Raw genomic sequence first — 57,044 nt, 5'->3', positions numbered from 1 at the left:
GGATATACCGGTGGGCAGTATTTCAGCCTTGGCCTCGAACGCGCCGCGATGGACCGGAATGGTGGCACAACAACTTGTGGCGCAATTATTAACTCAAACGACTGCGTTTTGCTGGAACTCACTGACGATGGATACCGACCGCCTCAGATCAGCCTAAGCGACATTGGCAATCTGCGGCAGGATCTGACCGACGCCCTCGCATTGCAGGGAAGCCCCGTCGAGCTCGGCCCGGTTTATTCTGTCTATGACGATGCGCAAAGCCAGACCCACCATGTTTACTTTCTGGCCCAAAGTGGCGTGCAAACCGGACAAACTTCGTTGCACCCCATCCCAACCGATGCCTTGCCGGCCCTCTCATACACGACCTCCGCGATTGCCGACATGATGCAGCGGTATGCGCTCGAATCCCGCACGAACAGCTTTGGGTTTTACCTTGGCAATGCGGATCGCGGCGATGTTCATAGCTTGATTGAAAGGAACTGATCCATGGATTTTTCGCTTTTTGCGCACATGGAACGCATGACCCCTGATCAAAGCCAGGAAAATCTTCACAGCGATTTCATCGAGCTGTGCAAAATGGCCGATGACGCCAGAATGCGCGCAGTGTGGACAGGTGAGCATCATGGAATGGATTTCACCATTTCCCCTAACCCTTTGTTGGAACTGGTCAACCTCGCCCATCACACCAACCATGTGAAACTTGGGACCGGTACAGTAATCGCCCCTTTCTGGCACCCTATAAAACTGGCAGGCGAAGCTGCATCGGCGGACCTGATTACAGGTGGCCGGATCGAGCTTGGCATCGCGCGCGGGGCTTACTCTTATGAATACGAACGTCTCATGCCGGGTATGGACGCGTGGGAGGCCGGGCAACGTATGCGCGAATTGGTGCCCCTGATCCCCAAACTATGGGCTGGCGATTGTGCACATGAAGGAGAGTTCTTTCAGTTTCCCGCAACGACCTCTGCGCCGAAACCTGTTCAGAAAGACGGGCCTCCGATCTGGATCGCCGCGCGTGATCCCAATAGCCATGAATTTGGCGTTCACAACGGATTTAACATCCAAGTCACCCCCCTCTGGCAAGGGATGGAAGAGATTGAGAGTCTGGTCGGCCGTTTCAATGACGCATGTGAAGGGTATGCTGGGCCACGCCCCAAAATCATGCTCTTGCACCACACATATGTCGGAAAAGATGCAGCCGATGTAGATTTAGCTGCACAAGAGTTGTCGCGATTTTATTGCTATTTTGGTGCATGGTTCCAGAACAAGCGGCCGGTGAAACAAGGTTTGATCCAACAACTGACCACAGAAGAAATCGCTGCCAACACGCTGATGGCCCCGGAAAACCTGCGTCGTGATCTGACGGTCGGAACCGCAACTGAGGTGATTGATCAGATCAAACGCTACGAAGATTTAGGGTATGATGAGTTCTCATTCTGGATCGACAGCGGCATGAGTTTTGAGCGTAAGCGCGCCTCGCTTGCCCGCTTTATCGACGACGTCATGCCAGCATTCCAGTGAGGGAAGAGATGGACCAGAAACCACATTACCAGCTTTTCATCGACGGGGAATTTACCGACGGTGCCCAAGGGCAAACCATGTCCTCGGAAAACCCCGCCACCGGAATACATTGGGCCACCTTTGCCTGTGCGGCACCCGACGATGTTGATCGCGCGATCAGTGCCGCTCGCCGGGCCCTCAACGACCCTGCATGGCGCGACATGACCCAGACTCAGCGTGGCAAGCTGTTGTATCGTCTGGCAGAATTGATCGAGGAGCATGCCGAACAGATCGGCCGCATCGAGACCACCGACAGCGGCAAGCTGCTGGCTGAGACTGCGGCGCAATCCGCCTATGTCGGGGATTACTATCGCTATTATGCAGGACTGGCAGACAAGATCGAAGGTGCAGTTCTGCCCATTGATAAACCCGACATGCATGCGTTTACCCAGCGCGAACCGATCGGCGTTGTGGTCGCGATCGTCCCCTGGAACGCACAGATGTTCCTGACCGCAACCAAGTTGGGGCCGGCCCTGGCTGCGGGCTGTGCTGTTGTACTAAAAGCCTCAGAAATCGCTCCTGCGCCCCTGCTTGAATTTGCCCGTCTCATTGAAGAAGCGGGGTTTCCGCCTGGCGTTGTATCGGTCCTCACTGGTGATGCCGAAAACTGCGCCATACCCTTGACGCGCCATCCGGATGTAGACCGTATCGCCTTTACCGGCGGGCCGGAAACTGCGCGTCATGTCGTTCGCAACTCGGCCGAAAATTTCGCGGTTACCTCGCTTGAGCTTGGGGGAAAATCCCCGATGGTCGTTTTTGATGACGCTGATCTCGATGGTGCCGCGAATGGATTGATTGCAGGAAATTTTGGCGCATCAGGGCAAAGCTGTGTGGCTGGTAGTCGTGGGCTTGTCCACCGCCCGGTATTTGAAAAGATCGTATCTCAGATTGAATCCAAAATGGAGGGCGTCACTGTCGGCGATCCTCTTGCGCCCGATACGCAAATCGGACCTCTTTGTACGTCAGCGCAGATACAGAAAATAGAGGCCGCGCTAAATGCCGCCCGTTCTGCGGGCGCGCGTATCCGTTTTGGTGGAAGCAGGTTGGAGCGCGCTGGCAACTATATGGCGCCGACGCTTGTGGAATGCCCCAATACCGACATCGAGACCCTGAAGGTTGAGATGTTTGGCCCGGTTATGTCCTTGATCCCGTTTGATACGGAAGAGGAAGCCATCGCAATCGCCAATGAAACGCCATATGGGCTCGGCGCGGGGGTATTCACCCAAAACGTCGCCCGTGCACATCGTGTGTCAGGACGGCTCAAAGCAGGGATTTGCTGGGTGAACACGTATCGCGCAGTCTCTCCCATTGCCCCATTTGGTGGGTTTAATCAGTCCGGATATGGGCGAGAGGCCGGGATTGACGTGGTTTATGACTACACGAGAACCAAAACCACCTGGATCAATACGTCAGATGCGGCAATGGCCAATCCATTCACCATGCGCTGACATTTATATGATCTGGAATTTTTTGAGCCAACTTCTGACGGACTGGTGACGGAATAGGCACCGCTTACAGCGATGATTTCGACCCAAATCCAGAAAAACCTACAGAAGCTTATCTGGGTCGATGCTGTTAGACACCGAGGTAACGTGTAAGGATCGTCTGATCTTCAGCGACATCTGCGGGTTGGACAGTCACACGATCTTGGCCGTTTTCAATAAAGGTGATCCGGTCAGCAATCGACAAAACCGCATCGATACGCTGTTCCACAAGGACGATAGCGTAGCCTTCTGCTTTCATTTTGACCACGACTTGCCGGATCTGTTCGATCATTGAAGGCTGCAAGCCTTCGGTCGGTTCGTCCAAAAGCAATACCTTGGGGCGCAGGCATAACGCTCGGGCTGTGGCCAACATCTGCTGTTCACCTCCTGAAAGTGTACCGGCGACTTGGCTCAGACGTTCCTTGAGCCGGGGAAAGAGTTCAAGCACCCAATCTCGTGTATCTGCACCTTCACCCCGCGCCAAAAGGCCCATTTCGATGTTCTCTGAAACCGTAAGCTCAGGAAAAAGCCGCCGTCCCTGCGGGATATAGCCGATTCCGCGTTGTGGCACGAGGTGTGCAGGCAGGGCGCTGAGGCGTTCACCATCTAAGATGACCTCACCTTGGCTCAGGGGTAGTTGCCCCATGATTGCTTTCAGCAATGTCGTTTTGCCCGCCCCGTTGCGGCCCATCAGGCAATGAATTTCCCCTGCACTGACGGTCAGCGATACGCCAAACAGTACTTTTACCTTGCCATAGCCGGTGTGGATATTCTGGACCTCAAACATCGGCGGGCGCCCCCAAATAGGCGGATTGCACGGCAGCGTTCGCGCGAATTTCGTCAAAGCTACCCGAGGCCAAAAGGCGACCCTGATCCAGCACTGCAACATGATCGGCGGTTTCAGCGACCACCCGCATATTGTGCTCGATCAGCAGGATCGTTGTTTCTTCGGCCATCGTCCGCATGAGCGCCACAAACGCTTCAACTTCACCTTCGGCCAGACCTTGGGTCGGTTCGTCAAGGATGAAAAGCTTGGGATCCTGCGCCAGACCCATGGCAATTTCCAACACCCTTTGGTGACCATAACTGAGGTCCGAGGCGACCTGGCCAGCGCGATCCTTCAATCCAATTCTATCCAGCACAGCAGCCGTCGTTTCAGCATGGGCTACTTTGTCATGCGCAAGCCTGCGGCCGGCAGCAAGGGCGACGTTGTCTTCAACCGTCAGTCCGGGAAAGATCGAAGTGATTTGGAACGTATAGGCCATGCCGAGTTGCATGCGTTTATGTGCGGGCAGTTGGCTGATGTCCCGGCCTTCGAATGAAACGCTGCCGCGGGTTGGTGGAGTCCGCCCGCTAACCATTCCAACAAATGTCGACTTGCCCGCGCCGTTTGGCCCTATCAACGCTGTAATTGCATTCCTTCGCAGAGAGAAATCTATGTCAGTATTGGCCTGGAGCCCGCCATAGATCTTAGTCAGGCCTTTGGTCTCAAGGATATTTACGGCAACCATGACACAGCTCTCTTGCGTATTGTGCCCGCAATACCTTGGGGGGCGAACAGGGTCAGCAGAACCAGAGCAACACCGGCAACAAACATATATGCGTTGGTGAAACTGCTAGAAATGTCGATCAGATAGAACATGAAGATGACACCGATGAGAGGACCGATCGTAGTTCCGGCCCCTCCCAGCAAAACCCATAGCAGCGGGAAGATGGAATAATGCACCGCAGCAAAGCTTGCACCGACATAGCCGAACAGCATCGCGTAGGCGGCGCCTGCGACACCTGAAAACAGGCCAGATACAACCAGCGCGGCAAGTTTAAGCCGCCCTACGTCATATCCCAACATCCGGGCACGCTCCTCGTTTTCCCGTATGGCGACCAGTCGCTTGCCGAATGGGCTTTGCACCAAACGCGCCATGGCGAGAAAGCAGATGGCGAAAAGGGTAAATGCAGCGAAGTAACGTGCCGTTTCCGTTGTCAGGTCAATCCCAGCGAGGTTGCGTTGGGCCTGTTGAATGATGAAGCCTTCGTCACCGCGCGTGTATTCTCCGAAATACAGGATCACGAGATAGAAGGTTTGAGCAAACATCAGCGTCACGATCATGAACGCGACACCGATGGTACGCAGCGCCAATAAGCCAACGCCCAGTGCCAACAACCCCGCGGCAAGGGCGCCAACTGCAAAAGCTGGCAGCACTGACAGTCCGCCGAAATTCATGCTCAGCCCAAACCCGTACATTCCGGCGGCAAAGAACATGGCGTGGCCGAGGCTCAGCAGGCCGGTATAGCCAAACAGCAGATTGAACCCGATGGCATAAATCGCAAGCACCATGATCCGCGAGAAGGCTCCGACGTGATAGGCGGGCAGCACGAAGAACAATGCGATAAGCACAAGTAAGGTGCCGAAATGCAAAGCGGTTGTTCTGGACATCGTCATCAGGCCGCCACCCGCCCAATCAAGCCTTGCGGCTTAAACACAAGCACCATTGCGACAAGGAAGGTCGCGATGATTTTGGCCAGAGTCGGCGAGAAAAAGACCGAGATAATGCCATCGCTCATTCCGATCAGCACCGCTGCAATCACAGTGCCGGGCAAACTTCCGAGACCGCCGATGATTACCACGATAAACGCCAGCAACAATGGATCTCCACCCATCAGATAATGGGCCTGCTGAATTGGAACCACTAACACAGCACCTAGTGCTGCCAGCCCTGCACCCAGGCCAAATACCCAGGAGTACACACGATTGACCGGCACCCCAAAGGCCTGAGCCATCTCGCGATCCTGCTGCGTTGCACGCATGATCAATCCGATCTTGGTGCGCGTCAGCACAAACCAAAGCACCCCCAACACGGAAATCGCCGCAACTATCACGAACAGCTTGTAGGTCGTCACGCTTAGCCCCCAGGGCCAGATCATTTGGAATCCATCTGCACCAAATTCGAACCAGGGCAGTGCCAAGCGAGTGTTGAATGGTGGCGCGACGGGCCGCGCCTCGGGTCCATACAGCATCAGCGTCGATTGCTGCACAATATAAAGTACGCCAATCGTGGCTACGATGGTCCGGTCCACGTCATAGTCGATCCGCTTTAGGATCAGCTGATCAACCCCCGCCGCAATGCAGCCGACCAAAACCGGCACTATAAGCAGGGCGGCCACAAATCCGAAACCTGCATGTCCGCCGATCATCGTGCTTACCGCCCAGGCAAATACCGCACCCAGCATGAAGAACTCGCCATGGGCGACATTCACAACGCGCATGACGCCGAACACAATGCTGAGCCCCATTGCCGTCAGCACAAGAATAGCCGAGATGACCGCCCCCTCGATGGAGGCGAGCATCAGGTGAGGCCCGAAGTCCATACCCAGTCTCGCTTTTGCCTAATGTCGGGATCAGAAGGATTGCGTGGTGTAATCCACCTCATCTTCATAAAGGCCATCCTCGATTGACGCGGTATGCACCACATCAAGACGGCCATCACCAACCTTTGAGATATACTGTTTGCCAAAGGCCTGATGGGTCTTGCCGTTAAAGACCTTTTCACCCTGCGGATGTTCGATGGATTCCGGCATGTCAGTCATCGCCTCGACCGCTTCGATCAGTTTTGAGCGATCTGCAGGCCCTTGGTAGTCCGCTGCTTCCATACCTGCCTTAATGATATGCATCGTTTCCCAACACCCGAACATATGAGCGTAAGTTGCAACATTGGCCGGGTCATCGATCGCAGCGCCACTGTCATTCACGCCGACTGCCGCACGATAGGCTGAGGCCGCCTCAGATTCGTTGGCCTGCTTATAGCGCGGCATGCCTTCCCAGAAATACGTGCCTTCGAGGAACTCAAGCCCGGGGCTTTGTATATCAACCGCTTCAAGGCTGTCGATAAAGCCAAAAATCTCGGGTCGGCTGGGCCCGAAGAACTCGCCCATTTCTTTGACGAATGTCAGCACTGCCGGGCCCACCATCACATGATAGATCACCTCGGTTTCGCGCGGGATGCTTGGGAAATAGCGGGTGAAGGTTGTCTCGGTGGGCGGGATCGCAATCTTCGCAACAACTTCGCCCCCATGCGCCTCAATCGCTTGCGAGAAAAAGTCGCGATGATCATGGCCGAAAGCAAAGTCAGGATAAATCATCGTGACCTTTTTACCCAGATTGTCGGCGACGAAAGGTGCCATTGAAATAACCTGACTTTTCACATCGGTGATACCTGGTTGCAGCGTATAGCGATTCAGCATGCCGCTGGCGACATGGTGACCTTCGGAAACAACAAAATAAGGCAGTTTCAACTCGCCCGCGCGGGGCGCAGAGCCAATTACCACGTGGCTGAACAAGGTACCGAAAGCGACGTCTACCTCGTGTTGGTTGGCAAATTTCTCAAGCACTTCGGCCCCACGCCCGGGATCGGTTGCGTCGTCTTCTGTGATGATCTCGACCGGACGGCCATTGATGCCGCCCATTTCGTTGATGCGCGCAGCAGCGGCGTTGGTCGCCACGTCATACCAGCGGCCATATGCAGCGCCAATGCCAGTCGCGTGCTTTTGGAATCCGATCTTGATCGGTGCCGAGCTTTGCGCTTGCGCAAAACCAAGAGAACCGGGCAACACCCCACCCGCGGCCAGAGCACTTGCACCGGCCCCGAGACCAAGCAGTGTACTACGGCGACTGATCTTTGAAGTCTTTGTCATGGCGTTCATCTCCTCTGTTGTTTTTAGGGCGATGTTTCGCCTCTCTTTTTTGATCAGTTTGTATGTATACTAACGAGTTGTCTACATTTTTTAGGCTCCGCGCGGGCTGGAAAGCAGCCACAGCCCGAAAATCGTATAGAAAATCATCAAGATAGACAGACCCAATTGCAACAGCAGAATGTCCCTTCGGGATGTGCAAAGAGCCTCAGCTGTCCTGTGGCACAAGATGACCGCTAAAACATGCGACAATACAACGACACCCGCCTGGGTGAGCCAGATGGTCTTCACAGTTTCTGGAACCGTCAGAAACCCGACCCTGACGGGGCGGCTGCCTAGCCCGAACAGATTCCAGCCAAGCGCGAAAGGATCGGCCAGTGTTGCGACTACAACCTGAATTTGAACCAGAAACGTCACGAAGTAGTGGGCAAAATGATAGCCGATCGCAATCGGCAGCAAGGTGATGGAAAAGCGGATGAATGCTATTTTGAAGGAAACGGTCTCGTGCACTAGTACCGTTCCCAAGTAAACGGCGAGCGCAAAAATACACGTCAGCAGTAGGATACTGGTGTAGAGGCCAAGCGTCGTCGGCCAGATCATCGCGGTTCGCCCCGGATACTCCAAGGGATTGACGCCTAACTGATCCAGCCACCAGAAGGTCTCGTAGAGGCCATCGAAACTGCCGGATGCGAGCATAATTATTACAAAGGCCGCATGGCTTAGATCAAACTTATTACCGTGAAAGACTTGCCATCCCGGCACGCCAAAGGCTGCCCCGCGCACCGATCTGATTGTGCCGATCAGTGCGAACAAGACCGAAAAGCACTCGACCTGACCAAGCCAGGATTTGCGCCCAAAAAGGGTCATACCCAGTACTGTAAAACCCCAGTATCCAAGCGCGAAACTCGCAAGCCTGCCCGGATCGTTTGGTGCTGCATCCGCAAGAACAAAGCCCTGAAACGCCGCCATAAGAACAACAGCCGGCCAAATCGAAAGTTTTTTTGCAAGTGTCAGAGGTGCTTTGTGATCTGGGGCCAACAGACGGTGCAAGCCCGGCCAGGGATTAACCCATTTCCAGACATCGAAGATCAGCGCTTGCACCATGAAAAGCAACATCCACCATATGGTCCACAGCACCAAAGGCATGAGGTTCGCTTGCGGGTCCGTTGGGCCCCTTAGACCAATCAGAATCAACAACATCAGACAAAGGGAGGCTGCGATCTGACCCCAGTTGCACCATCGGCCTCGACCGCGCTTGAGAGGCAATGTAATGGGCCGCAGTATAACCTCAATCTGCCCTGGTCTCAGGCAAACAAGCAGCAGGATTGTCGCAGCCACAGTCGCTGAACCACCAGTGATGTAGGCGGTGGTGGGCAGAAGAAGCACAAAACCCTGATCGGCGGCATGGGCAAAGGCTGGTCCAGCAACCATAGTGGCGCAAATTAACGCTAGAAATGACTTCACAATCATCTTCACTTCGTTAGCATACACACAAATTCTTGCAAGGAGGCAAGTCAGATGAGCAAACGCTGGTTCGCTGTGGCAGGTATCGCGGCCGCGTTGGGTTTCGCCTACATATTCGCAGGTACGCCGCAAACTGCTGTAAAGGTCAGCGACGGGCGCGCCGCGCCGATGGGGGCGTCGGGATCGCTGTTCATGGTCACTCTCAAGCTGCAAAATGACGGTGACCCTCGCATTCTTCAAAGCGTCACGTCGCCATCTGGAGCCCACACGTCATTAATGAACCCTGGCCATGACAAACCACTTGTAGTGCCTGGCGGCGATCCGGCGCAACTGGCAATGGACGGGGCCCATATCATGTTGCAAGTGCCCGACGGAAGCTTTCCCGAAGGCACTTATCATTCGCTGGCGCTCACGTTTGACGATGGCAGCGAGGTGGTGACTCGCATCCTGAATCCAGAGGCGACCGGCAGTATGACGTCAATGGACCACAGCAATGCCAACGGCATCGAAATCTCCCCTAGCCCGACGATCGCGCTGGTTCAGGATCCGCAGGTCCGCACTAACGGATTTGCCGTTCAAATCAGCGTCAAAAACTTCGAGTTTGTCCTTGTCGAGGACGGCACACCGCATATCGACGGTCAGGGTCACGCCCATATCTATCTGAACGGCCTGAAGCTTGGCCGACTTTACGAAAACAGCTTTCAGGTCGGAGCGCTGAAGCCCGGCGATTATGAATTAACTGTTGCGCTGAACTCTAACGACCACCGCCCTTATATGTCGAATGGCGCACCCATCTCGGTAACCTATAGATTTACACTATGATGCGGATTGCCTTTGGCAAGTGACAAGCCTTCAGTGAATCACAGAAAAGCAGAAAACAAGCAGTTGTTCTTAATCGACAAAAGCACGCTCAACAACAAACGTGTCTGGTTTACTGTTCGATCCCTCGACCAGACCGAACTCCTCGAGTAGAGCCTTGGTATCTTTGAGCATATCCATTGAGCCGCAGATCATGCCCCGGTCGGTATCTGGCGAAATAGGCGGAACCCCTAGGTTTTCAAACAGTTTGCCATTGGTCATTAGATCGGTAGTGCGACCCATGAATGGATAGTCTTCGCGTGTGGTGGTCGTATAAAGGCGCAGACCATGCGCAAACTCTCCGCACAACGGATCGTCTTTCACAGACGCAACCAGGTTCTTGCTATAGGTGAGTTCAGCAACTTCGCGGCAGGTGTGGGTGACGATGACTTCGTCAAACTTCTCATAGGTCTCGGGGTCTCGGATCAAACTGGCAAAGGGCGCAAATCCGGTACCTGTAGAAAACATCCAAAGCCGTTTGCCGGGCAACAACGCATCGTTCACCAAGGTGCCCGTTGGTTTTCTGCGCATTAAAATAGTGTCACCTTCCTTGATCTTTTGCAGATGCTCGGTAAGTGGGCCATCCGAAACTTTGATCGAATAAAACTCCAACTCCTCATCCCAACTGGGAGACGCCACGGAGTAGGCCCGGAACACAGGCTTCTCGGCATTTGGCAGGCCAATCATCACAAATTCACCGGACCGGAAGCGGAAAGATGCAGGCCGCGTCATACGGAACCGAAACAGCCGATCAGTATAGTGCTGCACTTCAGTTACGGTCTGGGCAAATACACCCGCCGGGATCGGGAACTTTGTCTCTTTGGAATCGAGCGCCATCAGATCACCTCCTCTTGCCACCAAGAAAGCGGCCAGATGCCCTAACCATGAGGCATTCTTTGTCAGCCACCTTTGTCAGGTCATTCATTTCATTAGTATACTAATGATTATGAGGCAATGGAGTATCCTGTCAATTGATTTGTGAAGAATGCCTCTCGTCCGAGAATTATCTTGACGCATGCCTGCTAATTATATTCGTATACTAATGAATAGTGGGAGGATCTTATGGAAAAACTTGTCATAAAGAACATCGGCATGATCCTGTCAGGAAAAATGGAAGAACCGATTTTTGATGGCGATTGTCTGATTGCTATAGATGGTAAGATAGACGCATGGGGCAATGAAAAGGACCTCGATACCGACGACGCAACCAGCATCGTAGACGCCCATGGTGTGACGCTTGCCCCCGGTCTGATCGACAGCCATGTGCACCCGGTGGTAGGTGACTACACGCCCCGTCAGCAACAACTCCACTGGATCGACTCCACTCTGAACGGAGGTGTGACCACAATGATCTCGGCCGGAGAGGTTCATATGCCGGGGCGACCCAAAGATGTGATCGGCCTCAAGGCGATGTCGATCGCGGCACAACGCTGGTATGAAAATTTTCGCCCCTCCGGTGTCAAGGTCCATGCCGGCGCCCCTGTCATCGAACATGGCATGGTCGAGGAGGATTTCGCCGAACTGGCCAACGCCGGAGTGAAATATCTGGGTGAAGTCGGCTTGGGTTCGGTCAAGGACGGCAAAACCGCAAACCAGATGGTCGAATGGGCCAGAAAACATGGGATTCAGTCCACGATCCACACGGGAGGCCCATCCATCCCCGGGTCCGGCCTCATCGACGCGGATATGGTGATCGAGACGGGTACCGACGTGATCGGGCACATTAACGGAGGTCATTCGGCACTGCCGGATGATCAGATCATCTGCCTTTGTGAAACCTGCACCAAGCAAGCCTTTGAAATCGTTCATAACGGCAATGAACGCGCCGCGGTGCTTACGGTGAATACCGCGCGCGAGTTAGGCAAGCTGGATCAAGTGATCTTGGGTACCGACGGGCCAGCAGGGTCAGGTGTGCAACCGCTTGGAATCTTGCGGATGATTGCCATGCTGTCGGCCTTCGGAAACGTCCCCGCCGAGATTGCCTTTTGCTTTGGCAATGGGAACACCGCACGGCAGCGTGATCTGGATGTGGGTCTTATTGAAAAGGGTCGTTGCGCCGATTTCGTCCTGCTGGACCAAGCGCAGCACGCGCCCGGAAAAAACATGCTTGAAAGCGTCGCGCAGGGGAACCTGCCGGGTGTTGGCATGACGATCATTGACGGCGTGATCTGCTCGGAACGTTCTCGCAACACACCGCCCGCACAACGCCTGCCGGAACGTATTTTGTAAGCCCGATTTTCGGTGACTTGGGTTGTTTGGCGCAATATGCGGGCAACGCGATCTTTGAAGGTCAGGTTATCTTTTTGAGCAATGCCAGAAGCGTCTTTTGCTCGGACTTCTTGAGAGGTGCGAGGGTTTCATGCGAAATCCCAAACCCGTCAGCGTAAAGCTGTTCCATTAACTCAGCGCCCGCCTCGGTCAATGAGATGATAGATCGGCGCTTGTCACCGGGATCGGCGGTCGCGCGCAAAAGCCCTTTAGCTTTCAGACGGTCAACCACCCCTTTGATCGTCGCAATATCCATTGCTGCAAGTCGGCCCAGCTGGTTTTGCGACACCTCTTTCTTCTCCGCCACGCGGATCAGCGTGGAGAACTGCGTCGGCGTCAGATCTTTGGAAATTCGGTTCTGAAAGATGATCGAATGGCGCTGACTGGCCAGCCGCAAAAGGTATCCGACCTGGTCTTCAAGATGGTAGGGATCAACGCTGTTTGACATAAGTGCTCCTAACGAAGCCCGTCTTTGCCTTCTGCTTCATCGTGGGTCAAGCCACCAACACGGGGTAATGGCCGCCCGCTGTCGGTCACGGCCACGGCCACCATGATTTCATTTGCGCGCGGCGCATCGTTCAGCCGTACTTCGATGCCGTCAAAGTGGCTGCGCACATAGGCTGCGTCCTTGTGCCCAAGCGGCACATCTAGCACCTGACCGGGCGAACCCATCTTTTTCGAAGACGGCACCAAGGCGGCCCCTTTTTCCACTTCTTTACGCAACGGCGCGCCCAACTTGGGATGGAGGATCGCAGCGGCATGTTCCAACTCGCCATTTTCGCCGACCATGGCCGACTTGCCATAGCTCTCTGCCTGCTCTGGTGTGATGCCAAGGGCTTCTACGCATTTGCGACCCAAGAGCGTTCCCAGCTCTGCACCGATCTCCATCAATGCGCTTAAGTCCTCGGTATAGGTGCCCGCAAACGGGTTTTCGATTACTGCAACGGCGACGGCCTTGCGGGTGGCCGGGTCGATCTTTCGTCCGATTTCAGAATGCGTTTCTTCGATGTTTACAGCGATCTTACGAATCTTAGCGCTCATCTCAGGCCGTCCTCTCCTTTGATATCCTTGGCTGCCAGGCCGCCAGCGCGGTCGTGGATGCGTGGTCCCGTGCTCATGACCAGAATGACGGCCATTTCATGAGCTTTGGGCGCGTCGTTCAGGCCGACTTCCATACTGTCAAAGTGGCTTCGAACGTATGAGGCATTTATATGGGTGATCGGCACATCGAGTCGCCCGCCAACGCCCGTGACTTTCTTGGTAGAGGGTACAATCGCGTTGGAATCATTGAGAAGTTCGCGCATCGCGTAACCTCCCGGAGCGTGCCACAGGGCGCCATGTTCCAGCTCACCCGCCTCACCTATCAATGCGCCTTTGCCATAGCCTTCAATCTTGTCCGCCCCGCCCAGCATCTCGACCAATCGCCTCGCCATCTGCAAACCAAGTGGCTTGAGGTCCTCCATGAACCATTGAATATCAGGCTCGTAACGCCCGGCAAATGGGTTCTCGATGATCGCAATCGCCGCCGCCCGGCGCAGGGGGCTCGCCGGGGCCGGACCACCTTCGTGGAAAATCTCTTCGACAGAATAGGCTGTTTTCCGGACATTAAGCTGGGACATGTTGTATCTCTTGTTGGAACGAAAATGCGTGTGCACCGGTTGTGACAGATCGGTCCTGGAGGAACAAACCCGCAGACGCGATCCGTCCCAGGGCCTGAAACGATGTCGCGCGGTTGAGACCTCGGGCCAAAGCGCGTTCACAATCCTCGGCTGACAAAGCACCACAGCTAACAGTGACCGGCAACTCCCCCAAATCACTGTTCTCGTCGATATCGCAAGCGGCGCGACGTGTGATCGATGGATGACCCGGCAGGTCCACCGCATTGGCGATGAGTGTTGCCGCGACGTCAGCCTCAGCGGCCGATGAGGCGAGCACCGTCACGCTGTCCGCGATGCCCAGAGACAGGCTGCGCCCGTGGCGACCAGAGGTCGCGATACCCCCGATACGATCCTTGTCCGTAACTTCAATCCGGCCCAATTCGCCGCCGTCATGGGCTTGGATCGAGGTATTGAAGCTCGTTCCTGGGGTCAGATATAGAGCAATATCTCCACCGTTGTTGACATAAGCGCGCGTGATATTCGCGCTTTGGGTCATTGCCGCAAGCACCTCATCCGCGATGCTTCCGGCCACGGCGGCCATCCGTGTGACGTACCACACATCAGTCAACGGCAGACACGCGTCATGCATTCGACGCGCAACTGTGCCGTTGGGACGTTTTGTTAGCGGAGACAGCATCCCCCGAAGGTCCGGCAGTTCCTGTACAATTTCGGCGATGATCGTTTCGAACCGCTTTGCTGCGGCCCGATACGCCTGATCCCGATCCCCTTCCACCCAAACAATCAGATCACTGGGACCATGCTGCAGATGCAGCCGTTGGCCATCGGGCAAAGGGCGCGCGCGCGGCCTCATTCTGCGTCCGCCTTCCAATTGTAGTTTCCAAGATCCATCGGATCCCCGGCATTAGGTTTTCGTCGTACGTGGCGAGCCTGATCCGAATTGATGTCACTGACGCGGCGCATGTGGTCCACATGTCCGCCCAGGGCAGCGTAATCTCTAACACGCAAGGTAAATTCGATGGGGGCGACAAGCGCGGGAGTTGGAACATAGCCAAAAGAATTCGTGGGCATATCCAACACATCTACCATTACAGTGATCCCGCCTCCGGGCCACACATAGGCATCTGCACCACCGCAAGACACGTGGGTCAGCGCGTCCTTGACCGATTTGGTCAGGCGTACGGGGTTCTCAGTAACGCCTGCGCGCAGCGATCCCCCTGCCCCACCCATGAACAGCACTGAACAAACCGAAGGTTCGCAGTTTTCCGCAATCAGCGCAGCTGAAGCCGCAAGTTTCGCGGGTACGTCCCGCAGTTGCGGGACAAGATCGGCGTCGAGTTCATAGTATGAAAACTGCTCACCCGTTGTGGACACCATAAATAGCCGCAGGCCTTCCCACGCTGTTTTGGGGTTGAAGGGGCCAAGGATCGCAAGGGGGTCCTCGATATCTGTCCCCCCCCAACCTGTACCGGGTTCAGCCACTTGAAAGTATCGCCCAGGCGTCGAGCGCCGTCCTTTGATCTTGATCCCCGTTGCCGGGACATCAAGCTGCTTGCCTGTCTCGTGCTCGCTGAGCACTCCGGTGATGTGGTCATCCACCACCACGACGTCGTCGACATGACCAATCCACTGTTTCGGGAACATGCCTATCGTGGCAGAACCGCAGCCTACGCGCATCAAGCTTTCAGTCACGCCATTGATGATAGGTGGTTTTCCCGCCTCAACCACAACATCGGTGGCGTGATCCTCTTCGCCAATGACCATCGTGACAGGTTCTCGGTTGCACAGCCGCAGCAGGGCGTCACAGGTTACGCGGCCTTCTTTCTTGCTACCACCTGTGAGGTGCTCGACACCACCCAAAGACAGCATCTTTGAGCCGTATTCAGAGGTCATGACATGGCCGATCGGTTCCCCGTCGACGCGCACCACGTCTCGCTCATGGCCGATGTGGCGATCAGTGTCGATCTTCACCTTCACACCGCAATAGCTAAAGATGCCCTCGGTCACGACGGTGACCATATCGACGCCTTCAACCTCTTGGCTGGCGATAAAAGGCGCGGGCTTGTAGTCGGGATAAGTGGTTCCCGCTCCTACAGCTGTCACAAACTGACGCTCACCTTTGAAGATATCGCCATCCCATTCCTCTGCCGCGCCCTCGCCCATGAACGGAACGAGGTCTTGGCCGCTTTGGATGATTGTCAACGGATCAAGGCGAACCAGTTCGCCGCCGTGGTTTGCATAGCGGTCGCAGGCACCGGAATTGCCTTCTGCGATATAGCACATCACCGGGCAGGCATCGCAGCGGATTTTTTCTGGCTTCGCTACATCCGTCATCAGGTTACACTCTTCTTGAGGGCTGCATGGACGACGCTGGGGATTGCCGGTCCCTTGAACAGTCGTACCCCTGTTGCATGTTTGATTGCGTTCAGGATCGCCGGTGCCGTTGGGATCAAAACATGCTCTCCCAGTCCCTTGGCGCCATACGGGCCATGCGCGTCAGTTTCTTCTATGATAATCGTCTCAATCGGTGGGATGTCCCCGATTGTCGGGATCAAATAGTCATGCAGGTTCTCGGTCCGTCCCGGGATGTATTCCTCCATTAGCGCCATCCCCAGACCCTGAGCAATGCCGCCATGGACCTGCCCTTCGACTAGCATCGGGTTGATGGCCTGACCGACATCATGAGCCGCAATGAATTTCACTGGCGTGACTGTGCCCAGCGCGGTATCCACTTCGACAACAGCCAGATGCGCGGCATAGCCAAATTGGGCGTAAGGATGCCCCTGCCCGTTTTTATCCAAGGGCTTTGTCGGCGGATCATAGCTTTCTTCGGCGCGAAGAACATACCCATCCGAGTCCGCTTCTAGAGCCGAAAGATCCAGAACACGAGCCCCCCCGGCATCAGTCGCTTGAATTTCCCCGGCGCTGAACTCCAAGGCAGCATCTTCGGCAACGTTCAGACGTTCCAGTATCATGGCCCGCAATGCCTCACCCGAGAGCCGCGCCGCATTGCCCGAGACAAAAGTCTGGCGCGAGGCCGAGGTTTTGCCCGCATCCGGTGTCACATCCGTATCCGCTCCGACAAGCGTAATCTGACCCACCTCGGCCCCAAGTGCGGTAGCAAAAATCTGGGTGATGACGGTATTGGCCCCCTGACCGATATCCATCGCGCCTTGATGTAGCACCACCGTTCCATCAGCGCGAATGCCGCATTTGATGGCCGATGGATTGGGCAAAGACGTGTTGCCACAACCATACCATCCGCTGGCGATACCCACACCGCGTTTTACAGTGTCATTTTGTGCATTGAATGCCTCAACACCTGCACGCTCTTCCGTCCAGGCAAACCGCAATGCCTCAAGGCAGGCCTTGATCCCGACACCCTGGTCAAATACCTGTCCGCACACGGTCGGCACACCATTATCCAATGCGTTGAGAATACGGAACTCCAGCGCATCCATTCCCAGCTTCTCGGCCAGATCGTCGAAAAGACATTCTTGTGCAATGGCTGCCTGAGGCACACCAAAGCCGCGAAACGCCCCCGATGGCGGGTTGTTGGTATGCACACCCTTGGCCTGCGCGATGTAGTCCGCCACGCGGTACGGTCCCGAAGCATGGACTGGCACCCTGTTCGCCACTGTCGGGCCCCAACTGGCATAAGCCCCCGTGTCAAAGCGGCCACGAAAGTCAAAGCCGCAGAGCTTGCCCGTCTTATCGGCACCGATCCTAAGCGTGATGTCTGAGGGGTGCCGTTTGGTCGAACATTGCATGGATTCAGTACGCGTGTAGCAAAGCCGCACAGGTTTGCCTGTCTTCAGTGCCGCGAGCGCCAGATAGGGCTGTACACTCATATCCAACTTGGAACCGAAACCGCCTCCGGTGGCCGTTGGCAAAACACGTATGTCCGAGCGGTCAAGCCCCAGAACACGCTCGAGCCCTTCGAGATCCATAACCGGGGCTTGCGTGCAGGCATGCACCTCAACGCGACCGTTTACAACTTCGGCGAAACCCGCTTCAGGTTCAATATAGGCATGCTCGACAAAGCCGCTTTCAAACCGGCCTTCCACGATTACATGCGCTCGTGCCAGGGCCGCATTTGGATCGCCACAGGTCACAAAACCAGCACACATCACATTGTTGTCCCGGCCATCATGTAGTTGATCGGCTCTTTCACCTTGGGCTGCGTCCATGTCTTGTAAGGCAGGCAGTTCGGCCCAAGTAATAGGTACCATTTCTGGATCGATCGCGCTAAGCACATCCCGAGCACCAATCAGGGCCGCGACAGCCTCTCCCCTGAAACGCGTTTCCCGCTCGGCAAAGACGGGTTGGTCTTCAAATCCGGGTATCACGCCAAAGTTGTTCTGGCCCTTCACGTCTTCCGCAGTCAGAACCGCGTCCAGTCCGGCCGCCTGCGCGAACCCTTCGAGGTCACCGATTTCAAAGACCGCCCGGGCATGGGGGGAGCGAATGACCAAAATCTCAAGGCACCCCACGGGTGCAATATCATCGCCGTACTTGATGGTAGCCGAAACTTTTTCGATCCCATCCAAATGCTGAACCGCTTCGCCCACCTTACCTGCTGTCGCGATAGCAACCGAGGGCGCACCCATCACCGCGTCGATGATTTTGCGGTAACCTGTACAGCGACATAGCACACCGCCTAGCGCATCCTGCACTTGCGCCTCGGTGGGCTCGGGCACGTCCCGCAGTAGCGCAACGGCAGATACCATCATGCCAGGCGTACAGATCCCGCATTGCGCTGCGCCATGATCCAGAAAGCTCTGCGCCAGCTTGGCTGCCACGGGGTCATTGGCATATAGTCCTTGCACAGTCTCGACTTCGCGCCCCGCAACCTGATGTGCTGGGGTCAGACAGGCGCAAACGGGCTCACCCTCAAGCAGTACAGTACACGCGCCGCAATCCCCCGCATCGCAGCCAATCTTCACATCGCGTTGCCCCAAACCCTCGCGCAGAACTTCGGACAGTCGTTGGCCAGGGAAAAGCATTGGGGCCGCTTCACGTCCATTCAAACGAAATGGGGTCGGGGTACCTGAAAGCGCTTTGTTCATCACGAAACCGCCTTGTGAATTGCACGCTGAATTTGATGACGCACTGCATCGAGACGATACGAACTTGTCCCTCGGACATCATCGATCGGCGCTAATGCTGCGACATCAATCGGAGAAATCCTGACATCAGCGGGATCCTGACCGATCAGGCTCGCCTCTACCGCCTTAAGCCGTTGCGCTACGGCGGAACAGGACCCTACTGCGATGCGAGCCTCGGCTATTCTTCCCTGTGTATCCAAAAGAACATTTGCCGCTGTCATGGCAATAGAAATGACCAAATAGCGACGGCTCCCTAATTTTTCAAAACCAGACGTCATGCCAGCATGGGGTTTCGGCACGATGATCGCTGTCACCAGCTCGTCATCCATCAACGCTGTTTGCCGCACACCCCTGATAAATGCCTCGAGGGGAAGAACACGCTTTCCCTTTGCTGCACTGGCCAGCTCAACCTCAGCATTCAATGCAAGCAGAGGTGGAACACCATCGGCGGCGGGAGAGGCGTTGCAAATGTTTCCGACAACCGTACCTGCATTTTGAATTTGCATGCTTCCGACCTCGCGCGCCGCCTGCTTCAAGGCATCAAAGGCCCGAGGAAGATCAGTTCTAACAACATCCGACCATGTGACGGCTGCACCAATTCTTGTGCCCCCTTCAGATTGCGTGATGTCCGAAAACCCATCTATTCTTGTTACATCTAACAGACTTTCGGGGTGCTGGCCTGCTTTCAAGGCCGGATAGAAATCTGTCCCACCCGCAACAACGCGGACCCCAGCCTGCTTAAGAATGCCCAGCGCATCAGGCAACAAGCTTGGTTGTGAGTAGGCCATGCACATATCCACTTTCATTAGCACACTAATGATAAGTGTGGACGTTTGCCAGAGTCAACAGAACTGTCCTGAGAACACATCCAATCCGACAGGGGCCGCAGTTTGAGCCAAGTGGGCCTACGTATACCCAAGTTGACAGATTATCGAATCCGGATAAGGTACAAGCATGAACATGTCTGAACAAGAATCAACAAGCACTGACCGGATCGGAGCACCAAAATCTGTCAGGATCGCACTCATGTTAGAGGAAGAGATCCGGTCAGGTGGGTTGGATACAGGCGCACCGCTGGCCAGTGAGAACGCGCTGGTCAAACGGTTCTCGGTCAGTCGAAACACGATACGCAAAAGCCTCGATATCCTCAGCCGCAAGGGTCTGATCACGACCCGGCGCGGCATCGGATCATTTGTAACCTTCGGGGGAAAAACGATCGACGACCGCAAGGGATGGAGCGTTGCATTGTCCTCGGGTGAAACCGAACTTGCGACGCGGATTCTTCGCCTGACACGCGGTAAAATGGATTTAGCAGACGCACCTGAAAGTGTCGGCACCGATGTCCTGATGGTCGATCGTTTACGTTTTCGTGTGAACACCGGTCAGGGAGTGTCGCTGGAACGCAGCCGTGTCCCATGGCGTTCGGAGTTTTCCGAGATAATTGAGACCGGTCTGGAAAACGGCTCTTTGACGGAAACGCTTCGCAGTCGCGGGTTGGCGGTCAATGGCGGTAGCGAATGGGCGCGTGTTTTGCCCGCGCTCAGCCCGGAAGACGCGGCTGTCATGGGGCGCGTGTCAGGAGAACCGATGTTGCGGCTGTGCCGGTTGACCCGTTCAGCCGACGGGGACTCCCTGGAATTTGTCGAGAGCATTCTGGACCCAGACCTGTTTGGTCTGCACATGGAGTTTTGACGGCTATGGCCACTGGAGAACTGGCTTTCAGTCGCGCTTGCGGCGCTCTTGCCGGAATGGCCATCGGGGATGCGTTGGGTATGCCCTCACAAACGCTGTCGCGCTCAGAAATAGCGCAACATTATGGCGAGATCACAGCTTATGTCGCCCCCTACCCCGACCATCCGGTCTCTCATGGCCTACAGGCGGCGCAGGTGACGGATGACACCGAGCAGGCATTGCTGTTGGCTCAACGTTTAGTGAAAGATGGCGAAGGGTTTGACGAGGCGCTTTGGGCGCAAGACCTGCTGGATTGGGAGGGTGACGTCCGAGCGCGTGGTTTGCGCGACCTGCTGGGTCCATCTTCCAAAGCGGCTCTTGCAGCGATGCTGAACGGAGAACCAGCCAGCGAAACGGGGCGCAACGGAACGACAAACGGCGCTGCGATGCGAATTGCACCGGTTGGGATCGCCACGCATTTCTCGCCAACGCAGAATTTCTTGGACCGCGTGGAACTGGCCTGCCGTATGACGCATAACACGGGCGAAGCCATCGCCGCTGCTGCTGCTGTTGCCACTGTCGTCAGCTGTGGTGTGGATGGTCTTGATTTCGACTCAGCACTCGACGCAGCGCTGGACGCCGCAGAGCAAGGGCAGAAACGCGGCCATCGGTTTGGCGAAGCAAACATGCGCCGTCGGATTTCAAACGCACTTGATCTCGCTGATCAGGGCCTGACCGATGTAGAATTCGCGCAAATCGTCGGAACTTCTGTCTCTTCGTATGAATCTGTCCCGGCGGCCTTTGGCATCGTAAGGATGGCGTCGGGGGATGTTTGGAAGGCCACGCGAATTGCCGCGAATATCGGGGACGACACAGATACAATCGGCGCTATTGCCGGTGCGATGGCCGGGGCATGCGCCGGAATTGAAGCCATCGCGCCCGCTGTACTCGACCCTGTTCGTGCTGCCAACAACCTACCCATCGAAGTAATAGCGGAACAGTTGCTTTCTCTTCGCCATACGTCTGACGCAAAGACGGAGGCCGAAAGATGACCAATCGTCTTCTTCAGATGTCAGGTGTTGTGGCCGATCTGCTCTATCAGGTCGAAGCTGTTCCAGCGGTTGGTGAAGAAGCTATCGTCAAGGGTTTCTCCATCGCACCTGGTGGCGGGTTCAACGCCATGGTGGCCGCGAAACGCGCAGGTATGATGGTATTCTATGGAGGCTCTATCGGATCTGGCCCATTTGCCAAGATTATTCGCGAAGGTCTTAACACCGAAGGTATCCCGTTCCTGCGGGCACAAGACCTAACGCGCGATCAGGGCTGCTGTACCGTGATGATCGACCCTCAGGGTGAGCGGACCTTTGTGGCAAGCGACGGTGCTGAGGGGCACGTGACTGCCGAGGACTTAACGCAGATCAGCTTTGCCGAATTCGACTGGACCCTTTTGTCTGGCTACGCTCTGCACTACACGGGCTCGCGTGATGCGTTGCACCAGAGGTTATCTTCGGATGCCCGCATCAATAACCTGGTGTTCGATCCTTCGCCCATCATCGCTTCTCTCCCACATGAAGTGCTGCAGACGGCGTTGAGACGGGCCACATGGATCAGTGCAAATGCGCGCGAAGCTGCGGTTATGACTGGTCACACGGACCCCGTTGCTGCTGCCAGAGCACTTGCTGAAACCCGCCCTGATGACGGTGGAACTGTTGTGCGACTGGGGGAAGACGGCTGCATTCTGGCCCGGCCCGATGCTCTTCACCATATCCCACCTTACCGCGTTCAAGCGGCGGACACCAACGGCGCTGGTGACACCCATGTTGGCAGTTTCATCGCGCGAATGGCGCGCGGTGATACCCCAAAGGAAGCAGCCATTTACGCAAATGTCGCTGCGGCGTTGTCAACCACACAACAAGGGCCCGCAACGGCGCCGACCCAAGCGGTCGTGGCGGACGCCCTAAACAAGAAAGAGGCGGGTTGATCGAGAACCAAAGCTAAAGACCATTCAACCGGGAGATCACAATGAACAAACGTATCCTATTAGCAACCACAGTTGCTTTGACAACAACGGGCGCGGCCGCTCTGGCCGATGAGATCCGAGTTCTCAATTGGCAAGGGTATGGAACCGACGAAGACTGGGCCATTTCTGCCTTTACCGAGGCAACGGGCCACACCGTCGTTCATGAATACTTCAATTCTGAACAAGAGATGTTGACCAAGCTTCGGACCAACCCCGGTGCCTATGACGTCGTGCTGATCAACGCGGCCTTTACGCCACAGGCGCAGGCCGAGGGGCTGATAGGGCCAGTGGACAGCTCGATGGTCGCGAATTTTAGCGACGTGCCCGAAAATCTGGCCGCCAATCCGGACCTCAACGCCGGAGGTGCGCTGCATGGAATGCCTTGGACCTGGGGCCTGACATCCTTTGCTGTGAACACCAATGAATTCAACGAGATACCAACGTCGATTGACGTATTTTGGGACACGGCGCACGAAGGCAAAGTCTCGATCCGCGATGACGCGTTGGAAGCCGTACAATTCGCAGCTATCGCAACGGGCCAGGATATCAACGACATCCAGGATCTCGATGCCATCGAGGCCAAACTTGCCGAGTTGATGCCTCAGATCAAAACCTATTGGGGTTCGGAGAACGACTGGAACCAGTTCATGGCTGCGGGCGATCTGGATGTGGCGACCTTCTGGTCAGGTTCTGCGAGCCGCTCGATGGCTTCCGGACTACCGGTTCAATTCATCGTGCCGGACGAGGGTGCAATCGGCTGGTTGGATGGTCTGTCGATCCCAACATCATCGACCAAGAAAGAGGCTGCACACGCCTTTATCAATTGGATGATCGACCCTGAGTTCTACGTCAAATGGGCCGAAAGCGGTGCCCCAGCTTCGGCCAATGCCAAGGCCGCCGCTGCGTTGCCTGATGACGCGTTCAACAAGCGCGTTCTTGGGGATCCCGCAGTCGTGGCACGCGTCCAGTTCCAGCGTCCGGTCTCGGATGAAAATCGCGAGAAATACCTTGAGCTCTGGCAAGGGTTGAAAGCCGCCCAATAAGCCCAGGCACGCTAAGGAGAAAGCAGACATGTCAACGGTTCTCGCCCGACAAAACAGGCTCAAGATCGTCAGCCTGCTTTCTCCGGCTTACATTTGGCTGACGGTGGCAATATTTTTGCCGCTGTCGGCGATGCTGTATTTCAGCTTTTTGTCCGATGTGCCTTTTGGCGATGCCGAATGGCACTACACGTCTGAAAACTATCAGGCCTTCTTCCAGACCTCGACTTACGCCACGCTGCTTTGGAAATCCATAAAGCTGGGCCTGACTGTGACGGTGATTTCCGTGCTGGTCGGCTTTCCCTGCGCCTATGTTCTGGCTAAGGCGATTAAGGGTAAGTCGCGCGAAGCACTATTCCTTCTGGTCATCCTGCCCTTCTGGTCGAATTCTCTGGTCCGGATATTTTCCTGGGCGATCGTTCTGCGCGGAAATGGAGTGCTAGAGCTCGGCCTCAACGCGATCCTGCCGTTCGAGGTCGATGTGAACCTGATGTTCTCGACCCCGGCGATCGTTATCGGCCTGGTCCACTCTTACCTGCCTTACGTGATCTTGACTTCGTATCTGGCCTTACAGGCCATCGACGACAATCTGATCGACGCCGCGCGGTCAATGGGGGCGAACAAACTGACCATCCTGTGGCGCGTCATCCTGCCTTTGTCCCTGCCCGGGCTGCTGGCCGGTGCGGTACTGATTTTTGTACCTGTCGTCGGCTCTTTCATGGAACCACGCATATTGGGTGGTCGTGTCGGAACTTATTTTGGCACCGTGATTGAGGATCAGTTCGTGGCCGTGTTCAATTGGCCCTTAGGGGCTGCCTTGTCCTTTATCCTGCTTGCGGTGGTTTTGGTGATCCTGGCAACCGCCAGCCCGGCATTACGGAGGGCACAGACATGAAGAACACCTATCTGGTCTGGGCAGGTAAGGTTTGGCTTGGCCTAATCCTATTCTTTCTTTACGCCCCGATCATCGTCATGGCGTTCATGTCCTTCAACGCGTCACAGTATTATCAACTGCCCTTTGAGTTTTCGCTAAAATGGTACAAAAAACTGGGCCAGAACACCGAAATTCTGAATGCCGCGACCCGCTCAATTCTGATCGCGCTGGCTACAACAGTGATTGCCACCATCTTGGGCACAGCCGCCTCGCTGGCCCTGTTCCGGTTCGAGTTCCGTGGCAAGCGCTTCCTGCAGGTGATGCTGTTCCCGCCGATCGCGATTCCATGGCTGATCACCGGCACGGCGATGCTGATCTTTTTCTATGGCGTCGGTCTTGGCCGCGGCACACCCTCGGTTCTGATTGGCCATGTCGCCCTGGCCTTGCCTTACGTGATCGTCGTCGTCAGCGCCCGCTTGGCGACATTTGATCCCACACTGGAAGAGGCCGCAAGGTCCATGGGCGCCGACAGCTGGACCGTGACCCGCCGCGTCACCCTGCCCTGGATCGCTTCGGGGATCATTGCTGGTGCTCTGTTCGCTTTTGCGGTCAGCTTTGACCAGTTCGTTGTGTCGTACTTCCTCTCCGAACCCGGAGACAGCACGCTGCCGGTTTTGATCTACACTTCGATCCGCAAAGGCTTCACGCCGGAAATCAATGCAATCTCGACAATCATTATCGTAATCTCGATGGCCGTGATGCTTTTTGCAGCCCGGTTCTCGAATTTCGGAGGAGAACGCTGATGGCCGATGTTTCTGTCCAAAACGTCACCAAAACATTCGGGTCACTCAAAGCTTTGAATGACGTCACCATGCACTTTCCGGATGGTGGTTTTTTTGCCCTTCTCGGCCCGTCAGGCAGTGGTAAGACGACGTTGCTGCGTGCTATTGCCGGATTTATCTTTGCGGACAGTGGTTCGATCCATATCGGTGATCAGTCGGTCGAGCACATTCCCGTCGAAAAGCGCGACATTGGAATGATGTTCCAGAACTATGCTCTGTTTCCCAATATGACCGTCGCCGACAATGTGGGTTTTGGATTGCGTGTACGCAAAGTAGGTGCAGCCGAGGAACGCCGCCGCGTGGGTGAAGCGCTGGAACTGGTACAGCTTGGGCGACTGGGCGACCGCAAACCTCATCTGTTGTCTGGTGGTCAACGACAGCGCGTGGCATTGGCACGGGCTATTGTCACTAATCCAAAGGTGCTTCTATTGGACGAGCCGCTGTCGGCCTTGGACAAATCCTTGCGCGTCGACATGCAGATAGAATTGAAGCGTATTCAGCGTGAGATTGGCATTACAACGATCTTTGTGACCCATGATCAGGAAGAAGCCCTTACTTTGTCAGACAAGATCGGCATCCTCAGACAGGGAACGATGATTCAGGCTGGCCCGCCACGCGAAGTCTACAACAATCCCGTCGACGTCTTTACCGCCGAATTTCTGGGCGAAGCCAATATTCTGACAGGTCAAAGCAGCTTGGCTCTGAATTCTGGCGACGCGGATATCAAATTGCCACACAGAGCGACACCGCAGTCGACCCTGGCCGTCAGACCCGAGAACATGAGCATATCTATCTCAGAGCCTGACGGCGACGAGATCTCAAAACTCCCCGCCACGCTGGTCCGTCGCATCTTCGCCGGAGCGATGGCGACCTGCGTCCTGAAACACAACGACAGCACCTTCAAAGTCATTGCGCGCGATCAGGACATCCCGGATTTGCCCGAAGGTGGCGAAATATGGCTGAGCTGGAAACCCGAGCACACGATTGTCGTTCCAGACGGATCAGTTGGGTTCGACTCCAATTGAGACGAGCCAGATCAAGATCGAAAACCCTCGTTCGTGGCGCTACGACAAACACGGCCTGACGTGCGTTGACCTCGTGATAAACGAAGTGACTGCACGCAACCGGATCAGCCTACTAATTGAATGACGCCTCACTGGGTGGCGAATGCGATTAATAGTCCGGCGATCTGGGTTCAAACATCAATCCAACATATGCGGCACTGGATCTGCGCTGCCACCGGGTTGGAAAACAATTCGAACCAGCTTCAATCAGATTAGTAGAACAACATAGCCTGTCACCTTGTAGGTGCCTGCACCGCCCACATGCCCGGGCCAGTGAGCTTGCTCAAACTAAGGGTTCAAACGAGACCGTGACATCTGCGAACAAATCTGCATCGCCCACCTCGAAATACTGTCGAGTGATCGTGCGCTTGACGTATTCGTCATTTTCTTCCAGCCACAATCCGATCCAGGATGAGCGCGCAGAACAGGATCGCCAATCCAGCCAAAATTCCTTGTCCTGCAGCGGCATATTGAAGTGCCTCCAGCACGTCCTCGCCCAAGCCTTTTGCACCGATCAGCGAGGCGACGACCACCATCGCAAGAGACATCAGGATAGTCTGATTCACACCCGCCATGATAGTCTTGTGCGCCAGGGGCAGATCTACCCTCCATAGCAGATACCGGGGCGTCGCTCCGAAGGCTAATGCGGCCTCCCGCACGGTTTCGGGGACTTGCTGCAGGCCAAGAACGGTAAAACGGATCACCGGGGGGCTGCCAAAGATCATTGTAGCGACCACGCCCGCTGGCTTGCCTGATCCGATAAAGGCCACGACCGGGATCAAGTAGACGAAGGACGGCATCGACTGCATGAAATCCAAAATCGGTCGCACGATTGCAAACGCCCGCGGGCGGCGCGCACAATAGATGCCAAGCGGGATACCTAGAGTGATCGAGATTAGCGCCGCCGCGCCCAGCAGGGCAATCGTGGTCATCGCTTTTTCCCAGAAATCCAATAGACCCAGATAGGCCAGCGCTGCACCGGTGAAGATTGCCACGCGCGGTCCGGCAGAGAGATAGGCCAGCATGATAATCACCAGTGCCACGACCGGCCACGGCGTATCGACCAGTACTACCTCAATCCAGTCCAACAGGGTGCGCATCCCATAGGTCAGCCCATCGAAGAAGCCGCGCCCGGCGGTTTTGGTCCATTCAAACACTGCTTGTACGCCATCGCCGACGTTCAAACGCCAGTCCCGGTTGGTTGGGAAAGTTTTGAGTACTGCTAGCGCATCGGGTTGCGCAAACTTGATCATCGACAAAATTACTACCACGGCAGTCAGCGCCGTCGCGACGACTACTCGAGGCAGCGACCAGCCATGCGCTACGCTCGGGTCCGAACGCCAGCGCGCGAACTGCCCTTCAAGCGTCCAGTTGGCCAACGAGGCGGCCAGGAACTTAAACGCCAGCAGAAGGACGATCCCGATAACCAGATAGGTGAATCCTGTCGAATCCGCTGAACGTGCGGCCTCCTGCGCGCCTGCCAATGCACCCTCAAGCGATTCCGCGGCGCGCTTCAATGACTCCAAAGTGGTTGAACCGGATTGCTCTGCCGCTGCAATTTGCTGGCGGCGCAGCTCCAATGTCTGCTCAATCTGTTCCGCGCGTTCCCGAAACTCACGGCCCAGATCACCGAACAAGCCCAGGCCGATTTGGATATAGGCAAGCGTTTCCAGCACCAAAAACCCAAGGAACCACGACCACAGCCCCCGCGCCCCGAACCATATCGGACCCAAAATTGCAGCGGCCTTGTTCAGCGTAAAGCGGTAGCCGGGCGCCTGCATCATGTAGGCAAAGGTCTTTTGGTAATAGGACTGCCCCTGCCCCACGAAATCTCCGATCAAGCCATTCAGGCGGTCGGCGGTTTCCGGTTGGATCTGTTGTATATCAACATGTTTCATAGCGGTCCCCTTAGGCTTGACTGTCCTGAATCGCGCGGATCAGACCCGCTCGGTTGATAACACCCACGGTCTTGCCATCCTGAGTGACGGCTACAACTCCATGACCATCAACGCAGAGGTTCATCAGATCGGACAAATCCATGTCCGGATGCGCCTCTTTGGCATCTTCGGGCACTTCGCCGTGATGCGCCTCGAACTCTTCAACCGGTTTCATCACCGCATGGGCGAAGATCATGTTGAGTTTGGAAATCCCTGCCACAAAGTCGGCCACATAGTCATCGGCGGGGTTGAGGATGATCTCTTCCGGCGTACCGATCTGCACAATGCGCCCATCCTTCATGATCGCAATACGATGGCCGATGCGGATCGCTTCATCTAGATCGTGGGTGATGAACATCGTGGTTTTGTTCAGCTTGTGGCTGAGGTCCATGAACTGGTCCTGCAACTGCTTTCGAATCAGCGGGTCGAGGGCCGAGAACGGCTCGTCCATCAGCAATATCTCGGGGTCGGCGGCGATGGCACGGGCCAGACCCACACGTTGCTGCATACCGCCCGACAGCTCATGCGCATATTTGTCTTCCCAACCGTTGAGCTCGACCAGTTCCAGCACCCGGTCCGCTTCTTCCCAGCGGCGCGCCTTGCCGGTGCCTCGGATTTCCAGCGGCATCGCTACGTTGTCACGGACAGTACGGTGGGGCATCAGGCCGAAGTTCTGGAACACCATAGCGACGCGCCGGTTGCGCAGGTCGCGCAGGCCCTCATCATTCAGGCCCATCACGTCCTCGCCATCCAGAAAGATATGGCCGTCCGTGGGCTCCAGCAGACGGTTCACATGCCGCACAAGGGTCGACTTGCCTGAGCCCGACAGGCCCATGACGCAGAACAATTCACCCCGCTCGATTTCGAAACTTGCATCGGCGACGCCGACAACGCAGTTGAAGCGCTCCAGCACTTCGGCCTTGCTCAGCCCCTCGCTGTGGATGGCCTGCAATGCTTCCTGCGACCGCGCACCAAAAACCTTCCAAACGCCTTTTGCGTCGATTGCGATATCCGCTGTCATACTGACCCCACCGCAGTTGAATGAATCGAGCAACGCCCCCGAAATCATTGGGCGCGCGCAGGTTTTAGTTGGTGGTCAGACCAAGCCAGCTGTCGACGGTGTCGCCATTGGCGGCGATCCACTCGGCCACGACCTCGTCTGTGTCACGCCCTTTGACCACGACCTCGTAAGTCAGGCCGCTCAGCTCACCGGCATCCATGTCGATATTGGCCAGAAAGGACGCCGCTGCAGGGTTGCGCTGCTCAAGCGATTTGGAATGGGCGACGGTCACGGTCTTGACCGGTTCACCGGTGCTGATATGGGACTTGTTGAACCAATCCGCGTCCTGATCGGGCTGCACCATCTTGTAGGTGGTCGCATCATGTTCGGGTTCTTCTAGAATTGTCACATCATACAAAGCATGCACGTAATGCGGCGCATAGCAGTAGAACGCCGCACCCTTCTGTTGGTCAACCTGGTCCTTCAAGCGCGAATAAAACACGGTTTCATCCTCGGTCGTTGGTGTCAGGAAGGTCTCGATCCCATAGTCCCGCACCCGCACTTTGAATGTGTTGGTTGAAGCCCAGCCCGAAGCACCAACCCAAACCTCACCCATGCCGTCACCATCCGAGTCGAAGAGCTCTTGCGCCATCGGGGTGGCCAGATCGTAGATTGAACGGATGTTGTGATCCTCAACCATATAGTTCGGCACGCAGATGCCGGCGCGCCCCTCGTAGCTGCCAGAAGACAGCGCGACGGTGCCCTTCTGATCGACATACTCGTCGGTGAATGACGACTGGTTAGGCAGCCAGACATCCGGGTGGACGTCGATATCGCCACGCCCGCCATCCATCGCTGCAAAGATCACCGCATTGGCGCCAGGCGCATAGCCAACCTCGCCGCCTAGACGTGTTTCGATAACCTGACCAATGACGCGGCTCATAATCTTGGCACCGGGCCAGCTGGGTTCACCGACCATCACTTTGTCCTGCGCTATCGCGGTTGTCGCGCCCAAAGTCAGGGTCAATGCAGCTGTTAGCATTCCTTTTTTCATATTAATTCTCCCGTTTCGTTGAGTTGCATGCGCCATCAGGCGCGCGCCCGCTTGCGTTGCGGGTCTATGAATGGAATGTCCGAGACCGTCGCGCGCAGGCGTTTCATCCGTCCGTCGAGCTGTCCGATCTCCAATTGAGTGCCGTTTTCCGCCTGCTCGACCGACAATCGGGCCATCGCAATCGCATGCTCCAGCATCGGTGAACGTATAGCCGAGGTCACCACACCCACCTGCCGTTCTCCCGCGTAGACCGGGGCACCGTGGGCTGGCACGTCATCGCAACCGATCAGCAGCCCTTTGAGCACCCGGCGCGGGTCGCGTGCGTTGCGTTGCAGAGCCGACTTGCCGGTGAAGTCAGACTTGGTCAGATCGACCGCAAAGCCCAATCCAGCCTCGAACGCATCGACGCCCGGTGCGAATTCGGCGTTTGCGGCGGCCAGACCTGCCTCAATCCGGATGATGTCTAGTGCGGCTGAACCCATTGGGGCGATCTCGAACTCTTCGCCGGCTGCCATTACCGCATCCCAGATCGCGACAGCATCGGATTTTGAGCAGAAAACTTCATACCCTAATTCGCCGGTATAGCCCGATCGCGACAGCATGAACGGCGCACCTTCGCGATCGTTCAGCCGTGCGACGGTGACACCGAACCATTTTAGATGATCCAGGCTGGGGACATGCGGTTGGGTAAAAGCGATCTTGCGTAGCAAGTCGCGCGATTTCGGCCCTTGAATAGCCAGGTTTGGCATCGTTCCGCGCAATGCGTGGACCCGCACTTGCAAGCCGCGCACGTCTGCCAGTTCTTGCAACACCCGCCCGCTTTCCTCGGACCCACAGCACCAACGGAAAATCTCGGGCGCCAGACGGAACAAGGTGCCATCGTCAATGACCGATCCACTTTCGTCGCACATCAGCGTGTAAGATCCACGCCAAACCGGCAGTTTTGCCACGTTTCGAGTGGTGGCCAGTTGCAGCAGCGCCTCGGCATCCGGGCCGACGATGTCGAATTTGCGCAGACCGCTCATGTCCTGCACTGTCACAGCCTCGCGGCAGGCCCAATATTCACCCAAAGTACCATGGGCCGGGTAACTGACCGGTGCCCATAGATCACGCGCTGGCGCGAAATGCTGGGTCAGCGGGGCCAGACGGTCATGAAAAGCGGACTCCTGGCTGATCGACATGAGGGCGTCTTCCTTTTCGCGATAGGCAACCGCACGGCGGATCGGTGTTTCAGGGCGGTAGATACGTACATGCACATCCGTCGGGTTCCAGCCGTTGATCGGATCAATGTCGTCTGGACAGGCGGTCGAGGTGCAGACCAGATCCTCCAACGCTCGCATGGCAACATAATCACCGGGGCGCGAACGGGATTCTTCAGTCAGGATATGATGCGAAGCCGGGTCAACCCACGTGCTCCAGAAGAAATTGATTGCGGGCCAAGCGGTCCGCTTTTTGACACCGTAGGGCACTAGAGCATTGGTCATGTTGTCGGAACAGTTTAGATGGCCGGGAAAGCCTCTCTCTTCGTAACCACGAGCGGTGCACGCCAGACCGAATGTATCGTGTTGACCACAAGTGTCCTGAACCAGATTCAGTAACGGGCGCATATCGCGATCAAAGAATTTATCCAGCAAACCGGGGCCGGGAAAAGCCCGTCTAACCATGGACCGAGTGGCAGTGGAGTCGATCATCCATTCCTCGCCACGATCCAGGCCATCAGCCCGCAACGCCATGAAATCGGAACATTGCTGGCCTTCAACATCGATGATTTGAACGAATTCGCCAGCTTTAAGCTCATACGCCATGGCGCTGCCGCGAGGGACGGTGAACTCGTCTCGTGTATCACCCAGCAAAGGGGGCATTTGCACATCACGTTTGGCTGCGGGTTTGTGCAGAACCGTCACAATTCCGGCGCCTGAGCCTTCGATTAGCCCGGCAACTCCGACGGGTCGGATCAACCAGACCGTCATCGTCTGACTGGCACGCATAATCACTGGCTCGGATGATTGATCAAATCTGCAACAGGGAACCCGCTGATCCCCATCCCGCGCTGCTATCCAACCCGAGAACCGGGCACTGTCAAAACCGTCCCATTCAACCAACCCGGTTTGGCTCAGCCCAAGCGCCGCAAGCATCGGCTGCCCACCCTCTGCCAAAGCAGCGAGATCCAATGGCTGCATTGAACCAGCCCCTTCTACTGACAGCAAATCTCCGGGTTTGATCGACAGCTTCACCGCCTCGCGCGGAGACAGGACATGCGTGTGTGCGTCAAGGGCATTTGGGAAGCCCGGGAACCGGCGACCGGGGCCGTCGTACCCCGTGTTAGTAAAAGCATGCAAAACCGTAGACCCGTGCATGGTGCAGCCAGATTCCCAAAATGTAACTAGTTACAGAGCTTGATGAAACCAGTTACATATGTCAACTCTTTACTTAGAAATCGGCAAGACGGGCCCTAAAATCAGTGACGCAGAAAACCCCCGAGCCTAAAAAACGCTCAAATCTCAGAGATGTAGCAAAAGCAGCGGGCGTGTCCGTCGCAACGGTGTCCAGGGTGCTGAATGAACCGACCGTGGTGAAGAAGGAAACGCTCGAAAAAGTTCAGACCGCGATTTCCGAGCTAAAATTCGTTCCTAGCGCGGCTGCCAGGGCAATCAATTCTGGTCGCACCCGCTTTGTTGGGGCTTTGGTCCCTACGCTGGACAATGCGATCTTTGCCCGATTCCTTGCTGCTCTGGAGCGTAAGCTATCAGACCATCAGTTGTCTCTGATCGTTGCGACAACCGAGGCGAGCCTAGAGATTGAAGCCGAGAAAGCCAAAAGCCTGCTAGATATCGGGGCAGAAGGACTGATCATCACTGGCATTACCCACAGCCTGGCGTTTCACGAACTGATCGAACGGGCGTCGTTGCCAACGATCGTCACGTCTTTCTTTAATCCGGAAAATCCGCTGCCGACCATCGGGTATGATAACGCGGCTGCGGCGCAACTTGCCCTAAAACACCTTGTTGAACTCGGACACCGAGACATTGCGGTCGTGCATGGCCCCGTTAACGATAATGACCGTACCCGAGCGCGCCTAACCGGCCTCAAAGCCTTTCCCTTCGACGGAAAGCTCTCAACCTTCGAGACCGAGATCAGCCATCAGGGCGGCGCAGACGCTGCAAAACACTTGGGCAATCTAAGCACCAGGCCAACGGCAATTCTATGTCTTTCCGATGTCGTCGCCCTGGGGGTTTTGCTTGGTCTTCAGGCGCAAAATATCATCGTCCCGGACCAAATTTCCATGGTCGGGGTTGACGATCTTCCAACTTCGTCTGTAACCGTTCCGCCACTGACAAGCGTACATTTACCGGTTTCTCAGATGGGTGAACGCGCGGCGGACGCACTTGCCAACTGGATCACGACTCATCAGGCGCCCAAATCCGAAGAGTTGTTTACACAACTCGTTGTTCGGAACTCTACAAAACGTTGTTGAGGCAAGTGGGCCAGACCAGACATTGGCCGACCCGTTCGATATCGGGCTTCAGTGTCCCGAAAGCAACCGTTGGAAGGATGTAATTACTGCCGGGACGTACGCAACTATATGCGCTCCTTGCTGTCTTTCGGATGTGCCATTTTACCCGCGTTTGTTGCCGCCCATTCATGCATGGCCTGCAACAAGGGGATCAGACTTTGCCCCAATGAGGTCAGACTGTATTCCACATGTGGAGGGATAGTCCGAAAGTCCTTGCGGGACACAAAGCCAGCGTCCTGTAGCTCGCCAAGTTGTCGGGTTAGAGTGCGGTGGGTGATGCTACCGAGGTTGCGCTGAAGCTGATTGAACCGTGAGGTTTCCTGCGCCAGCCAATAGATGATCAAGAGTTTCCACTTACCCGAGATCGCTTCTATCAGTGGCTCAATCAGACAGTTTTCATCTGGTTCGCGCGTTGCCATAGCGGTATCCTATATGACCGTACTTGTCGTTTTGATCTTGTATTTTTAACTACGCCTCAGACTTGCGGAACGCAACGAGGAAGAAGATGACCCAGAAGAAAGTCGTGATTGTCGGCGGTGGATATGTTGGCTTTGAGGTCGCCAAAGCACTGGATGGATACGCTGATGTCACGCTGATCGAGCAACGCGAAGCCTTTGTGCAGCCGCCAGCGACCATTCGTGCACTTTTGCAGCCCGAATTGTTGGATCAGATCATTCTGCCCTATGATCGTTTGCTGATGCGCGGACGCGTCATTCGCGGTCGGGCCTCAAGGGTTACACAATCCGAAATTACGTTAGAAGACGGAACCATCTATACCGCCGATTACATCGTCCTGGCGACAGGTTCGTCCTATGCTGCGCCTTTCAAACCTGAAGGTAACAGCATTAAGGATTTTCGCGAGGCGAGTGCTGAGGTTAGTTTGCAATTGTCGTCAGCAAAGTCGGTTGTCATCGTCGGAGCAGGTGCGGTCGGCGCCGAGTTGGCAGGGGAAATCGCCGCAGCTCAACCCGACAAGGACATCACATTGGTTTCTTCAGATAACACTTTGTTTCCAATGTACCCGGCAAAGTTGGGCGCGCAGTTGAAACGCAAGCTGGAACGCGCAGGCGTGAACATCGTTCTGGGCCAAAGAGCGGAAAACTTGCTACACTTGGACAGACCCTATGCCGGGTCGGTCAAATTGACCGATGGCCGGGTGTTTAGTGCTGACCTGGTGTTTCCTGTGATCGGATCCAGGCCAAATACGGCTTTGGCGCAAACGCTTTCCGGGGTCACCACGGCACCTTCTGGCCGGATTCAAACCGACAAATGGTTACGCCCTTCCAAGCACCCGAACGTCTTCATCGCAGGAGACATTGCCGATATCGGTGACGGTATGACCATTGTGGCAATATCCCGACAGAATCCGTGGCTAATCAAAACCTTGAAACAAACACTGAAAGGCCAGGCGATCGAGGATCTAAAGCCATATGTGCCATGGAAAAAAGCCCCGATCTTACTGCCCCTTGGTCCCAAAATCGGGAACAGCTGGCTATTTGCGACTGTTGGCGATTGGGTCACGCGCCAGATGAAGGGAAAAGACCTTTTTATTTCGAAGTATCGCAAGGCGTTCGGGCGATAGGATGGGCTGAAACCCCCACAATTCACCTCCCGACAAGAGACTACCAGGACATAAACTGATGACACTTGTCGACCTTCCGAAATTTCCAACGAGCCACGGGTATATGAGTGAGCGCGTTCAGCAGGCATATATCACAGCTGCGATCGAAAATGGACTGCTGCCCGCTGACGCCCACCGCATGGCAGAGGTTGTTTCGCTAACTGCACCGGGCGACACCTCAAAGCCGATTCAGTTCTGGCAGCTATTCTCTGTCTTGGGACAAGATGCAATTGTTGGCGTAGTCACCAGATTCTATGAACGCGTGTTTGCCGATGAGCCCTGGTTCACATCCGTCTTCGAAAGGGTTGGGGGATTGCACCACCATGTTGCGACCCAGGCCTCCATGTGGATCGATGTCATGGGGGGTGGTCCCTATTACCACGGCGCTGAGTTCCGGTTGAACTTTCATCACGCGCATAACGCTATGGCACTGATGAATGACAAGGGGGCAGAAAGATGGGCCACCCTGATGCGACAGACGTTGGATGCCTCTGCGGACCTGCTCACAGATGATCCACGCTTGCGGATCAGCCTCAACACGTTCCTGTCATACTTCATGACAAAATACGCCGAAGAATTCGCTTTCCAAGATCGGCACATTTTTGGTGAAACGAACGGACAGCTAAAGCGCCGGATAAACTTCCTGAGAATGACGACCGCAGCAATCGAAAATTTGAGCACGCAAGAGCTAAGCGACGCGCTGGCTGAGCACGGTGTGGACGTGTCCCAATATCCGGACAAACAGGCACTTGTTGAAAAAGCGTTGATGATGTGACGCCTGCAATCCAAGCCAGACACCTAATCACCCCGCCGAAACAACTGGCAGCATCACAAACACTTATATTGAAGCTGCCAGACCGGTTCCGATGATTGTCCCTTGTGCCGTGCAGAAACCGCGCCGCTTGGAAAGAGCCGCTATTTAGCTTGGCTTGAAATTTGATCCGGAAGAAAACATGCGCTCCGAACCAAACAGGCTGCAGGTCAGGTCATTTTCTTTAGTATCCACGCACAGGGTTCACGATATTGACCAATCTCTCGCCGCGTATCCAGCGATCCAGGTTCTGAATAAACAGATCAAAAGAAGCCTGTTCCCATTCGGCATAAACCGATGAGCAATGCGGTGAGATGACCACGTTCTCAAGAGCCCAGAGCGGGCTTGTTTCGGGAAGAGGCTCGGTTTCGAACACGTCCAATACCGCCGCCGCCACATGCCCTGCACTCAGTGCTTCGTGAAGGGCAGCTTGATCCACCACACCGCCGCGTGAAACATCCGCGAGGATGACGCCTTGCTTCATCGCCGCAATCTCTCGCGCACCGATCAAGCCGCGTGTCGCTGGAATTAGTGGGGTCGAGACCGCAATGAAATCCGCAAATGGCAGAAGGTCATGCAGTTCATCCGCTGCGTGCACCTCATCGACGTTTTTCATCGGCTTGGGACGCGCGCGGGTTCCCAGGACTTTCATTCCAAAGGCCTTGGCGCGCGCCGCCACCGCCTGACCGGTATGACCCAGCCCGATGATCAGGAGTGTTTTGCCCGCCAACGGCCTGACCGTACGCGCGTTCCAGTGCCGCGCAGCCTTGTCTTTCTGCAGACCAGGCACATCCAGGGTAAAATGCAAAAACCCGCCAAAGATATATTCCGCCATCATCCCAGCGGCCACACCCGCAGCATTGGTCACGATAGTCCTCTGAGGGTCCCACAGGCCGTAATGATCGGTACCCGCCCCACCATTGGCAATCCAACTTGGGCCTTGCGGGCCAAACAGCGCGTCGCGCGGATAGCCAGGCGTGCCCGCGAAACGAACCGAATAGACGACCTCGGGCTTATAGCTGTCGATCAGCGCAGGAAGGCCCTCATAGCTGTTGCATTCACGATAATCTGCCTTTGGGAATACGGCGCACAAGCTTTCGGCAAGCGGTGCCGTGTCGCTGTTGTGCAGAATGATACGCGGGGTGTCAGACATGGTTTTCCTCCACGGAAGCACGGACATGCTGTTCCATTTCACGAAATGTGGTCTCAGGCCGCATCAGCCGCCCTGGCATCTTTCGCGGTGCCGCGAGTGGCAAAGGCACAATCCACAGTGACTCGCCCTGCCATCACACCTGTTGCAGCGGCTACCATGCGAACCGTGTCGATCAGCAGCGTTACGCCCGAGTTGAGAGCACCTCGCAGCATGTCCTGGCATGCGAGCGAGAGCTCGGCGACCCGGTCAAAACTCATAGCCTCTCTCTTTCCAAAAGCTGACCGAACCCCGGCAAGGCTTCGCCGATTCCAGCAAGCTGCATCGCACGGAAAGCCATTGCTTGATTAGACGTGATTACTGGTTTGCCCACAGCTTGCTCTAAATGGGCGATGATTTCGACGCTGCGCATGTCAGTGCAAGACAGCACAATCGCATCGGCCTCGGGATGGTTGGCGGCAAGGCCCAAATCGAACACCGCCTGCGGGTCCAGTTCGCCCTGTCCGTAGTTGTCCAAATCACTGTCCACCTCTGAGCGGATCAAGGTTTCAACACCCATTTGTGCCAGAAATTCGACGGCCATGTCATTGATCGCGGGCACATAAGGCGAGGCAAAGCCGATACGCCCCACCCCCAGTGTGGTCAGCGCGTGTACCAAAGCGCCTGCCGCCGTCACAGTTTGGGCACCACTCGTGGCTTTGATCCGTTCAGAAAGCCCTCGGTCAAATACCGGGCCGTGCGTAAGCGTAGCCGAGGTACAGCCATAAAGGATCACATCCGGACGTACACCCTGCAACAGATGCAGCGACTCGTCCAAATCCGCTGCGCCCAGCCCGTGCATCTGGTCTGCATCGGGGACCTTGTCCTGATCATAGCCCCCCATACGGGCGAAATGCATCGACACGCCATCGGGGCGCAACAGTGTCATGTCGGGTTCGAGATTTGTATTGGTGAAAGGCACCAGAACACCAAATCGGGCACGCCCACGAGAATTCGTCATGATAATCCCTCCTTTACCAGGCGCTCCAGAAGGCTCGCAGCAATGTCGATTTGATCCGCGACACCGATAGTTACACGTAGGCAATCGGCAAGCCCAGCTCCGGCTTGCCGGCGCAAAAACACGCCCTCTGCCCGAAGGGCATGATCGGCGTGGTGCGCCGCTTCAGGGCTTTCCATATGGATCAGGACGAAATTGGTAAAACTTTCAGGCACGTTTAGCCCGGCCTGAAGCAGCCGTTGGCGCAATCCGTCGCGCAATCTCGCCGTTTCCCGACAGGTTTCGCGCATGTAGCCTTGATCCAAGAGCGCAGCTTTTGCAGCCGCCTGGCCGGCAATCGTGTTGTTGTTGGGGTTCATCACCTTGCGAAGCTCTCGGGCGATTTCAAGTGGAAACAAGCCCCAACCTACGCGCATCCCGGCCAGACCATACGCCTTAGAGAAGGTACGCAGAACCACCGTATCGCCGCGTTCGACCAGATCGAACACGGGCTCTCTTATATGATCTGTGAACTCGGCATATGCTTCGTCGACCACCAGTAGGGTATCGCGCGGCAAGCCTTCGCGCAGACGTACCAGTTCGGCGCGCGGGATGCGGGTGCCAGTAGGATTGCCGGGATTGGCAACGAAGACGATACGGGTGTCGTCCCGGATAGCTGCAAGCAACGCATCGACTGAAACGCGCTTGTCTTCTTCCGGAGCGTCGTCATAGCGCGCTCGTGCTATCTGCGCGGCAGTTCGGAAAAACGGGTAGGCATGCGCCGGGGCCAGCACCGAATTGTGCTCATCCGCAAACGCTTGTGTGATGCATGAGATCAGCTCCATCGAGCCACAGCCACACAGGATGCCATCGGCAGGGATACCATGGAGCCTCGACAACGCTGCGCGAAGCTCCCCCCAGTCTGGGTCGGGGTAGAGATTTCCGGCTTCCAGCGCTTTTGCGGCCGCGTCAATCGCGAGGGGACTGGGAGGGCGTAGGCTTTCATTTTGAGAGAGCGAAATCAGGGGCTTCCCCTTCGGTGCATCAAGCTGAGCCAGCGCATAAGGTGATATCGCGGATATATGCCCAACCGAACGGATCATGGTTTGTACCCATAGATATCGCGCGCAGCTTCTTGACTGATCAGCCCTTCGTCCAGATCGCGGCGAACGTCGTTCCGACTACGCTCATGCGGATCTCCAAAACCGCCACCACCCGGTGTTTCGAAAAGCAAGGTTTCTCCTGCCTTCACGCGAACCTCACCTTTTCCAGGCAGATCTGGTCCGTCATGGCCGATGCGGATGCGCCCCGGTGCGCCAGGACCCCCTCCCTGACGCCCGCGCGCAGGGTTTAAGACACGCTCGACCGAAAGAAACACCATGAATTCTTCGTCCTGCGACGAGCGTACTTCGATATGTTGACCTAAGCCGCCTCGTGTTCGCCCGGGTCCGCCGCTGTCCGGAATGAGCTCGCGCCGTGTGATCAGGACAGGCGCGACCGCTTCGGTCGTTTCCACCTGACTTCCCCAGACACCCGACGGAAAGGCGGTAGCCGAGAGCCCATCCAGATCAGGCCGCGCCCCGGTTCCACCGCTGAATACAAGCTCCAGCGCAAACTGCTCATCCCCGCGAGACACCGCCTCGGGTGTATGGCGCAGCGGCAGGTCATACATGCATGATGCCCCCTCGGCCGGGACAGAATCCGGCAGCGCCTGCGACAGGCAGCCATAGACCAAATCGGGTGTCATCTGCCCCAGTGTATGGCGCATGGCGACCGGTGCGGGTGCTTGGGCGTTCAGAATACAGTTCTTTGGCCCCGTAACGTGGAATGCCTCAAGCGAGCCCGCATTGTTGGGAATGTCCGGCCCGATAATACAGCGAAGGGCAAACACCGAATATGCGGTGGCGTAATTGAGCGGCACGTTGATACCCTTTTTTGACAGGCCGGAAGTGCCGCTGAAATCCAGATTAACGTAATCTTCACCGATGGTCAGGGTCGCATGAAGATCAATCTCCTGCTCATACCCGTCTACCTTCAGCATAGTGTGCCACGTCCCTTCGGGAAGTTCGGCAATGGCCTCAACGGTGCCACGATATGAAGTATCAATGATGTAGTCGGCTAGTTCGTCCAGATGGTCGATACCGAACTCATCCATCATGCTGGCAAGTCGCGCGGCACCAGTCTCGCAACACGCGATCAGCGCATAGATATCGCCTTCATTGGCGACGGGTTCGCGAGAGTTGGCTTTGACTATCTCCATCAGAAGTGTGTTTAGATTGCCCGTATCCACTAGCTTACAAGGAGGAATGAGCAGCCCCTCGTCAAAGATGTCAGCGCCCTCTGGCCCCATTCCCAGCCCGCCCAGATCGACTAAATGCGAGGTGCAGGAGGTAAACCCGACCACCTGATCCCGAAAAAACACCGGCATCATCAACAGGAAATCGTTCAGGTGCCCAGAGGCTATCCATGGATCATTCGTTAAGTAAATGTCGCCGGGCCTCATATCCTGAAGCTGAAAGCGGCCGCGCAGTGTTTTGACTGCTTCAGCCATAGTGTTGATATGGCCTGGCGTGCCGGTCACGGCCTGTGCCAGCATTCGGCCCTGTAGATCGAATATGCCAGCGGAAATGTCACCGCACTCGCGCACGATGGGGCTGAAAGCTGCGCGTATCAGCGCCTGACCTTGTTCCTCTACCACGGCCAATAGCCGATTCCACATGACCTGCAGGCGAGTATTCGACGTGCTCATCGGTTGCCCTCCCGTTTGCGTATGAGCCAAATGTTACTGCCGCCATCCAAATGGGCTGAGAAATCTGCGCTGACGAATGTCGTGGTCTGCGGCTCGATAATCAGGGCAGGCCCGCTCACTTGGTCGCCGGGCCTGAGCGCTGCGCGCTCGTGGATCTCCGCCTCGCGCCACTCACCGGTGACATCACACAGGATGCGCCGCTGCCCATCTGGCCGCGCAGGATTTTTCTCAAGCGTCTCGGGGTAATGCTCCAGCGCGGGTGGCTCTGACGTGACCTCCAGCGCCCAATTCAGAACCTCGATAGTCATGCCTGGCACTGCGCGGCTGAATTGGCGGCTGTATTCCTCCTCGAACGTCTTGCGAAGCGCAGGAATATCCGCCTCTTTCAAAGCCCGGTCAGGTAGCGTGATTTCAATCTCATGCCCTTGCCCATGATAGCGCATGAAAGCCTGCCTTTGCCGGGTTAGTCGCCCTTCTGGTGCGCCAGCCCTCACAACGGCCTCAGCCTCACTGATCATTGCGTCGAAGAAGGCATTAAGCCCCTCAAGGTCGAGCGCCTCAAGGGTGCTATAGCGCGAGCGGATGATTTCAAACGAGACCGGAGCAAATAGGAACCCCACCGCCGAACCTACCCCTGGATCACGCGGGACCAGAATGCGATCGACTTGTGCACGCCGCGCCACCCTTGTGGCGTGCAGGGGGCCATTGCCACCAAAAGCGATCATCAACCGAGCGCCCAGATCCTTGCCAGATTCCACCGCATGCATCCGCCCTGCGGCAGCCATGTTCTCATCCACGATCTCGCTGACCCCATGGGCGACCTGTGCGCTGTTTAGCTCCAGCGCCTGCCCGATCCCCGACGCAAGCGCAGTTTCAGCCGCGTCCGTATCGATCCCAAGCCGTCCCTCAGCAAAACGCCCGGGTTCAATCAGCCCCTGCACCACATCGGCATCTGTTACCGTCGGATTGGTTCCACCCTTGGCAAAGGCGGCGGGTCCGGGCTCGGATCCCGCACTTTCGGGCCCGACCTGCAAGCGGCCTAACCGATCCACATGCGCGATCGAACCGCCACCTGCTCCAATCTCGATCATTTCGATCACCGGAATGCGTACAGGCATACCTGAACCCTTGATGAAACGCGCCGCACGCGCGATTTCGAATTTTCGGGCTGTCTGCGGGCGATATTGGTCGATCAGGCACAGCTTGGCAGTCGTACCGCCCATGTCGAAACTCAGCACTTCGCGCTCGCCGGTCTCGGCGGCGATGCGCGCAGCCAGAATGGCGCCCCCTGCAGGACCGGATTCTACAAGTCGGATCGGCAGGCGCGCGGCGGTTTGCATCGTGGTCATGCCCCCACCCGCAGTCATCATCAGGATCGGGCATTGCAACCCCTCATCGCTAAACCGTGCTTGGAAATCAGCCAGGTAGCTTTCCATCTGAGGCTGGATATAAGCGTTGGCAATAGTGGTTGAGAGCCGGTCGAACTCGCGCGCCTCGGGGCTGACCTCGTGAGATAGCGAAATAGTTAGATCGGGTATCGCCGCCAGTAGAAGTTCACGCAGCCGCAACTCATGTGTCGGGTTGGCATAGGCATGCATAAGGCAAATGGCCACGGCCTCAGCGCCGCAAGCAGAAAGCTCTTCAGCCAGTTGGGAAACAGCCCCATCATCGAACGGCTGTAACTCCAGCCCGCGCGCGTCCATTCGGCCTTTAATCGTAAAAGCGCGCGCACGCGGCACGATCAGATCAGGTTTAACAAGATTGATCTCATATTGGTTGTAGCGGCGCTCATAGGCGATTTCGAGAATGTCTCGAAACCCTTCGCTCGTCACAGTCGCCACAACTGCTCCGCGGCGCTCGATCAACGCATTGGTGGCCAGTGTCGTGCCATGGATAAAGCCGCTGATCTGAGGCCAGTCCGCCCCGGTTTTGCCCAACACGTACTTAGCACCCGCAAGCGCCCCAAGTGTCGGGTTTTTCGAGGTGGTCGGTGTTTTGGCAGTGGCAAGGATATGACCTTGCTCATCGACCAAAACCGTATCGGTAAATGTACCGCCAATATCAACGGCAAGGCGCAACCCGTTCTTGTTGTGCATCTAGAAAAACCAGAATATCAGGAGAGGCAGAAGAGTTGAGGATGCCCGGTCCAGCAAAAGCCAAATCGGTTCATTACCAGCGTCAGTTTAGACGACCAGATCACAGCCGGTTTCCCGACGTCCCAGTTTTGCAATCATGATTTGCGCCATGTTTGGCCGCTCTTACTCTTTTCCATGCCCAAAACGCTGCCCGAGTACCGGACTGGCTGTCAACAAAAATGTGGACATGTCCCGCAAGCATGCGGGTGCGTCAGCCAAATTCGAACCAGCCTCAGCTAGACCAATAGGGCCGTCCTTTAAAAAACGCGAAGATCGCGCGATCTGGATGAGCGGCCGTGCGCTTTAATTTGAATACACCCCCGTTGGCTAGCGATCTTTCCTAATTGATGTGGTTCTAAACAAAGGAATGAACGACAGCGAACTTCTGCCGATTTCGCATGCGCTTGAAACGCCGCATCGCGCGTTCGCATCGTAGGAAAGGAAGATGTGAATTCTCGACGCGGTTTTTGAGCCACCTGCCCGTCTGTTGTTTTTCGAGTGCACCCAGCTCTCTGAGCGCGGCTCTGTATGAGGCGAAGTGATCCGTGACGACGTTTTCCGCATTACCGTGCCGCTTCATCAATTTCCTGAGGAATTTCAATGCCGCCTGCTTGTTTCGACGTTTGGTGACAACTGCTTCCAGTATCTCGCCTTCGTGATCTACGGCCCGCCAAAGATAATGCCGCTTACCATTCACCTTCACAAAAACCTCATCCACTTACCACTTCCGTTTGGAGAATACGCGCAGCTGCTGAACACGCTTTCTTCGGATCTCAGCAGCAAACATTGGGCCAAACCTGTTCCACCGATACCGGACAGTTTCGTGGCTCACGTCGATGCCTCGCTCGTGTAACAAGTCTTCGACATTTCGAGGCGAGAGCGGGAAGCGGATGTACAGCATCACCGCAAGGCGGATAATCTCGGGGCTGGTTTTGAAGTACTTGAAGGAGGCAGGCCTGGTGATGGACAAAAGCTACGCAACACCCCTGCCCGCCTCAAGCCAAGTTCTTCTGACAATACCTTGCCGTCAATTGATGTTCTGCAGGGACACAGCCTTTTTTACCTCTGGGCGAGAACTCAAGCCGGTTGAGATTCTTTTGGAATAATCGCCCCCGAATGCATCACGATCTGCGACGCGAGAGAATGCCCGTACTTCATGGCTACGCTAGTATCTCCGGTCTGCAGAAAACGGCCCAGAAAACCACCATTAAAACCATCTCCCGCCGCAGTTGTGTCGACCACTTTGTCCACCGCTTGGAACTGCTTATCTGGTTGCGGGCCTTTCAAGCATAGCGGACCTCGATGACCACGTTTCAGAGCCCCATTTTCGATACCATATGTCTGGAAGCGTTTGACAACCTGATGTTCTGAAATCTCGTCGAACAGGGTCAACTCATCATCCAACGAGGGCAAAGCAATGTCACATTGTCGCCAAGCAGCTTCGACCGCGGTCAAAGCAACGCTCTTTGATGGCCACAATGACGGGCGATAGTTGCTGTCGAAAACAAACTTTCCACCCATTGTGCGATAAGTTGGCAACCAATTTAGAAAGGCGTGACGGATATTCTCATCTAGAATCGCAAGCGTGATTGCCGAGGCGTAGACAACGTCATATTTTTCGAGGGACTGAAATGGATGACGTTCATTCTGCTGAAAGAGCAGACGCGCGGCGGATTGATGGCGCCAGTATTGGAAACTGCGCTCTCCGGATGGATCTGTTGCGATAGCATAGACACCGGGCAATCGACCTTCGATCCTTCCCAAATCGTTGATGCCAATTCCCTCCGCCTGAACAAATCGAGAGATTTCGTCAGAGAAGTGGTCGCTTCCCAGCAGACTGACAAGACTGACACTGTGTTTGGCAGGCAAGGTGCGGCGTAAATAGATCGCTGTGTTTAGCACGTCACCCGCAACTCCGATTCTGGCTGTACCGGGAATGGTAGTGGCAATCAGTTCCATCATGACTTCACCGATGCAGGCTACTTTAAAAGATTTCATTGGCCGTACTCCTTACCGGAACATTGCTTTGCATCAGTGATTGTGTCTGAGGGCGAACTTTCGTTCGATGTCCTGAAATTTAGGTGCTTGACCTAGTACCATGCCTTCCGAAAAGGGTCGGACAGAGTCTCGGAACATTTGCTGCCATGGGGTTTGGCTTGCTGGGGCCTTGAAGCCTCCCGCGTTTTCAAGCGCCCTTCGTCGGTCAGCCAATTCTTCATCGGCGATCAATACATTGACCGTCCGATTGTTCAGATCTACCCGCACCCGATCTCCGGTCTGCAATATTGCGAGACCACCGCCATCGGCTGCCTCGGGCGAAGCGTTCAGGATTGAAGCGGAACCGGATGTTCCCGATTGCCGCCCATCTCCGATACAGGGAAGGGCGTGAACGCCTTGTTTGATGAGGTAGGACGGCGGTCGCATGTTTACAACTTCAGCACCACCCGGATATCCAATAGGCCCTGCACCCCGCATCACCAGAATGCAATTTTCATCGATTTCAAGTTTCGGATCATCAATGGTTTTGTGAAATACCTCTGGCCCGTCAAATACAATGGCGCGCCCTTCAAACGCGTTCGGATCGTTTGGATTGCAAAGATAGCGCCGGCGAAAGGCATCACCGATGACCGAGGTTTTCATAATGGCGCTGTCAAACAGATTGCCCTTCAGATTGAGAAAACCGGCATCCTGCAAAAGAGGATTTTCCACCGAGCGAATGACATCGGGGTCTGCGGCCTCAATCCCGGAGTTGTTTTGGGCGATCGTCTTACCGTTGGCGCAGATCACATCCGGATGCGGCAGCAATCCTGCGCGCATTAGCTCAGCGATAACAGCAGGCACACCACCAGCGCGGAAAAAGTCCTCACCCAAATACTGGCCTGAGGGCTGAACATTTGCCAACAGCGGAATGGCGTGACCCAGACTTTCCCAATCATCATTGGTCAACTCGATACCCAGATGGCGGGCAATTGCGTTCAGGTGAATCGGCGCGTTGGTCGATCCCCCCAGCGCAGAGTTGATGACGATGGCATTCTCGAACGCTTCGCGGGTCATGATCTTGCTCGGACGCAAATCCTCTCGCACCATTTCGACAATGCGCAAACCGGTAAAGTAGGCCATTTGCCCACGTTCCCGATACGGCGCGGGAATGGCGGCAGAACCCGGAAGTTGCATACCCAGCACCTCGGCGAGCGAGTTCATGGTGGATGCGGTTCCCATTGTATTGCAATAGCCAACTGAAGGGGCGGATGAGGCGGCAAGCTCAAGAAACTCTTCTGCGTCGATTTCACCAGCCGCCAGTTGTTGCCGCGCCTGCCAGATAACACTTCCCGACCCGGCCCGTTCACCCTTGTACCACCCATTCAGCATTGGCCCGACTGACAGCGCAATCGCAGGAACGTTCACGGTCGCCGCAGCCATTAACAGCGCAGGCGTTGTCTTGTCGCATCCAATGGTTAGCACAACCCCATCAATAGGATAGCCAAACAGTGTTTCCACTAGGCCCAGATAGGCCAAGTTCCTGTCCAGCATGGCGGTTGGGCGTTTTCCAGTCTCCTGAATCGGATGCACCGGGACTTCCAGCGCAATACCGCCAGCGGTTCGAATGGCCTCGCGCGTGCGCTGCGCGAGCTCAAGATGATGACGGTTGCAGGGCGAAATGTCGCTGCCGGTCTGGGCGATCGCGATGATCGGCCGGTCTGACCTCAATTCTTCCAGTGTCAGCCCGTAATTCAGGTATCGTTCCAGATAAAGAGCCGTCATCTCGGGATCATCGGGATTGTTGAACCACTCACGCGAGCGCAGCTTGGTCATGTCACCGCCCCACCCATGCGCCGTCTTTGGCAGCCGAGGATTGGGCCGCTGCGATAAACCACATCCCGTCCAGACCGTCCTGCAAATTCGGGATCAGCGCATTATCGGTGCCCGAGGAAATCACATCGGCGATGTCATTGTAGAGCGTTGCAAAACCTTCCAAATACCCTTCGGGATGTCCTGGCGGGATGCGCGTCCAATCCGGGCCCGTTCCGGCCCCACCCCGGGTCAGAATCTGTTTCGGTTCGCCAAAGCGCGTGTAGCTCATGTGGTTGGGGTTCTCCTGTGCCCATTCGAGCCCACCTTTGTCGCCATAGATGCGCAGGCGCAGACCGTTTTCGCAGCCCACCGCCACCTGACTGGCCCAAAGCATTCCCCGCGCGCCGCCTTCGTATCGCAGCAGGATATGTGCGTTGTCGTCCACCTTTCGGCCAGCGCCAAAGCTTTGCAGATCCGCAGACAGCGCCTGAACCTTCTGTCCGGTAACAAAATTGGCCAGATTGAACGCATGGGTGCCGATGTCACCAATTGCTCCAGCCCCGGATCGGGTCGGGTCGGTGCGCCAACCTGCCTGCTTGTGGCCTTCCTGCTCCAGAGGTTCAGTCAGCCAGTCCTGCGCATATTCCGCTTGCACTAGCCTGATTTGCCCCAAATCACCGCGCGCAACAATGGCGCGGGCCTGCCGGATCAGCGGGTAACCCGTGTAGTTGTGGGTCAAAAAGAACCGGGCCTTGCTGGTTTCGGCCGCAACCTTAATCGCATCAGCTTCCTCGTTGCTGGCAGCAAGAGGTTTGTCGCAAATCACGTGGATACCCGCATTCAGAAACGCAGCGCTGGGACCAGCATGCATGTGGTTGGGGGTCACGATGGCAACCGCATCAATACCATCTGGGCGCACCGCCTCGGCCTTTGCCATATCCTCGTAAGAGGCATATGACCGGTCCGGCGCGATTCCAAGTTCCGCTGCACTGGCCGCCGCCCGATCTGGATCCGAGGACAGCGCCCCGGCAACCAGTTCAAACCGCCCGTCGATACGGGACGCAATCCGGTGCACGGCGCCGATAAAGGCCCCTTGCCCGCCACCAACCATGCCTAGTTTCAAACGTGTCATAGCCCCAACATTCCCTTGATCATTACCTCATCCCGCTCGCCACCGGCAAAGTCGTCAAAGGCTTTCTGCGTGACCTCGATCAGGTGTTTTTCAATGAATGGGGCGCCTTCGGCCGCGCCTTGTTCGGGGGATTTGATGCAGCATTCCCATTCCAGAACCGCCCAGCTGTCAAAGCCGTATTGGGTCAGTTTCGAAAAGATCCCGGCAAAATCCACCTGGCCATCGCCAAGCGACCGGAACCGGCCCGCGCGGGTTACCCATCCCTGATAGCCAGAATACACACCTTGCCGCCCGTCCGGATTGAACTCGGCGTCTTTGACATGAAATGCGTTGATGCGGTCATGGTAGAGATCGATGAACGCAAGATAATCCAACTGCTGCAACAGGAAGTGGCTGGGATCGTAGTTGATCATCGCCGCCTCGTGCCCACCGCAGGCATCGACAAACATCTCAAACGTTGCACCGTCAAACACATCCTCGCCCGGATGGATTTCGAACCCGATATCCTGCCCGTGATCGGCATAGTGTTTCAGGATAGGAATCCACCGGCGACCAAGTTCGGCAAAGGCTTCCTCGATCAGCCCGTCGGGCCGCTGTGGCCAAGGGTAAAGAAACGGGAACGCCAGAGAGCCGGTGAAACTGACCGTGTGCTTCAGGCCCAGCCGTTCGCTAGCGATCGCGGCTTTCTTCATCTGATCCACTGCCCATGCCTGACGCTTGGCCGGGTTACCGCGGCAGTCTTCCGGCGCAAAGGCATCAAATGCTGCGTCATAGGCCGGGTTTACCGCGACCAATTGGCCTTGCAGGTGGGTCGACAGTTCGGTGATCTCGACCCCTGCATCCGTACAAATACCTTTGACTTCATCGCAATAGGTCTGACTGTCAGCGGCCTTGTCCAAATCAAAAAGACGCGCGTCAAAGGTCGGTATCTGAACCCCTTTGTACCCAAGCCCGGCGGCCCAGGCTGCGATTTCAGAAAGTGAGTTGAACGGCGCGTCATCCGCCGCGAATTGCGCCAGAAACAGAGCTGGCCCTTTGATCTGAGTGCTCAATTCGGTCTCCTTGATGTTCGGACGTCAAAGGCTGTGAAGGGCGCTACGGTCGGGCACTTCCAGACATTGCATGGGTGAAATATCGGGGTTCTGGATCGCCTGAATTGTGGCCTTGGCAAGAAATGCTCCGGTCGTATCCACGTTCTCGTGCACCACAATGATCTCGGGGCGCACAAATTGCAGCATTGGAATGGCCTCTTTCGACACGATGTCGAAATCGCGCCCAACCCGGAAATCCAGGCTTTCCATTCCAGCCACAACCGCCATGGTTGCGTTGGTCGAGGCGCATATGAACCCGTCTATCTTGGGGTCTGCAGCCATCTTTCGCGTCGCCCATTCACGGGTTTCGAATGTGGTGGCATCGCTGTGCACCTGTTGTGCAACATGCAGATTCACACCCTGCTTTTCAGCAGCCACCTTTGCCCCGTTCACCATTGCCAATGCATAGTTCTGGTCAAGCGGAGGGGCGACCAACACAAGATTCCGACGTCCCTTGCGAACAAGTTCATCAACCCCCAGCCGTGCATATGTAAAATTGTCGAAATCGTAATAGGCATGCTGTCCGGCCCATTTGGTACGACCATGGGTGGCAAAGGGAAACTTGCGCTCCATAAGGTATCTGGCGCGCGGGTCCTCGGTCCGGACCTGGTTGAAGATGATGCCATCTGCAGTCTGATTTTCGACGATATATCGCACCGACTCCATTGGATCATCATCGGGCAGGATCGGAATCACGTTCAGATGATAAGGGGTCTCGCGAAGGGAAACCCCGATCGACGATAACAGGCGCGCAGTGACATTCATCATTTCACGTTCAGTCGACATCACCAGTGAGATCACATTGGTGCGTCCGGTCCTCAGACCAACGCCAGCGCGGTTGGGGACATAACCGAGTTCTTTGGCGATCTGCCGAATCTTTTTCTTGGTTGATTCGCTAATATCAGGCGCATCCGCCAATGCGCGCGAAACGGTGGGAACAGCCATTCCACTCACTTCCGAAATGGTCTTGAGGGTCGGCTTCCGAGAGCTTGATTTGGGCGCAGGGCTTTTATTTTTCATCGTTATTACCTTCGCTTTACTGAGGCCGATCAGAACTGCAGGGCGGTATCTGATGGCGCTAAATTTATCCAGCAAGAAAACTGTTGCAAGCACAATCTAAAACGTTATAGAAAAATCTACAACGATTTAGTTGGGAGGAAAATGCTATGAAGATCAAAGCCGCACTGGCAACCACTGCAGCACTTGTTAGCGCTAGCGCTGTTGGCGCAGCCGATCTTGAAGTCACCCATTGGTGGACTTCAGGAGGTGAGGCGGTCGCCGTTTCGGAATTCGCCAAAGCCGTGAATGAAAAGACCGAGCATAACTGGGTGGACGGCGCGATCGCCGGATCCGGTGGTACGGCGCGCCCCATCATCATCAGTCGCATCCTTGGTGGTGACCCAATGGCGGCGACGCAGCTGAACCATGGTCGTCAGGCGGAAGAGCTGATTGAAGCGGGTCTGATGACGGACCTCACCGACTTGGCCGAGGCCGAAGGTTGGAAAGACTTTGTATACCCCTCGTCCCTGCTACAGGGCTGCACCTACGAAGGGCGTATTTACTGCGTTCCGGTAAACATTCACTCGACCCAATGGCTGTGGCTCAGCCACGACGCGTTTGAAAAGGCCGGTATTGAGGTACCAAAGGACTGGTTCGAATTCGTCGCTGCCGCACCCAAGCTGGAAGAAGCCGGATTGGTGCCGATGGCACAGGGTCAGCAAGGCTGGCAGCAGGCGATCGCGTTCGGCGCATTGTCAATCAGTGTGGTCGGGATCGACACCTGGAGCAAAGTTGTCGTCGAAAAGGATGCCGACGTTGCCGGCGGACCGGAATATGCCAAGGTGTTCCAGGCTTCGGCTGACGCCCGCGAACTGGCACGCAACAGCAACGTTCAGGACTGGAACCTTGCCACCAACATGGTGATCACAGGTAAGGCGGGCGGACAGATCATGGGCGACTGGGCTCAAGGCGAGTTTGCCGTAGCTGGTCAAGTGGCAGGCGAAGACTACACCTGCCTGCCAGGTCTGGGCCTGAACCAGGTCATCGACACCGGTGGCGACGCGTTCTATTTCCCCGTCGTCGACGACCCTGATGTCAAGGCCGCACAGCTTGAGATGGCCTCGATCCTGATCTCGAAGGAGGCGCAGGTCGCCTTTAATCTGGCAAAAGGTTCGCTGCCCGTCCGGGGTGACATTGATCTGTCGACGGCAAATGACTGTATGCAGAAGGGTCTTGCGATCCTTGCAGCGGGCGGCGTGTTGCCCAATGCGGACCAAACTCTGTCTGCTGACACTCAAACTCAGATCAAGGATCTGATGGCCGAGTTCTGGGCTTCGGACATGACCGCCGAAGATGCACAGGCCCGGTACGCGTCGATTATCGCGTCTGCCGACTGAGCCCGACATGTCGGGGCGCGCCTCTCCCCCCGCGCCCCGACCCTTAACGGGGTTTCCTATGACACTTGCAGATACCGCACGCGTATCCGACAACCCGGTACGCCGTCCAAAACAACTATTTCGCAACCTGAGCGCCAAATTCGCCTCGATCCCGATGATCCTCACGGCGCTGGTGGTGTTCGTTGGCGGCACGGCGTGGACAGTCGCACATTCCTTCACCAAGTCTCGCCTGCTGCCAAAGTGGGACTTTGTTGGACTGGACCAATATGAACGGCTTTGGAACAGCAATCGCTGGATCATTTCGGTCGAAAACCTGTTGATCTACGGTGTGTGTTCGCTGGTTCTGACCATGGTCTTGGGTTTTACCCTCGCGGCCCTTCTGGATCGCAAGATCCGGTTCGAGGGCGCGTTTCGCACCATCTTTCTATATCCTTTCGCACTGTCCTTCATCGTAACCGGCCTCGCCTGGCAATGGATCCTGAACCCCGATTTCGGCATTCAAGGCGTTGTGCGCAACATGGGTTGGGAAAGCTTTACTTTCGACCCGCTCAACAATCCGGATATCGTTATCTTCGGCATCCTGATCGCAGGTCTCTGGCAGGGTACGGGCTTTGTCATGGTCATCATGCTGGCCGGTCTGCGCGGCATTGACGAAGACATCTGGAAAGCCGCACGAGTAGACGGCATCGGCATCACCAAAACCTATGTCCGCGTGATCATCCCAATGATGCGCCCTGTATTCGTGACTGCCTTGGTCATCATCGCCAGCGGCATCATCAAGCTTTACGATCTTGTGGTCGCGCAGACCAATGGCGGCCCGGGCATCGCATCCGAAGTCCCCGCCAAATACGTCATCAACTACATGTTCGAAGCGCAGAACCTCGCGCAGGGCTTTGCTGCCTCAACCATGATGTTGCTGTCGGTTATCATCGTGCTGGTCCCGTGGGCTTATTTGGAATTCGGAGGAAAGAAACGTGGTTGATGCGACATCCCAAACCGCTGGACGGATTCTCGAGGGCCCACGCGGAAGCAAGCCGAAATCGCGTCTCTCGCGCCGCAACATATTCCTCTATGGGACGTTGCTGTTGGTTTCGATCTACTACCTGCTGCCGCTCTACGTCATGATCGTAACCTCGCTGAAGGGGATGCCGGAAATCCGGTTGGGCAATATCTTTGCGCCACCTGTCGAAATCACTTTTGAGCCGTGGGTAAAGGCCTGGGCAGAGGCCTGTACGGGCATCAACTGCGATGGCCTGAGCCGTGGGTTCGGAAACTCGGTAAAGATCCTGATTCCATCGCTTATCCTGTCTATTTCGATTGCAAGCGTGAACGGCTACGCGCTTGCCAACTGGCGGTTCAAAGGGTCCGAAGTGTTCTTTACCATCCTGATAATCGGGGCCTTCATCCCCTATCAGACCATGCTCTATCCCATCGTGATCATCTTGCGAGAGATCGGGTTGATGGGCTCGCTCTGGGGGTTGGTTCTTGTACACACCGTGTTTGGGATGCCGATCCTGACTCTGCTGTTCCGAAACTACTTCACCTCGCTGCCGGAAGAGCTGTTCAAGGCCGCCCGTGTCGACGGTGCTGGGTTCTGGGGCGTCTATTTCCGGGTGATGCTACCCATGTCGATCCCGATTTTCGTGGTCGCGATGATCCTGCAGGTCACCGGCATCTGGAACGATTTCCTGTTCGGCGTGATTTACACAAAGCCCGAAACTTACCCCATGACGGTGCAGCTGAACAACATCGTGAACTCGGTCCAGGGCATCAAGGAATACAACGTCAACATGGCCGCAACGCTACTGACCGGCCTCGTCCCTCTCGTCATCTACTTTGTCTCCGGCAAACTCTTTGTGCGCGGTATCGCCGCCGGCGCCGTGAAAGGTTGACCCTATGAACATTCATTCCCATTCCGTCGAAGTCCGCGATTTGGACCTACACTTTGGCGAAGTCAAAGTTCTGCAGGAGCTGAACATCGACATCCATGAAGGCGAGTTTCTTGTGCTGCTGGGGTCGTCCGGTTGTGGCAAATCCACCCTGTTGAACTGTATCGCCGGGCTGCTGGACGTGACCGACGGGCAGATTTTCATCAAAGGTCAAAACGTCACCTGGAAGGAACCCTCAGACCGTGGCATCGGCATGGTGTTTCAGTCTTATGCGCTGTACCCGCAGATGACTGTTGAAGGAAACCTGTCCTTCGGCCTCAAGAACGCGCGCGTTGCCAGAGATGAGATCACCAAGCGCGTGGCGCGGGCCGCCGAAATATTGCAGATCGAACCTTTGCTCAAACGCAAGCCGGGCGCATTGTCCGGGGGTCAGCGCCAGCGCGTCGCCATCGGCCGGGCACTGGTACGTGATGTCGATGTGTTCCTGTTTGACGAGCCGCTCTCGAACCTTGACGCCAAACTGCGCACCGATCTGCGGGTTGAACTCAAACGCCTGCATCAGCAGCTCAAGAATACCATGATCTATGTGACGCATGATCAGGTCGAAGCGATGACACTTGCGGACCGGATTGCCATCATGAAAGGGGGCAAAATCATGCAATTGGGTAGCCCGGACGAAATCTACAACCGGCCACAAAACATCTATGTCGCAGGTTTCATCGGCAGCCCGGCAATGAACATGATCGAAGGCCGCATCGACAATGGCCATTTCGCCGGACACGACCTGTCGCTGCCGCTGGACGGCTACGAATTCGAAAGAACAGACCACCACGCCGGACCCGTTGTCATCGGTATTCGCCCCGAACATGTTCTGACCGGCGACGCGGTTGAGACTGCTGCAGCACAGGCAGAGGTCGAAGTTCAGATCGTCGAGAAACTGGGTTCGGATACCCTGGTTCACTCCACCCTTGGGTCACACAATCTACGTTTCCGCATGGATGGGCTCAGCCGCGTGGCCGAAGGCGATCGCCTGCGAATTGGTTTCGATACTTCACGCGCTTCGCTGTTTGACGCCGCGACCGAGACGCGACTGTAACCCGCGTCAGATGAAAGGACATATCATGCCTGCTATTTCATATCAGCTTTACGGTTCGCGAAACTGGCCCCTGCCGGACACGCTCGCTATGCTTTACGCAACAGGATTTAACGAGGTCGAAGGATATGGTGCCCTGTTCGCCCAAGCACCTTCGCTCACGGAAGACCTCGCAACGGCGGGGCTGAGAATGCCCACATTGCACTACGGCCTCGCCGACCTTGAACGCGACCCGGGCGCTGCGATTGATCTCGCCCAGGCTGTTGGAGCCGAAGCGGTGTTCGCACCCTTTCTAGATGCCGAAGACCGCCCGACGGATCGCGCCGGTTGGGAAGTATTTGCCGAACGTCTGGTAGCAGCCGGCAAACCACTGCAAAAGGCCGGGCTGATCTTCGGCTGGCACAATCACGATTTCGAACTGGTCGATCTGGGTGGTGGCGTAACACCGCTGGACATCATTGCCGGGGCCTCGCCCGATCTGAAGCTCGAGCTTGATCTCGGCTGGGTCGTGCGCGCCGGGCTGGACCCGGTACACCTCATCCGAACCTACAGTGATCAGATACATTCGGCGCATATCAAGGACCTCGCGCCGCAAGGCGATTGCGTTGACGAAGACGGTTGGGCCGATGTGGGTTATGGGGTCATGGACTGGACCGCGATCCACGACGCGCTGCAGGACGCCGGTGTCTCTCGTTATGTCATTGAACACGACAACCCCAACGACCACCATCGTTTCGCGTCGCGTTCGCTGGCAACCGTACAAGCCCTTTGAGGATATTCCATGAGCACTCTTGGCGTCGGCATCATCGGATGCGGCAGCATCTCTACTACGTACCTAAAATTTGCGCCCCTTTTTAAAGGGCTGGTAGTCCGTGCGGTCGCTGACATCAATATGAGCGCGGCGCAGTCCCGCGCCGACGAGTATAATATCCGCGCCGAGACAGTGGATGACCTGCTGTCCGCCAACGACATTGAGGTTGTCGTCAATCTGACCATCCCCGAGGCCCACTTCGACCTGACCAAGCGTATTCTCGAGGCCGGAAAACACGCCTATTCAGAAAAACCTCTGGTCCTGACATTGGATCAAGGCAAAGCCCTGCGGGATCTGGCCGAAAGCAAAGGGCTACGCGTGGGCTCGGCACCGGACACGTTTCTGGGTGGTGCGCACCAGCAAGCACGCGCGGTCATCGATGACGGCCAGATCGGCCGCGTGATCGGCGGAACCTGCCACGTGATGTCACGCGGCATGGAGCATTGGCACCCAAATCCGGACTTCTTCTTCCAACCCGGTGCAGGCCCGATCCTTGATCTCGGCCCATACTACATCACCAATCTGATCCAACTGATCGGTCCGGTTAAGGCCGTCTGCGCCATGACCGCTGCAAGTTTTCCCACGCGTACAATCGGCAATGGCACCCGCGAAGGCGAAAAGATCCCGGTCAATACACCGACCAATATCCACGCGCTTCTTGAGTTTGAAAATGGTGCCATCGTAACCTTAGGGGCCAGTTGGGACATCCGAGCTCATACGCATCCAAATATGGAGCTATACGGCACCGAGGGCACGATGCAGGTGCCCGACCCAAACTTCTTCGGCGGAGACGTGATGGTTTCTGATCAAGCTGGCGACCTGCATCCCGTGCCTGGCTCAGAGCATCCATTTGGCGTTCCGAATGAAATCCACGGCGAAGATAGGCTTCTGGCCAACTATCGCACCGCTGGTTTGGCGGACATGGTACAAGCAATACTGGAAGGACGTTCCCACCGTTGCAATATCGATCTGGCCCTTCACGCGGTTGATGTGATGACGTCCATTCTAGACGCAGGGGAAGACCGACGCTGGGTTGAAACCTCGACGACATGCACCAGGTCCGATCCACTGACCGAGAATGACGCTCGTTTATTGCTTGTCCCATAAACGACGCTATCCAGTTCGCGGTCTTGTTCTATGTTCGGTATGACATGTCCGTGATCTGGAAGAGATCATGCATGTCATGGGCGCCGATGGCCTTTCCCTAGTCTGCTTGGTGCTCGATCAATTCAGCGACTAAATAGGGCGGTGCTGTCAGACAAATTCGAACCAGTCTCAGCTAGGCCAGTTGAGCTGCCCTTTATGCCGCACCAAGTTCGCGCCGCTCGGCCAGAGCGG

52 protein-coding genes and 1 pseudogene (2 of these 53 cut by a window edge) are annotated in these 57,044 nt (G+C 56.1%); 21 read left to right on the top strand and 32 right to left on the bottom strand.

Annotated features, from left to right (window positions below):
- The 3 genes in view from ACR0KN_RS14135 to ACR0KN_RS14125 are tightly spaced (at most 8 nt apart) and all read left to right on the top strand, a layout consistent with a single transcriptional unit that may run on beyond the window.
- On the top strand, nt 1–483 hold the 3' portion of the coding sequence (locus ACR0KN_RS14135) for a flavin reductase family protein (RefSeq protein WP_480654407.1). The gene continues 441 nt to the left of window position 1, outside the view; the window shows 483 of its 924 coding nt (coding positions 442–924); its start codon lies off the left edge, out of view; the stop codon is at nt 481–483.
- Nucleotides 484–486: 3 nt separating this feature from the next.
- A complete protein-coding gene (locus ACR0KN_RS14130) occupies nt 487–1,521 on the top strand; it encodes an LLM class flavin-dependent oxidoreductase (protein ID WP_480654405.1) in 1,035 nt (344 codons plus the stop codon).
- An 8-nt stretch (nt 1,522–1,529) separates the two neighbouring features.
- Nucleotides 1,530–3,008: an aldehyde dehydrogenase gene (locus ACR0KN_RS14125; RefSeq protein WP_480654403.1), complete on the top strand. Its 1,479-nt coding sequence runs from the start codon at nt 1,530–1,532 to the stop codon at nt 3,006–3,008.
- A gap of 127 nt (nt 3,009–3,135) precedes the next feature.
- Here the strand turns inward: ACR0KN_RS14125 and ACR0KN_RS14120 are convergent, their stop codons facing one another.
- The 6 genes from ACR0KN_RS14120 to ACR0KN_RS14095 form a co-directional block, all read right to left on the bottom strand.
- Nucleotides 3,136–3,831 (bottom strand): ABC transporter ATP-binding protein, encoded by a 696-nt coding sequence (locus ACR0KN_RS14120; protein ID WP_480654401.1) that lies wholly within the window; start codon nt 3,829–3,831, stop codon nt 3,136–3,138.
- Nucleotides 3,824–4,555, bottom strand: a complete 732-nt coding sequence (locus tag ACR0KN_RS14115) for an ABC transporter ATP-binding protein (RefSeq protein ID WP_480654399.1) — start codon at nt 4,553–4,555, stop codon at nt 3,824–3,826. The genes ACR0KN_RS14120 and ACR0KN_RS14115 overlap by 8 nt, the downstream gene beginning before the upstream one ends.
- Nucleotides 4,543–5,484, bottom strand: coding sequence for a branched-chain amino acid ABC transporter permease (locus ACR0KN_RS14110; protein ID WP_480654397.1), 942 nt, complete (start codon nt 5,482–5,484; stop codon nt 4,543–4,545). The genes ACR0KN_RS14115 and ACR0KN_RS14110 overlap by 13 nt, the downstream gene beginning before the upstream one ends.
- On the bottom strand, nt 5,484–6,410 hold the full coding sequence (locus ACR0KN_RS14105) for a branched-chain amino acid ABC transporter permease (RefSeq protein WP_480654395.1): 927 nt from the start codon (nt 6,408–6,410) through the stop codon (nt 5,484–5,486). The genes ACR0KN_RS14110 and ACR0KN_RS14105 overlap by 1 nt, the downstream gene beginning before the upstream one ends.
- Before the next feature lie 30 nt (nt 6,411–6,440).
- Nucleotides 6,441–7,733, bottom strand: a complete 1,293-nt coding sequence (locus ACR0KN_RS14100) for an ABC transporter substrate-binding protein (RefSeq protein WP_480654393.1) — start codon at nt 7,731–7,733, stop codon at nt 6,441–6,443.
- A 90-nt stretch (nt 7,734–7,823) separates the two neighbouring features.
- The gene (locus ACR0KN_RS14095; RefSeq protein ID WP_480654391.1) at nt 7,824–9,161 is read right to left on the bottom strand and encodes a hypothetical protein; all 1,338 of its coding nucleotides are present in this window, start codon (nt 9,159–9,161) and stop codon (nt 7,824–7,826) included.
- Nucleotides 9,162–9,248: 87 nt separating this feature from the next.
- On the opposite strand from ACR0KN_RS14095, the gene ACR0KN_RS14090 reads away from it, so the two are divergent.
- Complete coding sequence (locus tag ACR0KN_RS14090; RefSeq protein WP_480654389.1) at nt 9,249–10,016, top strand: copper chaperone PCu(A)C; 768 nt, start codon at nt 9,249–9,251, stop codon at nt 10,014–10,016.
- Nucleotides 10,017–10,085: 69 nt separating this feature from the next.
- On the opposite strand, the gene ACR0KN_RS14085 is transcribed toward ACR0KN_RS14090, so the two are convergent.
- The gene (locus ACR0KN_RS14085) at nt 10,086–10,889 is read right to left on the bottom strand and encodes a ferredoxin--NADP reductase (RefSeq protein WP_480654387.1); all 804 of its coding nucleotides are present in this window, start codon (nt 10,887–10,889) and stop codon (nt 10,086–10,088) included.
- A gap of 225 nt (nt 10,890–11,114) precedes the next feature.
- On the opposite strand from ACR0KN_RS14085, the gene ACR0KN_RS14080 reads away from it, so the two are divergent.
- Nucleotides 11,115–12,281: an amidohydrolase family protein gene (locus tag ACR0KN_RS14080; protein ID WP_170543549.1), complete on the top strand. Its 1,167-nt coding sequence runs from the start codon at nt 11,115–11,117 to the stop codon at nt 12,279–12,281.
- A gap of 61 nt (nt 12,282–12,342) precedes the next feature.
- Here the strand turns inward: ACR0KN_RS14080 and ACR0KN_RS14075 are convergent, their stop codons facing one another.
- From ACR0KN_RS14075 to ACR0KN_RS14045, 7 genes are read right to left on the bottom strand one after another with little or no spacing between them, the layout of a single operon-like run.
- Nucleotides 12,343–12,768, bottom strand: a complete 426-nt coding sequence (locus ACR0KN_RS14075) for a MarR family winged helix-turn-helix transcriptional regulator (RefSeq protein WP_480654385.1) — start codon at nt 12,766–12,768, stop codon at nt 12,343–12,345.
- An 8-nt stretch (nt 12,769–12,776) separates the two neighbouring features.
- Nucleotides 12,777–13,361 (bottom strand): amino acid synthesis family protein, encoded by a 585-nt coding sequence (locus ACR0KN_RS14070; RefSeq protein WP_170477094.1) that lies wholly within the window; start codon nt 13,359–13,361, stop codon nt 12,777–12,779.
- The gene (locus ACR0KN_RS14065) at nt 13,358–13,939 is read right to left on the bottom strand and encodes an amino acid synthesis family protein (protein ID WP_480654383.1); all 582 of its coding nucleotides are present in this window, start codon (nt 13,937–13,939) and stop codon (nt 13,358–13,360) included. The genes ACR0KN_RS14070 and ACR0KN_RS14065 overlap by 4 nt, the downstream gene beginning before the upstream one ends.
- Entirely contained in the window at nt 13,926–14,789 is an 864-nt protein-coding gene (locus tag ACR0KN_RS14060) for a UPF0280 family protein (RefSeq protein ID WP_480654381.1), read from the bottom strand. The genes ACR0KN_RS14065 and ACR0KN_RS14060 overlap by 14 nt, the downstream gene beginning before the upstream one ends.
- The gene (locus ACR0KN_RS14055; RefSeq protein WP_480654379.1) at nt 14,786–16,270 is read right to left on the bottom strand and encodes a 6-hydroxynicotinate reductase; all 1,485 of its coding nucleotides are present in this window, start codon (nt 16,268–16,270) and stop codon (nt 14,786–14,788) included. The genes ACR0KN_RS14060 and ACR0KN_RS14055 overlap by 4 nt, the downstream gene beginning before the upstream one ends.
- Complete coding sequence (locus tag ACR0KN_RS14050) at nt 16,270–19,005, bottom strand: molybdopterin-dependent oxidoreductase (RefSeq protein WP_480654377.1); 2,736 nt, start codon at nt 19,003–19,005, stop codon at nt 16,270–16,272. Before ACR0KN_RS14050 ends, ACR0KN_RS14055 begins: the two co-directional genes overlap by 1 nt.
- A complete protein-coding gene (locus ACR0KN_RS14045; RefSeq protein WP_480654375.1) occupies nt 19,005–19,832 on the bottom strand; it encodes an FAD binding domain-containing protein in 828 nt (275 codons plus the stop codon). Before ACR0KN_RS14045 ends, ACR0KN_RS14050 begins: the two co-directional genes overlap by 1 nt.
- Before the next feature lie 166 nt (nt 19,833–19,998).
- Between ACR0KN_RS14045 and ACR0KN_RS14040 the strand changes: the two genes are divergently transcribed.
- From ACR0KN_RS14040 to ACR0KN_RS14010, 7 genes are read left to right on the top strand one after another with little or no spacing between them, the layout of a single operon-like run.
- Nucleotides 19,999–20,736 carry a GntR family transcriptional regulator gene (locus tag ACR0KN_RS14040; protein ID WP_480654373.1) on the top strand — a complete coding sequence of 246 codons (738 nt, stop codon included), beginning with the start codon at nt 19,999–20,001 and terminating at the stop codon, nt 20,734–20,736.
- A gap of 5 nt (nt 20,737–20,741) precedes the next feature.
- Nucleotides 20,742–21,767 (top strand): ADP-ribosylglycohydrolase family protein, encoded by a 1,026-nt coding sequence (locus tag ACR0KN_RS14035; protein ID WP_480654371.1) that lies wholly within the window; start codon nt 20,742–20,744, stop codon nt 21,765–21,767.
- On the top strand, nt 21,764–22,696 hold the full coding sequence (locus ACR0KN_RS14030) for a PfkB family carbohydrate kinase (protein ID WP_480654369.1): 933 nt from the start codon (nt 21,764–21,766) through the stop codon (nt 22,694–22,696). Before ACR0KN_RS14035 ends, ACR0KN_RS14030 begins: the two co-directional genes overlap by 4 nt.
- A gap of 41 nt (nt 22,697–22,737) precedes the next feature.
- Nucleotides 22,738–23,778, top strand: a complete 1,041-nt coding sequence (locus tag ACR0KN_RS14025; protein WP_480654367.1) for an ABC transporter substrate-binding protein — start codon at nt 22,738–22,740, stop codon at nt 23,776–23,778.
- 28 nt (nt 23,779–23,806) lie between these two features.
- Nucleotides 23,807–24,670 carry an ABC transporter permease gene (locus tag ACR0KN_RS14020; protein ID WP_170477115.1) on the top strand — a complete coding sequence of 288 codons (864 nt, stop codon included), beginning with the start codon at nt 23,807–23,809 and terminating at the stop codon, nt 24,668–24,670.
- Nucleotides 24,667–25,452, top strand: a complete 786-nt coding sequence (locus ACR0KN_RS14015; protein ID WP_480654364.1) for an ABC transporter permease — start codon at nt 24,667–24,669, stop codon at nt 25,450–25,452. Before ACR0KN_RS14020 ends, ACR0KN_RS14015 begins: the two co-directional genes overlap by 4 nt.
- Nucleotides 25,452–26,516, top strand: coding sequence for an ABC transporter ATP-binding protein (locus ACR0KN_RS14010; protein WP_480654362.1), 1,065 nt, complete (start codon nt 25,452–25,454; stop codon nt 26,514–26,516). The genes ACR0KN_RS14015 and ACR0KN_RS14010 overlap by 1 nt, the downstream gene beginning before the upstream one ends.
- Before the next feature lie 419 nt (nt 26,517–26,935).
- Here the strand turns inward: ACR0KN_RS14010 and ACR0KN_RS14005 are convergent, their stop codons facing one another.
- From ACR0KN_RS14005 to ACR0KN_RS13990, 4 genes are all read right to left on the bottom strand, one after another.
- On the bottom strand, nt 26,936–28,453 hold the full coding sequence (locus tag ACR0KN_RS14005; protein WP_480654360.1) for an ABC transporter permease: 1,518 nt from the start codon (nt 28,451–28,453) through the stop codon (nt 26,936–26,938).
- A 10-nt stretch (nt 28,454–28,463) separates the two neighbouring features.
- Nucleotides 28,464–29,513 (bottom strand): quaternary amine ABC transporter ATP-binding protein, encoded by a 1,050-nt coding sequence (locus ACR0KN_RS14000; protein WP_480654358.1) that lies wholly within the window; start codon nt 29,511–29,513, stop codon nt 28,464–28,466.
- A gap of 64 nt (nt 29,514–29,577) precedes the next feature.
- Entirely contained in the window at nt 29,578–30,546 is a 969-nt protein-coding gene (locus ACR0KN_RS13995) for an ABC transporter substrate-binding protein (protein WP_010442658.1), read from the bottom strand.
- Nucleotides 30,547–30,581: 35 nt separating this feature from the next.
- Nucleotides 30,582–32,903 (bottom strand): DUF1989 domain-containing protein, encoded by a 2,322-nt coding sequence (locus tag ACR0KN_RS13990; protein WP_480654356.1) that lies wholly within the window; start codon nt 32,901–32,903, stop codon nt 30,582–30,584.
- Nucleotides 32,904–33,007: 104 nt separating this feature from the next.
- On the opposite strand from ACR0KN_RS13990, the gene ACR0KN_RS13985 reads away from it, so the two are divergent.
- Nucleotides 33,008–34,021 (top strand): LacI family DNA-binding transcriptional regulator, encoded by a 1,014-nt coding sequence (locus tag ACR0KN_RS13985; protein ID WP_480654354.1) that lies wholly within the window; start codon nt 33,008–33,010, stop codon nt 34,019–34,021.
- Nucleotides 34,022–34,125: 104 nt separating this feature from the next.
- Here ACR0KN_RS13985 and ACR0KN_RS13980 read toward each other — a convergent pair whose 3' ends face one another.
- The gene (locus ACR0KN_RS13980; protein WP_480654352.1) at nt 34,126–34,479 is read right to left on the bottom strand and encodes a winged helix-turn-helix transcriptional regulator; all 354 of its coding nucleotides are present in this window, start codon (nt 34,477–34,479) and stop codon (nt 34,126–34,128) included.
- Between the two features lie 62 nt (nt 34,480–34,541).
- On the opposite strand from ACR0KN_RS13980, the gene ACR0KN_RS13975 reads away from it, so the two are divergent.
- On the top strand, nt 34,542–35,642 hold the full coding sequence (locus ACR0KN_RS13975; protein ID WP_480654350.1) for an NAD(P)/FAD-dependent oxidoreductase: 1,101 nt from the start codon (nt 34,542–34,544) through the stop codon (nt 35,640–35,642).
- Between the two features lie 58 nt (nt 35,643–35,700).
- Entirely contained in the window at nt 35,701–36,456 is a 756-nt protein-coding gene (locus tag ACR0KN_RS13970; protein ID WP_480654348.1) for a globin domain-containing protein, read from the top strand.
- A gap of 220 nt (nt 36,457–36,676) precedes the next feature.
- Here the strand turns inward: ACR0KN_RS13970 and ACR0KN_RS13965 are convergent, their stop codons facing one another.
- The 12 genes and pseudogenes from ACR0KN_RS13965 to ACR0KN_RS13910 all read right to left on the bottom strand — a co-directional run bounded on the left by ACR0KN_RS13965 (nt 36,677) and on the right by ACR0KN_RS13910 (nt 50,537).
- The gene (locus ACR0KN_RS13965; protein WP_480654346.1) at nt 36,677–37,645 is read right to left on the bottom strand and encodes a D-2-hydroxyacid dehydrogenase; all 969 of its coding nucleotides are present in this window, start codon (nt 37,643–37,645) and stop codon (nt 36,677–36,679) included.
- Between the two features lie 53 nt (nt 37,646–37,698).
- Nucleotides 37,699–37,902 (bottom strand): hypothetical protein, encoded by a 204-nt coding sequence (locus ACR0KN_RS13960; RefSeq protein WP_480654344.1) that lies wholly within the window; start codon nt 37,900–37,902, stop codon nt 37,699–37,701.
- The gene (locus tag ACR0KN_RS13955; RefSeq protein ID WP_480654342.1) at nt 37,899–38,642 is read right to left on the bottom strand and encodes a maleate cis-trans isomerase family protein; all 744 of its coding nucleotides are present in this window, start codon (nt 38,640–38,642) and stop codon (nt 37,899–37,901) included. Before ACR0KN_RS13955 ends, ACR0KN_RS13960 begins: the two co-directional genes overlap by 4 nt.
- Entirely contained in the window at nt 38,639–39,721 is a 1,083-nt protein-coding gene (locus ACR0KN_RS13950) for a pyridoxal phosphate-dependent aminotransferase (protein ID WP_480654340.1), read from the bottom strand. The genes ACR0KN_RS13955 and ACR0KN_RS13950 overlap by 4 nt, the downstream gene beginning before the upstream one ends.
- Nucleotides 39,718–41,367 (bottom strand): hydantoinase B/oxoprolinase family protein, encoded by a 1,650-nt coding sequence (locus tag ACR0KN_RS13945; protein ID WP_480654338.1) that lies wholly within the window; start codon nt 41,365–41,367, stop codon nt 39,718–39,720. Before ACR0KN_RS13945 ends, ACR0KN_RS13950 begins: the two co-directional genes overlap by 4 nt.
- Nucleotides 41,364–43,463 (bottom strand): hydantoinase/oxoprolinase family protein, encoded by a 2,100-nt coding sequence (locus tag ACR0KN_RS13940; protein ID WP_480654336.1) that lies wholly within the window; start codon nt 43,461–43,463, stop codon nt 41,364–41,366. The genes ACR0KN_RS13945 and ACR0KN_RS13940 overlap by 4 nt, the downstream gene beginning before the upstream one ends.
- A gap of 382 nt (nt 43,464–43,845) precedes the next feature.
- A pseudogene (locus tag ACR0KN_RS13935) lies at nt 43,846–44,466 on the bottom strand (IS6 family transposase); the annotation flags it as partial.
- Between the two features lie 113 nt (nt 44,467–44,579).
- Complete coding sequence (locus tag ACR0KN_RS13930) at nt 44,580–45,500, bottom strand: sugar kinase (protein WP_480654334.1); 921 nt, start codon at nt 45,498–45,500, stop codon at nt 44,580–44,582.
- Between the two features lie 33 nt (nt 45,501–45,533).
- Complete coding sequence (locus tag ACR0KN_RS13925) at nt 45,534–47,315, bottom strand: IlvD/Edd family dehydratase (RefSeq protein WP_480654332.1); 1,782 nt, start codon at nt 47,313–47,315, stop codon at nt 45,534–45,536.
- Nucleotide 47,316: 1 nt separating this feature from the next.
- The gene (locus tag ACR0KN_RS13920; protein ID WP_480654330.1) at nt 47,317–48,426 is read right to left on the bottom strand and encodes a Gfo/Idh/MocA family protein; all 1,110 of its coding nucleotides are present in this window, start codon (nt 48,424–48,426) and stop codon (nt 47,317–47,319) included.
- Nucleotides 48,423–49,478 (bottom strand): sugar phosphate isomerase/epimerase family protein, encoded by a 1,056-nt coding sequence (locus ACR0KN_RS13915; RefSeq protein ID WP_480654328.1) that lies wholly within the window; start codon nt 49,476–49,478, stop codon nt 48,423–48,425. Before ACR0KN_RS13915 ends, ACR0KN_RS13920 begins: the two co-directional genes overlap by 4 nt.
- Nucleotides 49,479–49,502: 24 nt before the next feature.
- Nucleotides 49,503–50,537, bottom strand: a complete 1,035-nt coding sequence (locus tag ACR0KN_RS13910; RefSeq protein ID WP_480654326.1) for a LacI family transcriptional regulator — start codon at nt 50,535–50,537, stop codon at nt 49,503–49,505.
- Between the two features lie 146 nt (nt 50,538–50,683).
- Between ACR0KN_RS13910 and ACR0KN_RS13905 the strand changes: the two genes are divergently transcribed.
- Genes ACR0KN_RS13905 through ACR0KN_RS13880 form a run of 6 tightly spaced genes read left to right on the top strand, consistent with a single transcriptional unit; the run spans nt 50,684 to nt 56,813 of the window.
- Entirely contained in the window at nt 50,684–51,913 is a 1,230-nt protein-coding gene (locus ACR0KN_RS13905; RefSeq protein ID WP_480654324.1) for an ABC transporter substrate-binding protein, read from the top strand.
- Nucleotides 51,914–51,971: 58 nt separating this feature from the next.
- Nucleotides 51,972–52,895 carry a carbohydrate ABC transporter permease gene (locus ACR0KN_RS13900; protein ID WP_170780558.1) on the top strand — a complete coding sequence of 308 codons (924 nt, stop codon included), beginning with the start codon at nt 51,972–51,974 and terminating at the stop codon, nt 52,893–52,895.
- Entirely contained in the window at nt 52,888–53,805 is a 918-nt protein-coding gene (locus ACR0KN_RS13895; protein ID WP_170780559.1) for a carbohydrate ABC transporter permease, read from the top strand. The genes ACR0KN_RS13900 and ACR0KN_RS13895 overlap by 8 nt, the downstream gene beginning before the upstream one ends.
- A 4-nt stretch (nt 53,806–53,809) precedes the next feature.
- Complete coding sequence (locus ACR0KN_RS13890) at nt 53,810–54,898, top strand: ABC transporter ATP-binding protein (RefSeq protein WP_480654321.1); 1,089 nt, start codon at nt 53,810–53,812, stop codon at nt 54,896–54,898.
- 25 nt (nt 54,899–54,923) lie between these two features.
- Entirely contained in the window at nt 54,924–55,667 is a 744-nt protein-coding gene (locus ACR0KN_RS13885; RefSeq protein ID WP_480654319.1) for a sugar phosphate isomerase/epimerase family protein, read from the top strand.
- 9 nt (nt 55,668–55,676) lie between these two features.
- Nucleotides 55,677–56,813: a Gfo/Idh/MocA family protein gene (locus ACR0KN_RS13880; RefSeq protein ID WP_480654317.1), complete on the top strand. Its 1,137-nt coding sequence runs from the start codon at nt 55,677–55,679 to the stop codon at nt 56,811–56,813.
- A gap of 193 nt (nt 56,814–57,006) precedes the next feature.
- Here ACR0KN_RS13880 and ACR0KN_RS13875 read toward each other — a convergent pair whose 3' ends face one another.
- Nucleotides 57,007–57,044: the 3' portion of an IS6 family transposase gene (locus ACR0KN_RS13875; protein WP_480654518.1), read on the bottom strand. It continues 616 nt past the right edge of the window; the window shows 38 of its 654 coding nt (coding positions 617–654); the start codon falls outside the window, past its right edge; its stop codon occupies nt 57,007–57,009.

This window comes from Ruegeria sp. AP7, assembly GCF_056539905.1.
Note: the sequence above shows the minus strand (reverse complement) of the source record. Positions and strands in the feature narration are given on the sequence as shown.

What these genes read in the sequence shown, in the direction of transcription:
- ACR0KN_RS14130 (WP_480654405.1), top strand. Translation starts at nt 487, where the DNA reads ATGGATTTTTCGCTTTTTGCGCACATGGAACGCATGACCCCTGATCAA.
- ACR0KN_RS14125 (WP_480654403.1), top strand. Translation starts at nt 1,530, where the DNA reads ATGGACCAGAAACCACATTACCAGCTTTTCATCGACGGGGAATTTACC.
- ACR0KN_RS14120 (WP_480654401.1), bottom strand. Translation starts at nt 3,831, where the DNA reads ATGTTTGAGGTCCAGAATATCCACACCGGCTATGGCAAGGTAAAAGTA.
- ACR0KN_RS14115 (WP_480654399.1), bottom strand. Translation starts at nt 4,555, where the DNA reads ATGGTTGCCGTAAATATCCTTGAGACCAAAGGCCTGACTAAGATCTAT.
- ACR0KN_RS14110 (WP_480654397.1), bottom strand. Translation starts at nt 5,484, where the DNA reads ATGACGATGTCCAGAACAACCGCTTTGCATTTCGGCACCTTACTTGTG.
- ACR0KN_RS14105 (WP_480654395.1), bottom strand. Translation starts at nt 6,410, where the DNA reads ATGGACTTCGGGCCTCACCTGATGCTCGCCTCCATCGAGGGGGCGGTC.
- ACR0KN_RS14100 (WP_480654393.1), bottom strand. Translation starts at nt 7,733, where the DNA reads ATGACAAAGACTTCAAAGATCAGTCGCCGTAGTACACTGCTTGGTCTC.
- ACR0KN_RS14095 (WP_480654391.1), bottom strand. Translation starts at nt 9,161, where the DNA reads ATGGTTGCTGGACCAGCCTTTGCCCATGCCGCCGATCAGGGTTTTGTG.
- ACR0KN_RS14090 (WP_480654389.1), top strand. Translation starts at nt 9,249, where the DNA reads ATGAGCAAACGCTGGTTCGCTGTGGCAGGTATCGCGGCCGCGTTGGGT.
- ACR0KN_RS14085 (WP_480654387.1), bottom strand. Translation starts at nt 10,889, where the DNA reads ATGGCGCTCGATTCCAAAGAGACAAAGTTCCCGATCCCGGCGGGTGTA.
- ACR0KN_RS14080 (WP_170543549.1), top strand. Translation starts at nt 11,115, where the DNA reads ATGGAAAAACTTGTCATAAAGAACATCGGCATGATCCTGTCAGGAAAA.
- ACR0KN_RS14075 (WP_480654385.1), bottom strand. Translation starts at nt 12,768, where the DNA reads ATGTCAAACAGCGTTGATCCCTACCATCTTGAAGACCAGGTCGGATAC.
- ACR0KN_RS14070 (WP_170477094.1), bottom strand. Translation starts at nt 13,361, where the DNA reads ATGAGCGCTAAGATTCGTAAGATCGCTGTAAACATCGAAGAAACGCAT.
- ACR0KN_RS14065 (WP_480654383.1), bottom strand. Translation starts at nt 13,939, where the DNA reads ATGTCCCAGCTTAATGTCCGGAAAACAGCCTATTCTGTCGAAGAGATT.
- ACR0KN_RS14060 (WP_480654381.1), bottom strand. Translation starts at nt 14,789, where the DNA reads ATGAGGCCGCGCGCGCGCCCTTTGCCCGATGGCCAACGGCTGCATCTG.
- ACR0KN_RS14055 (WP_480654379.1), bottom strand. Translation starts at nt 16,270, where the DNA reads ATGACGGATGTAGCGAAGCCAGAAAAAATCCGCTGCGATGCCTGCCCG.
- ACR0KN_RS14050 (WP_480654377.1), bottom strand. Translation starts at nt 19,005, where the DNA reads ATGAACAAAGCGCTTTCAGGTACCCCGACCCCATTTCGTTTGAATGGA.
- ACR0KN_RS14045 (WP_480654375.1), bottom strand. Translation starts at nt 19,832, where the DNA reads ATGGCCTACTCACAACCAAGCTTGTTGCCTGATGCGCTGGGCATTCTT.
- ACR0KN_RS14040 (WP_480654373.1), top strand. Translation starts at nt 19,999, where the DNA reads ATGAACATGTCTGAACAAGAATCAACAAGCACTGACCGGATCGGAGCA.
- ACR0KN_RS14035 (WP_480654371.1), top strand. Translation starts at nt 20,742, where the DNA reads ATGGCCACTGGAGAACTGGCTTTCAGTCGCGCTTGCGGCGCTCTTGCC.
- ACR0KN_RS14030 (WP_480654369.1), top strand. Translation starts at nt 21,764, where the DNA reads ATGACCAATCGTCTTCTTCAGATGTCAGGTGTTGTGGCCGATCTGCTC.
- ACR0KN_RS14025 (WP_480654367.1), top strand. Translation starts at nt 22,738, where the DNA reads ATGAACAAACGTATCCTATTAGCAACCACAGTTGCTTTGACAACAACG.
- ACR0KN_RS14020 (WP_170477115.1), top strand. Translation starts at nt 23,807, where the DNA reads ATGTCAACGGTTCTCGCCCGACAAAACAGGCTCAAGATCGTCAGCCTG.
- ACR0KN_RS14015 (WP_480654364.1), top strand. Translation starts at nt 24,667, where the DNA reads ATGAAGAACACCTATCTGGTCTGGGCAGGTAAGGTTTGGCTTGGCCTA.
- ACR0KN_RS14010 (WP_480654362.1), top strand. Translation starts at nt 25,452, where the DNA reads ATGGCCGATGTTTCTGTCCAAAACGTCACCAAAACATTCGGGTCACTC.
- ACR0KN_RS14005 (WP_480654360.1), bottom strand. Translation starts at nt 28,453, where the DNA reads ATGAAACATGTTGATATACAACAGATCCAACCGGAAACCGCCGACCGC.
- ACR0KN_RS14000 (WP_480654358.1), bottom strand. Translation starts at nt 29,513, where the DNA reads ATGACAGCGGATATCGCAATCGACGCAAAAGGCGTTTGGAAGGTTTTT.
- ACR0KN_RS13995 (WP_010442658.1), bottom strand. Translation starts at nt 30,546, where the DNA reads ATGAAAAAAGGAATGCTAACAGCTGCATTGACCCTGACTTTGGGCGCG.
- ACR0KN_RS13990 (WP_480654356.1), bottom strand. Translation starts at nt 32,903, where the DNA reads ATGCACGGGTCTACGGTTTTGCATGCTTTTACTAACACGGGGTACGAC.
- ACR0KN_RS13980 (WP_480654352.1), bottom strand. Translation starts at nt 34,479, where the DNA reads ATGGCAACGCGCGAACCAGATGAAAACTGTCTGATTGAGCCACTGATA.
- ACR0KN_RS13970 (WP_480654348.1), top strand. Translation starts at nt 35,701, where the DNA reads ATGACACTTGTCGACCTTCCGAAATTTCCAACGAGCCACGGGTATATG.
- ACR0KN_RS13965 (WP_480654346.1), bottom strand. Translation starts at nt 37,645, where the DNA reads ATGTCTGACACCCCGCGTATCATTCTGCACAACAGCGACACGGCACCG.
- ACR0KN_RS13960 (WP_480654344.1), bottom strand. Translation starts at nt 37,902, where the DNA reads ATGAGTTTTGACCGGGTCGCCGAGCTCTCGCTCGCATGCCAGGACATG.
- ACR0KN_RS13955 (WP_480654342.1), bottom strand. Translation starts at nt 38,642, where the DNA reads ATGACGAATTCTCGTGGGCGTGCCCGATTTGGTGTTCTGGTGCCTTTC.
- ACR0KN_RS13950 (WP_480654340.1), bottom strand. Translation starts at nt 39,721, where the DNA reads ATGATCCGTTCGGTTGGGCATATATCCGCGATATCACCTTATGCGCTG.
- ACR0KN_RS13945 (WP_480654338.1), bottom strand. Translation starts at nt 41,367, where the DNA reads ATGAGCACGTCGAATACTCGCCTGCAGGTCATGTGGAATCGGCTATTG.
- ACR0KN_RS13940 (WP_480654336.1), bottom strand. Translation starts at nt 43,463, where the DNA reads ATGCACAACAAGAACGGGTTGCGCCTTGCCGTTGATATTGGCGGTACA.
- ACR0KN_RS13930 (WP_480654334.1), bottom strand. Translation starts at nt 45,500, where the DNA reads ATGAAATCTTTTAAAGTAGCCTGCATCGGTGAAGTCATGATGGAACTG.
- ACR0KN_RS13925 (WP_480654332.1), bottom strand. Translation starts at nt 47,315, where the DNA reads ATGACCAAGCTGCGCTCGCGTGAGTGGTTCAACAATCCCGATGATCCC.
- ACR0KN_RS13920 (WP_480654330.1), bottom strand. Translation starts at nt 48,426, where the DNA reads ATGACACGTTTGAAACTAGGCATGGTTGGTGGCGGGCAAGGGGCCTTT.
- ACR0KN_RS13910 (WP_480654326.1), bottom strand. Translation starts at nt 50,537, where the DNA reads ATGAAAAATAAAAGCCCTGCGCCCAAATCAAGCTCTCGGAAGCCGACC.
- ACR0KN_RS13905 (WP_480654324.1), top strand. Translation starts at nt 50,684, where the DNA reads ATGAAGATCAAAGCCGCACTGGCAACCACTGCAGCACTTGTTAGCGCT.
- ACR0KN_RS13900 (WP_170780558.1), top strand. Translation starts at nt 51,972, where the DNA reads ATGACACTTGCAGATACCGCACGCGTATCCGACAACCCGGTACGCCGT.
- ACR0KN_RS13890 (WP_480654321.1), top strand. Translation starts at nt 53,810, where the DNA reads ATGAACATTCATTCCCATTCCGTCGAAGTCCGCGATTTGGACCTACAC.
- ACR0KN_RS13885 (WP_480654319.1), top strand. Translation starts at nt 54,924, where the DNA reads ATGCCTGCTATTTCATATCAGCTTTACGGTTCGCGAAACTGGCCCCTG.
- ACR0KN_RS13880 (WP_480654317.1), top strand. Translation starts at nt 55,677, where the DNA reads ATGAGCACTCTTGGCGTCGGCATCATCGGATGCGGCAGCATCTCTACT.